The following is a 54469-nucleotide window of genomic DNA, read 5'->3' as shown; positions in this document are numbered from 1 at the left end:
CCTTCGTGCAGGAAGGCCACGCGCGAGGCCACGCGCTCCAGGTCGCTGACGATGTGGCTGGAGAACAGCACGCTGGTGCCGCTGTCGATCGCCTGTTCGACGATGCCGCGCAGCAGTTCGCGGCGCGCTACCGGATCCAGCGCCGACGCCGGCTCGTCCAGCACCAGCAGCGCCGGGCGCTGCGCCAGCGCGCGCGCCAGCGCAAGCCGCTGCTGCTCGCCCGGGGAGAGCTTGCCGATGACCCGGTCCGGCTCCAGGTCCCAGCGCCGCAGCAGGGCGGCGGCGTGGGCCGGGTCCCAGTCCGGATACAGCTGGCCGAGGTAGTGGAACAGTTCGCGGATGCGCATCCAGCCGTAGGCCTGCGGCTGCTGCGGCACGTAGCCCAGCCGCGCCTTGCGCGCGTCGTCCAGGCGCAGCGCAGGCCCGCCGAATACGCGCGCGCCGCCGCGCTGCGGCTGCAGCAGGCCGAGCAGGCAGCCGATCAGGCTGCTCTTGCCGGCGCCGTTGCGGCCGATCAGGCCGAGCACCTCCCCGCTGCCCAAGGCAAGGTCGACCCCGCGCAGCACCTCGCGGCGGTCGTAGGCCAGGTGCAGGCCTTCGGCGGCCAGCGGCGTGTCCAGGTCGAGCGAAGCGTGGTCCAGCTTTGCGTCCACTGCGTTCATGCGTTGTCCTCCTCGATCAGTTGCCGCAGCCGCGCGAGCACGCGTTCGGCGGGAAGTTCCAGCTCCCGGCTCTGCCGCGCGGCTTCGCGCAATGCCGGTTCCAGCATCTGCAGGCGCGCGGCGGTGGTGGCGCCGCGCGCCTGGTCGCGCGCGGCCACCGCCATGCCCTTGCCGCGCAGGCGTTCCAGCACGCCCTCGGCTTCCAGCTGGCTGTAGGCGCGCGAAACCGTCATCGGGTTGATCGCGTGCACCGACGCCACCTCGCGCACCGACGGCAGGCCATCGCCCGGGCGCAACTGGCCGGCGCTGACCAGCCGGCGCAGCTGCTCGGCGATCTGCCGGTAGATCGGCTCGGGCGAGGACGGGTTCACGTGCAGCAGGTGTGCATCCATGTGTATCAATACATCGATACACTTGGCCCGTGTCAAGTGCCCCGAGGCCTGCGGCATGAAGGATTCAGGGGAGGCCGGCCCCTGCGGGCGGCGCCGGGGCGTCCTCGCGGGCGAACTGCAGCTCGCCCTGCGGCCCGGCCATGCGGAACGGGATCGCGCGCAGGGCCATGCCGGCGTTGACCTGGACCGCGAAGTGCAGGTGCGGTGCGGTGCTGAAGCCGGTGTTGCCGGACAGGCCGATGCGCTGTCCCTGGCGGACCCGTTCGCCGGTCGTCACCGACGCCGCCTGCAGGTGCGCGTACAGCGCCATCGAACCGTCGTCGTGCAGGAGCCGCACGTAATTCGCGCGCTGCAGGTCGGCGCGGTCCTGGCCATTGCCGCGGAAGCCTGCCTGCACCTGCAGCACCGTGCCCCCGCGCGCGGCCAGCACCGGCGTGCCTTCCGGCATGGCGAAATCCACCGCGTAGTGGTTCTCCGCGTCGGCGTGGCTGAAGCGCCCGCCAAAGGCCTGGTCGACGCGCACCTGCTGGTGGTCGAACGGCAGCCGGTATTCGATGTCGGCCGGCCGCGCCCGCGGGTCGCCGGGCAGCTGCCGCAGGTCGAGGTCGAAGCGCGCTTCCTGGCGCGGGTCGAGCGGATACAGCCGCGCCAGCACCCGCTGGGCGCCGGGTGGCAGTACCGCTTCGAGCGGAAGCGCCGGCACCGCGCGCAGGTTGCTGGCGCGCGCCAGGGCCAGGCGCACCTGCATCGGACCGGGCGCGTGGTTGCGCACCGCGACCTCGTAGTGGCTGCCGCGGTCGCTGAGCTGCAGGCGCACCGCTTCGCCGGTGGGCGCGGGCTGGCTCGCGCCCGGCGCGGCGGGCGGTTCCTTCGTGCCGGGTGCAGGCCAGAAGCGCGACGCCGCCTCCACCGGTGCGGCCAGCGCCAGCGCGACCAGCGCCGTCGCCACCCGCCTGGGCGCGCCAGCCTTCATCCGCGGCAGGCCGGCGCCAGCTTCAGCCGCCGCGCGACTTCGCCCAGGTCGAACGCCGCCACCGAGACGTCGGCATGCAGCGCGAACAGCGCGCCGTGCGGGAACCGCGGCGTCGGGCCGCCGAGGGCCACGCCGTCGGTGCCGGCGGTGCGTGCCCCGGTGAAGCGGCCGGCCGGCGCGAGCGTGTCGCGCTCGAACAGCCGGAACAGGGTGGGCTCGACCTGGTCGGCGGCGATCCAGTAGCCGGCGCCGCCACCGCAGTCCCACAGCACCACGCCTTCGGCGTCGCTGGCGAACGGCGGCAGGTTGCGGCCCAGGTACTGGCCCTGCAGCGAGTACTCGCGCAGCGTCGAACCGACGCGGCGGTCCTCCTCGGCGATCAGCATGCGCCCGTGCGCCGGATCGCCGGCGATGGACTCGACCATGCGCAGCGCGCCGGCCTCGCCGGTATCCCCGAACGCATCCACGTATTCGGCCTGCAGCGTGCCCTGCGCGTCGACGGCGATGCGGTAGCGCTTCACCCGCTCGGCCAGCCGCTCCACCGGTGGCAGGCGCGAGCTCGCGAAATCCTCCATGAAGCTGTCGGTCACGTAGGCGGTGATCGCGCCGCCGTCGCTGGTGTCCAGCCAGATGCCGTAGGGCAGCTGCAGCTGCTCGCGGCCGAACTCGCCGAGCACGCGGAACTTTGGCAGCTGCAGCACCTGCACGCGCCGCGCATCGCGTTCGACCACGAACAGCAGGTCGCCGGCCACCGCCACGCCGTTCGGGCGGCGGAACTGGCCCGGCCCCTCGCCGGGGCCGCCGGAGGCGCCGATGCGGATGCCGGTCTCGGCATCGAACACGAGCAGGCGTTCCCCCTCCTTGGCCGAGGCCAGCAGCCAGGGGCTGCCGCCGTTGGCCGGACGCCACAGCGCCAGCGAATCCATCTCCTCGGCGTGCAGGGGTTCGGAGATCCAGGTCTCGCGGATGACCGGCGGACTGGTAGCGGACGCGTGCGCGGCCGGAAGCGCCGCGGCCAGGGCCAGGACAGCGCAGAGGATGCGGGGAAGGGTGGGCATGTAACCGATTATCCGCAGGGACCGGGGCGGCCGGGAAGAGGCTGTTCATCGCTTCATGCAGATGAAACGATTGACAGCGTCCCGGACGGGTGGCAGTCTGGCCGGGCCATCGAGACCGGCGGAGGGACAGGCCCTTTGATGCCGGGGCAGCCAGCGGGCGCGAAAGCGTCCAGCCAGGTGCCAAATCCTGCGGGGACCCATGCGGTCTGCCGGAAGATGGTTCGAACCGTGCCAGCGCACGGCGAACGCGGGCCCCGCGAAGGCTCGATGGCGGTTTTCCCCCGGAATCCCCGCCATGAGCCTCGTGAACACCGTCTTCCAGCCCGAATCCCGAGAGACCGCCGAGACCTTCGCCGGCACGCCGCTGTCCGGCGACGTCGTCGCGCCTGCCGTGCGCGGCGAGATCGCGGTAAGCCTGCCGATGCGCCACGCCGGCACGCGCGAGCTGCGGCTGCGCTACGAGGTGCAGGGACCGGCCGATGCGCCGGCGGTGTTCGTCGCCGGCGGCATTTCCGCGCACCGCCACGTCTCGGCCAGCGCGGTGTTCGCCGAACGCGGCTGGGCCGACGCGCTGGTCGCCGCCGGGCGCACGCTGGATCCGGCCCGCACCCGCGTCGTCGCCTTCGACTACGTCGGCGCCGACGGCCACCTCGACGCGCCGATCGACACCACCGACCAGGCCGACGCGATCGCGCTGCTGCTGGACGCGCTGGGCATCGCGAAGCTGCAGGCCTTCGTCGGCTATTCCTACGGCGCCATGGTCGGCCTGCAGTTCGCCGCCCGCCACCCGGCGCGGCTGCAGCGCCTGGTCGCGGTCAGCGGCGCGCATCGCCCGCATCCGTATGCCTCGGCCTGGCGCGCGCTGCAGCGCCGCGCGGTGGCGCTGGGCCAGCTGCAGTGCGCCGATGCCGCCGGCCTGGCCCTGGCGCGGCAGTTCGCCATGCTCAGCTACCGCACGCCGGAGGAATTCGGCGAGCGCTTCGACAGCGCGCCGGAGATCGTCAACGGCCGCGTGCGCTGCGCCGCCGAGGACTACCTCGACGCCGCCGGCGCGCAGTACGTCGCGCGCACCCCGGTCACCGCGTACCTGCGCCTGTCCGAGTCGATCGACCTGCACCGGGTCGATCCGGCGGCGGTGGGCGTGCCGGTGACCGTGGTCGCCGTGGAAGGCGACCGCCTGGTGCCGCTGTCCGACTCGGTGAACCTGGTCGAGGGCCTGCAGGGCCGCGGCCAGCTGCGCGTGCTGCGCTCGCCGTACGGGCACGACGCCTTCCTCAAGGAAACCGATCGCATCGATCTCATTCTCGCCGCCGTGCTGCGCGGCAACGGAGCCCACCCGTGAGCCAGGAAACCTCCCCCGCCTGTCGTTCCGCCACTGCCGCCGTGCGCGCCGGCATCGACCGCGACGCCGCCTACGGCGCGGTCACCCCGCCGATCGTGCTGTCGAGCAACTTCAGCTTCGCCGGCTTCGGCAACAAGCGCCAGTACGACTACACCCGCAGCGGCAACCCGACCCGCGACCTGCTCGGCGAGGCGCTGGCCGAACTGGAAGGCGGCGCCGGCGGCGTGGTCACCGCCACCGGCATGGGCGCGATCACCCTGGTGCTCAACGCGCTGCTGCAGCCCGGCGACACCCTGGTCGTGCCGCATGACGCGTACGGCGGCAGCTGGCGCCTGTTCAACGCGCTGGCGGCCAAGGGCCACTTCGAACTGGTCACCGCCGACCTGACCGATCCGCGCTCGCTGGCCGATGCGCTGGGCCGTTCGCCCAAGCTGGTGCTGGTGGAGACCCCGTCCAACCCGCTGCTGCGCGTCACCGACCTGCGCTTCGTGATCGAGGCCGCCCACAGGGCCGGCGCGCTGGTGGTGGTCGACAACACCTTCCTCTCGCCGGCGCTGCAGAAGCCGCTGTCGTTCGGCGCCGACCTGGTGCTGCACTCGACCACCAAGTACGTCAACGGCCACAGCGACGTGGTCGGCGGCGCGGTGGTCGCGGCCGACCCGGACGTGCACCAGCAGCTGGTCTGGTGGGCCAACGCGCTGGGCCTGACCGGCTCGCCGTTCGACAGCTTCCTGACCCTGCGCGGCCTGCGCACCCTGGATGCGCGGATGCGCGTGCACCAGGAGAACGCCAGCGCGATCGCCGCGCTGCTCGACGGCCATCCGGCGGTGGAGCAGGTCTACTTCCCCGGCCTGCCGTCGCACCCGGGCCATGCCCTGGCCGCGCGCCAGCAGGCCGGCTTCGGCGCGATGCTGAGCTTCGAGCTGCGCGGCGGCGAGGCGGCGGTGCGCGCCTTCGTCGATTCGCTGCGCTGGTTCACCCTGGCCGAATCGCTCGGCGGCGTGGAAAGCCTGGTGGCGCATCCGGCGACCATGACCCACGCGGCGATGAGCGCCGAGGCGCGGGCCAAGGCCGGCATCTCCGACGGCCTGCTGCGCCTGTCGATCGGTATCGAGGCCTCCGAGGACCTGGTCGCCGACGTCGCCGCCGCGCTGGAAACGGCCGTCCGCGCCGCGGCCGAGGCGGAAGTGGAGCGGGCCCGCAAACGGGTGGACGCATGAGCGCGGTGCTGCGACCGCAGCCGCGGCCGGGCGCACGCGCCGGCCGCGAACGCGCCGCGCCGGCCCGGCGCCTGGCGCTGCTCGGCACCGGCACCGTCGGCACCGCCTTCGTCGAGCGCTACCAGTCGCTGCAGTCGCGCGGCCTGGCGCTGCCACGGGTGGCGTGGCTGGCGAATTCGCGCGGCGTGCAGACCTGCGAGGCGGGACTGGCGCAGGCGCTGTCCACGGTGAAGGCGGCTGCGCGCCGCCAGACCACGCTGCCCGACTGGGCCGAAGCCGAGGCGCTGCACGAGGGCGACATCGTGGTCGATGCCACCGCCAGCGACCAGGTCGCCGGCTGGCACGCCGAGTGGCTCGCGCGCGGCGTCCACGTGGTCACCGCGAACAAGCTCGGCCACGGCGCCGCGCTGTCGCGTTCGCAGGCCATCAACGATGCACAGGGCGGCAGCGGCGCGCGCTACGGCGACAGCGCCACCGTCGGCGCCGGCCTGCCGGTGCTCGGCAGCCTGCGCGCGCTGGTCGCCGGCGGCGACCGCATCCACGCCGTCGAAGGGGTGCTTTCCGGCTCGCTGGCGTGGCTGTTCGCGAACTACGACGGTTCGCGTCCCTTCTCCGCGCTCGTGCGCGAAGCCGCGACTGCCGGCTATACCGAGCCGGATCCGCGCATCGACCTGTCCGGCGAGGACGTGCGCCGCAAGCTGCTGATCCTGGCGCGCGCGGCCGGCCTGCCGCTGGAGGCTTCGCAGGTGAAGGTGCGTTCGCTGCTGCCGCCGGAACTGGCGGAAGCCGCACCGACGCAGGTCGATGCCCTGCTGCCATCGCTCGATGCGCCACTGGCCGCGGAACTGGAGCGGGCGCGTGCCACGGGTGCGCGGCTGCGCTTCGTCGCCCGCTTCGATGGCGACGGTGCCAGCGTCGGCCTGCAGGCGCTGCCGGCGGCGCATCCGCTGTGCGGTGGCGGCGGTACCGACAACCGGGTGGCGGTCAGCAGCGACCGCTACCCGCTGCAGCCGCTGGTGATCCAGGGGCCGGGCGCCGGCGCGGAGGTGACCGCCGCGGCGCTGCTGGACGACGTTCTGCGGATCGCTGCGGCCTAGCCGGCCGGTGCGTCGTCCGGGCCGGCCGGCGCGTCGTGGTTGCGCTCGACCGCAGGGCCCCAGATCTCGACCAGGCCCTGCTCGAGCATCCACGACGGATCGCCTTCCAGCCGCTCGAGGCCCGGCGGCAGGTGCGCGCCGGGGCGCGGCCGGCACGCCGCCCAGGTGTCGCGCCCGCCGGACTTGGCCCGGTACAGCGCGCGGTCGGCGAGGGTGACCATCTGCTCCCAGCCCAGCAGTTCCGGCGCCTCCGGGAACAGCGGATATTCGGCCAGGCCGATCGACACGCTCAGCCGGTACAGCTCGCCCGGGTCCAGCTCGAACGCGTGCCCGCGGATGTCCTCGCACAGCCGCTCGCCGATCCGGGCCAGGCTGCCGCGCGGCTGCGGGCGCAGCACCAGCAGGAATTCCTCGCCGCCCCAGCGCGCCACGTAGTCGCCGCTGCGCACCATGCCGGTGAGCAGCCGGCCGAGCTGTTCGAGCACGCGGTCGCCGGCGGCGTGGCCGTGCTCGTCGTTGATCGACTTGAAGTAGTCCAGGTCCAGCAGCGCGAACACCACCACCTCGTCCCCGCCCGGGGCGGTGTCGCGGCCGTGCAGGGCCAGGTCGCCGGGGATCTGCCGCGACAGGTAGCGGCGGTTGCGCAGCCCGGTCAGTGGATCGGTGAAGCTCAGCGCTTCCAGGCGCGCGTTGGCCACCTGCAGGTCGCGGGTGCGTTCCTGCACCAGCTGCTCCAGCCTGCGGCTCTGCCGCCGGTAGCGGCGCTGCATGCCGAGGTAGGCCAGGTAGGCGAGGGCGCCGCAGAACAGCGGCAGCAGCAGGCGCAGCGAGCGCGCCTCGTGCCAGTACGGCGGTACCGCGAGCGCCAGCTGCGCCGTGGCGACGGCGCCACCGCGGTCGCCGACGTCGACCACCTCGAAGCGGTAGTGGCCCGGCGGCAGGTTGGTGTAGGTGGCGCTGCGCAGGTGCGGCGCGTCCAGCGAGCGCCATTCCTGCTCGTAGCCGGCCAGGCGGTAGCGCAGCTGCACCGCGTGCATCGGCTGGAACGAGGGCCGGGTGAACTCGAACTTCACGTCGCGCACGCCCAGCGGCAGCTCCAGTTCCTGCGCCGGATCGGGCACGACCCACTCGTTGCCGACCTGCACGCGTTCGAACAGCACGCGCGCCGGTTCGCCGCTTCCCGGCTGGAAGCCGGTGTCGACCAGCGCCACGCCTTCGCGGGTGGGCAGCCACAGCACGTCGTCCAGCAGCAGGCCGCGGCTGTTGCCGGCGCCGTTGCAGCACTTGCCCGGCTGCCCGCCTTCCTCGCGCGCGCCGGAATTGAGGACGAGCTCGGCGCCGAGGTCGCCGACCGGTTCGCGCAGCGGCGCGGCCAGCGACGCCAGCGGCACGCGGTAGATGCCGCGCATGCCGGCGACCCACAGGTGTTCGCCCGCGCTGGCGATGAAGAAGGCGATGTTGGCCGGGATGCCCTGGGGGCGGCCGAGCCGCGTCCAGCGCCGGCCATCGAACAGGCGCAGGTCCTCGCCGGTGTAGCTGCCGATGATCCAGCGGCCGTCGTCGAGTTCGTGGATCGCGCTGACCGCCGCTTCGGCGTCGAGCCCGGTGAGCCGGCCGAGCGCTTCGATGCGTCCATCGCGCCATTCGAACAGGCCGCCGTGCGTGCCCAGCAGCATGCGGCCATCGCGGGTCTCGTGGACCACGCGCACGCGCGGGTCGAACAGGCCCTGCTCGGTGCCGTAGCGGCTGAGGCTGCCGTCCGGCCACAGCAGGTACAGCCCCTGGCTGGTGGCGAACCACAGCCGCCCCGCCCGGTCGCGGACGATGCCGTTCACCTGCACCGCGCGCAGCGGCGCGAGTGCCCTGGGAATGCTCACCCGATCGCCCTCCAGCACCGCGGCGCCGGCGCGGGTGCCGATCCAGGTGCGGTCGCGTTCGACCAGCAGGCTGTAGGCCTCCGGGTGCGGCAGGCGCGCGCCGCTCACGCGGGCTTGGAAGCGGCGGCCGTCGAAGACCTCGACGCCGTCGCTGCCGCCCACCCAGACCTTCCCGTCGGGACCGCGCGCGATCGACCACAGCAGCGGATGGTGCAGGCCTTCCTCGTGGTCCAGGCGCGCCGTCCAGCCGTTCCACAGGCGGGTGGCGCCATCGACCATGCTGCCCATCCACAGGTTGCCGTCGCGGTCCTCGTGGATCGCGCGGATCGCCCGCGCGCCGGTGACGTCGCCGATGCTTTCCACCACGCGGCCGTCGCGCAGCCGCTGCAGCTGCTGCGGGCTGGCGGCCCAGAGGTTGCCGTCGCGGTCGCCGGCCAGCGCCTCCACCGCCATCCGCACCACGCGCTGCCAGCTGCCGCCCACGTGGCGGTACAGGCCGGTGGTCGTGCCGGCCCAGAGCGTGCCGTCACGGTCGCGGGCCAATCGTGAGACGTGGACCTGCGCGGCCTCGGCCGGCAGTGGATACGCGCGCATGGAGTCGCCTTCCAGGTGGAATACCTGGCCGACGCTTCCGGCCCACACGCCATCGCCGTCGCGCAGCAGCTCCAGCGCCGGGTCCTGCAGCGGGTGGCGCAGTTCCAGGGCGGCGCCGGTGCTGGCGTAGACGCCGCCGGGGCCGGCCACCAGCACGCCGCCGCCGGGGCCGTCGACGATGGAGCGCACCGCGAACCCGGCCTGGGGCCGGCGTCCGCCATCGAGCAGCGGCACGCTGCGCAGGCGGCCGTTGCGGTAGACCAGCAGGCCCTGCGAGGTGCCGATCCAGACCCGGCCGTCGCCGGTGCCGTGCAGCGCAAGGACGTGGCCGCCCAGTTCGGGTGCGTCGTCCTGGCCGTAGCGGATGAAGCGGGCCCCGTCGTAGCGGGCCAGACCGCCCTGCGAGCCGAACCACAGGTAGCCGTCGCGGTCCTGGGTGATGGCCAGGACGCTGATCTGCGGCAGGCCGTGCTCGACGCCCCAGGTGTCGCCGACGTAGTCACCGAAGGCCTTGTCCGGCTGCAGCGCGGCGGCCGGAAGGGCGGGGCCGAGCCAGGCCAGCAGGCAGGCGCAGGCCCACAGCCTTGTCCGGCGCAGGCCGGCGGCGATGCTGAGCAGGACCTCCTGGCAACCGGCAGCGGCTGGCACGTGAACCGAGAACTCCCCCTGTCCCCATGGGCCAAGTTACGGGTTTTTCGTGGCGGTCACCACCCGTGGGGGGGGTGGTGCCCGTTCAGCATTCGATGACGTTGACGGCCAGGCCGCCGCGCGAGGTTTCCTTGTACTTGTCCTGCATGTCGCGGCCGGTGTCGCGCATGGTGCGGATCACCTTGTCCAGCGAGACCTTGTGCTGGCCGTCGCCGCGCAGGGCCATGCGCACGGCGTTGATCGCCTTCACCGCGCCCATCGCGTTGCGCTCGATGCAGGGGATCTGTACCAGGCCGCCGATCGGGTCGCAGGTCAGGCCCAGGTTGTGTTCCATGCCGATCTCGGCGGCGTTCTCGACCTGGCCGGGGCTGGCGCCCAGCGCCGCGGCCAGGCCGGCGGCGGCCATCGAGCAGGCCACGCCCACCTCGCCCTGGCAGCCGACCTCGGCGCCGGAAATGGAGGCGTTCTCCTTGTAGAGGATGCCGATCGCCGCGGCGGTGAGCAGGAAGTCGAACACGCCCTGCTCGGTCGAGCCGGGGCAGAAGCGGTCGTAATAGTGCAGCACCGACGGGATGATCCCGGCCGCGCCGTTGGTCGGGGCGGTGACCACGCGGCCGCCGGCGGCGTTCTCCTCGTTCACCGCCAGGGCGTAGAGGTTGACCCAGTCCAGGGTGGTCAGCGGATCGCGCATCGCCGCCTCGGGCTTGGAGGACAGCTCGCGGTACAGGCCCGGGGCGCGGCGGACCACGTGCAGGCCGCCGGGCAGGGTGCCGTCGGCGCGGATGCCGCGGGCCACGCAGGCCTGCATCGCGTTCCAGATCGCGCGCAGGCCGTTGCGGATCTCGTCCTCGCTGCGCCAGGCGCGCTCGTTGGCGAACATCACCCCGGCGATGGACAGGCCGCTGTCGGCGCAACGCTGCAGCAGTTCCTCGCCGCTGGAGAACGGGTAGGGCAGCGGGGTGTCGTCCGGGACGATGCGGTCCTCGGCGGCCTCGTCGGGGTTGACCACGAAGCCGCCGCCGACGGAGTAGTAATCGCGGGTGGCGATGACCTGGCCGTCGGCGTCATAGGCGGTGAAGCGCATGCCGTTGGTGTGGAACGGCAGCTTCTGGCGCTTGTTCATCACCAGGTCGCGCTTCTCGTCGAAGGCGACGGCGTGGCCCGGGGCCAGGCGCACGTTGCCTTCGCTGCGGATGCGCTCGAGCAGGGCGGGGATGGTGTCCGGATCGACCGTATCGGGCTGGTGCCCTTCCAGGCCCAGCAGCAGCGCCTTGTCGGTGCCGTGTCCGCGGCCGGTCAGGGCCAGCGAGCCGAACACCTCGGCGCGCACCCGCGCGACCTCGGCGACGCGGCCCGGCTCGACCAGCCAGTGGCCGACGAAGCGCGCGGCGGCGCGCATCGGCCCGACGGTGTGCGAGGAACTCGGCCCGATGCCGATCTTGAACAGGTCGAAGGTGCTGACGGCCATCGAGGGCGCGCGGCTCTTTGCGGAAGGCCGGCCATTGTATTGGTTGCTGCTGAAACGGGCATGACGCGCCGCGGTCGATCCGCTACCGTGGCGCCCCCGGCCCCGCCACGGATCGCCCGATGCCCCGCTACGTCCTCTACCAGCGCGACGACTGCCACCTGTGCGACCAGGCCCTGGCGGTGCTGGCCTCGATCCGTTTCCCCGAGCCGGAGAGCGTATTCATCGACGGCGACGTCGCCCTCGAGGACACCTACGGCACGCGCGTGCCGGTGCTGCGCGACAGCCGCGACGGGCGCGAACTGGACTGGCCGTTCGATGCCGGCCAGGTCCTGGCCTGGATGCGCTGAAACGCGCGGAGCTCAGCGCGGCTTCAACACGACGCGCGTGCTGACGTTGACCTCGTTGGGGATGGTGGTGGTATCGGCCCAGTCGCCTTCGCCCACGCCGAAGTCCAGGCGCTTCACCACCGCCCTGCCTTCGAGCACCGGCTGCGCGCCGTCCTTCCAGGTGAAGGTCAGGGTGACCGGCTTGCGCACGCCGCGCAGTTCCAGGGTGCCGTCGGCGGCGTAGCGGTCGTCGTCCAGCCTGCGGAAGCCGCTGGCGGTGTAGCGCGCCTCGGCGAAGCGGGCGACGTCGAAGAACTCGGCGGCCTTCAGCGTGGTGTCGCGGTCGTCGTTGCCGGTGGAGGCGCTGGCCAGGCCGATGGTGACGTCGAGCGTGCCGGTTTCGGGGCTGGCCGGGTCGAAGCTCAGCTTCGTGTCGAAGCGCGAGAAGCGGCCGGTGAACAGCTCGCCGTCGTAGCGGCTGGCGAAGGCGAGGGTGGACCCGGGCGCCTGCACGTAGTCGGCGGCGACGGCCGGCGCGGTCGCCAGCATCGCGGTGAGTGCCGCGGCCACGGCGGCCGGCGAAGTCAGCTTGATGGTCATCGTGGATCCTCGGATGGGGGAACGGAAATCCAGCCGCGCGGCAGCATCCGCGCCAGGGTGGCGTCGCGCTGGACGAAATGGTGGTAGAGCGCCGCGGCCGCGTGCGCGACGACCAGCGCCATCAGCGTCCAGAACAGCAGTTCATGCGCGTCGTTGGCGGTCTCGGCCAGCGCATGGTCCGGGGCGACCAGCTTGGGCATCGCGACCAGGCCGAACCAGCGGAACGGACGCAGCCCGCTGGCCGAGTCGTACAGCCAGCCGGACAGCGGCAGCGCCAGGACCAGCAGGTAGATCGCGCCGTGCGTGATCGCGGCCAGCTGCCGTTGCCAGCGCGGCGTGCCGGGCACCGGCGCCGGCGCGCCGGCGTACAGGCGCCAGCCGATGCGCGCCACCACCAGCGCCAGCACGGTGATGCCCAGCGACTTGTGCATCGTGTAGACCCAGAAGTACTTCGGCGAACGCGGCAGTTCGCCCATCACCAGCCCGACCACGCCGATGGCCAGGATCAGCACGGCGATGGTCCAGTGCAGCAGCTGGCTGACCGCGCCCCAGCGGTCGGTGTTCCTCAGGCTCATGGTTGATCGGGCTCCTGGCGTTCCGTGGCGGTGGCGGCGGGTCGGGCGGCGGGTTGGGTGGCGGGTCCGGGTGGCGCAGGCGCCGGCATGGCCTCGCCCGGACTGGATTCGACATCGTCGCCCGGGTCCGCTTCCGGAACGGTGTCGACGTCATCGCTCGCGTCGCCGCCGCCGCGCGCGCGTACCGCCTCGGCCTCGATGCGCAGTTCCACCTCGTCGCCGATCACGTTCGGCCAAGCGTCGATGCCGAAGGCGGCGCGGCTCAGGCGCGCGTGCGCGCTGAACCCGGCGGTGCGGCGGAACGGCGGCATCGGGTGCCGGCGCAGCGAATTGAGCTTCACCTCCAGCGGCACCTCGCGGGTGACGCCGCGCAGGGTCAGCTGGCCGTGCACGATGAAGCGGTCCGCGGCCAGCGGTTCGACCCGGGTGGAAACGAAGCGCGCCTCGGGCCAGCGCTCGGCGTCGAGCAGGTTGCGGGCGAGGGTGGCGCGGTTCCAGTGCTCGTCGCCCAGGTCCACCCGCTGCAGCGGCACGCTCACCTCAAGGCGCGCGCTGCTCCAGTCCTCCGGATCGAATTCCAGCGTGCCCTGGCTGCCGGAGACCGTGCCCAGCGCCTGCGAGTAGCCGGCATGGGACACCGCGAACAGCACCCGGGTGTGCACCGGGTCCAGTTCGTAGCGGGCGCTGGCGGCGGACGCAGGCAGCGATGCCAGCGGTGTCATCGCCAGCAGGACCAGCGCCAGGCGGAAAAGGCCGCGGCGGGGCGACGGGCAGGCAGGCGCGGGGAATGGGATCATGGCCGCATTCTAGGGCCGGTCGGGCGTGGCCGCGGCTTGCGCCTGCAACGATGCGTTGCGACGATTCGGGACGGGGAGCAGGAGGCAGCGATGTTGCGTGCGCTTTGGCTGTGCGTGCTGCTGGTGGTCGCCACGACTGCCAGCGCCGCCGTGCCCGAAGTCCCGCGCTTCCGCGTGCTCGGTCCCGCCGACGGCCTGCCGGCCACCACCGTGCCGGCGCTGGCGCGCGACCACGACGGTTTCCTCTGGGCAGCCACCTGGGACGGCCTGGCGCGCTACGACGGCGCCGGCTTCCGCGTCTGGCGCCACGATCCGGACGATCCGGCGTCGCTGCCGGGCAACGTGCTGCAGGCGCTGCACGTGGACGGTCGCAACCGCATCTGGGTGGCGAGCGAAGGCGGCGGCGTGAGCGTGATGGATCCCGGCCGCCAGGGCTTCCGCCATTTCCGCAAGTCGCTGTTCCCGCAGATGGAAAGCGACGAGGTCTTCGCCATCGCCGGGCGCGGCGAGGAGATCTGGCTCGGTACCTATGGCGGCGGCCTGTACCGCATCGACGCGCAGGACCAGGTGCGGCGCCTGCGTTCCTCCGATCCGGAAGTGAACGCGGTGCTGGACCGCGCGATCCTGGCGCTGTCGTTCGACGAACACGAAGGCATCCTGGTCGGCACGCTGCAGGGGCTGGTGCGCTGCGCCGGCAAGCAGGTGCAGCGGATGCCGCTGCCCGGGACGACGCCGTGGGCCACGGTGGTTTCGCTGTGGCGCGAAGGCGATTCGACCTGGGTCGGTTCGACGCGCGGCCTGTTCCGCCTCGGCGACGACGGGCAGTGGCGCACGCCGGCATGGGCGGCCGAGTTCAAGGGCTCGCGCACCGTCACCGCGATGAGCGACGACGGCGAGGGCGGTTACTGGATCGCCACCACCGACGGCCTGTGGCGCGTGCGCGGCAACGACGCGCCGATCGCGGTGACCCGGCAGTCGCGGGTGCTCGGGGTGAACAGCCAGGTGCAGGCGCTGCTGCGCCAGGAAGACGGCGCGCTGTGGGTGGCGCTGCCCTCGCGCGGCCTCGGTTACCTGCGTTCGGACTGGCGCCGCACCGCGGTGCTCGACGCCGAACACGGCCTGCGCGGCGGCGTGTACCGCGGTGGCGCGACCGCGGCCGACGGCGGCGTGTGGCTGGTCGGCACCGCCGGCGTGCTGGAGCGGCTGGACACGCGTACCGGCAAGGTCGACACGGTGCGCGAACCGGACGGCGCGCGCCTGACCGCGGTGCTGGAAGACCAGGCCGGCAACATCTGGACCGACCATGGCGCCGGCGTGATCCGGATGGAGCGCGGCACCGGCCGGATCCAGCGCTGGGACAGCGTGTCGGCGCAGGACCCCACCCTGGAGAAGGCGGCGATCAACTGGCTGCTGTCGGGCCCGGACGGCAGCGTCTGGCTGGGTTCGCCGGGCGCGGGCCTGCAGCGCCGGGATCCGGCGACCGGCCGGGTGATCGAATCGCTGCGCGCCGGCGTGCCCGGGCTGGGTGCGGCCGACCTGGCGATGGTGCGGATCGGTCCGGACGGCAGCCCGTGGGTGGCGGTGGAACACGGCCTGCGCCGCTGGGATCCGGCGACCTCCAGCTTCGTCGCGCCCGAGGGCATCGACGGCCAGCCGGTGCTGGCCTTCGCCTTCGACGGCAGCGAACGGCTGTGGCTGCACCGGCTCACCGGCCTGGAGGTGTGGGAGCGCAGCGACGGGCAATGGCAGCGCAGCATGCACCTGGGCACCGGCCAGGGCATCCCGGCGACCGAGGCGACCGGCCTGGTGGTCGATGGCCACCACCGCGCCTGGCTGGCCACGCGCCGCGGCCTGTTCCGCGTCGATCCCACCGGTGGCGGCGATGGCAGCGCGGCGGTGCGCCGCTTCGGCGTGCGCGAAGGCCTGCCCAGCCAGGAATTCACCGAGCGCATGCTGCTGCTGGACGGCAATGGCGTGCTGGTCGGCAGCACCGGCGACGGCTCGCTGGTGCTGCTGGACACGAACATGCCCGATCCGGTGCGACCGCCGCCGCGGCTGGTGGTCGATTCGGTGCGGGTGATGCGCGGCGATGCGCAGGTCGAGCTGCCGGTGCAGGGCGGCTTCGAACTGCGTCCCGGCGACCACGACCTGCAGCTGGCGGTGCGCTTGCTCGCCTTCGACGATCCGGAATCCAACCGCTACCGCTTCCGCCTGCTCGGCCTGGAGCAGGACTGGTACGAAGTGCAGGGCCGCGGCGACCGCGTGTTCGCGCGCCTGCCGCCTGGCCACTACCGGCTGCAGCTGCAGGCCGCGGCCGGTCCCGGCCAGCCCTGGTCGGAGGTGCAGGAGCTGGCCTTCAGCATGCCGCCGCCGTGGTGGCGCAGCGCGTGGGGCGTGGCCGTGCTGGCCGCGGCCGCGCTGCTGGCGCTGGCCTGGTCGGCGCGCATGTACCGCTTGCGTCTGCGCCGGCGCAGCCAGTGGCAGCTGGACGTGCACAAGCGCGAGCTGGCCGAGCAGGCCTCGCTGGCCAAGAGCCGGTTCCTGGCCACGCTCGGCCACGAGGTGCGCACGCCGATGACCGGCGTGCTGGGCATGAGCGAACTGCTGCTGACCACGCCGCTGGACGCGCGCCAGCGCGGCTACGTCGAATCGATCCGCCGCGCCGGCGAACACCTGATGCGCCTGGTCAACGATGCGCTGGACCTGGCCCGCATCGAGGCCGGCAAGCTGGAGCTGGAGCCGCAGGACTTCGACCTGCGCGCGCTGGTCGCCGAGGTCGCCGCGCTGATGGGACCGGTGGCCGAGCAGCGCGGCCTGGCCTTCAACGTGCACGTCGACGCCGGCGCGCCGCAGGCGCTGCGCGGCGATCCCGGCCGCGTGCGCCAGATCCTGCTCAACCTGCTGGGCAACGCGTTGAAGTTCACCGACCGCGGCGAAGTGGCGCTGGAAGTGGCCGCCGGCGTCGGCGGAGGCGTCGGCTTCGTCGTGCGCGACACCGGGCCGGGCCTGAACGACGAACAGAAGCAGCGCCTGTTCCGCCGCTTCGAACAGGCCGAGGGCGCGCGCACCGCAGCGCGCTACGGCGGCAGCGGCCTGGGCCTGGCGATCTGCCAGGAGCTGGCGATGGCGATGGGGGGCGGCATCAGCGTCGACAGCGCGCCCGGGCAGGGCTCCGCGTTCCGCGTGCAGCTGCCGTTGCCGCTGGCGCAGCCGGTCGCGCCGCCGGCGCCGCCGCGTCCGGCGCGGCAGGCCGGTCGCCAGCTGGACCTGCTGCTGGTCGAGGACGATCCGACCGTGGCCGACGTGATCTCCAGCCTGCTGCGCGCGCAGGGCCATCGCGTCGCCCGCGCCGCGCACGGCCTGGCCGCGCTGGCCGACGTGTCGGTGGCGCGCTTCGACCTGGCCCTGCTCGACCTCGACCTGCCCGGGATGGACGGCATGGCCCTGGCGCGGCAGCTGCGCCTGCAGGGCTTCGCCCAGCCGCTGCTTGCGGTGACCGCGCGCGCGGACGCCGACGCCGAAACCCAGGCGCGCGCCGCCGGCTTCGACGGGTTCCTGCGCAAGCCGGTGACCGGCGAGATGCTGGCCGCGGCGATCGAAGCCCTGCTGCCGGAGCTGGCCGAAGCATGAGGCCGGGAGTGCGCCACGCCTGGTTGCTCGCCGCCGCGCTGGCCTCGGCGCCGGCTGCGTCCGCCGAAGGCCCCGACAGTGCCGGCGACGACGGGCAGGGCCTGCCGGCCAGCCTGCTGCTGGGCGGCCTGCTCAGCGAAAGCCGGGTGCTGTATCCGCTGCAGGTGGGCGACTGGCGCGCGGTGTCGGAGCAGCGCTTTCCCGACCAGCGCTACGGCGTGGCGGTGCGCTACGTCGACGGAGAGCGCTGGCTTGACCTCTATTTCTACCCGGGCGGCCCGCAGGCGCCGGAACTGCTCGCCCAGGTGGCCCGGGCCGAACGCGAGAACATCGACGCGGCCGCGCGCGAATCGGACCGCGGGATCCGGCTGGGCGAACTGCAGGAGATCGGCCTGGCGGGCGAAGGCGGGGCCCAGGTACCGGCCTGGCGCCTGGGCCTGGAATACCCCGGCGAGCAGCGCGCCTCGGCGATGCTGCTGTTCGCGCGCAACCTCTACCTGGTCAAGGCGCGGGCGAGCGCACCGCCGCCGGCCACGCCGGCGTCGCTGCTGGCGGAAGTGCAGGCCTTCATGGAGGTGGTCGCCGCGCAGGTGCGCATCGCCAGCACCGGCGAGTGCTGGCTGCCGGAGCGGCTCGAGGTCGTCGACGCGCTGCCGGATCCGGCGGCACCGCAGGTCTTCGCCAGCTACCGCGACCCCGGCAAGGCGACGGCCGCGGTGGTCACCGCCGCCGGCGTGCAGGTGGCGCGCGCCGAAGCCGCCCGCGCCGAAGGCCTGGCGACGGAACTGGTCGCGGCCCTGTATCCGGGCTGCGTGGCGCCGGAGGCGATCGAGCCGGAGGTGCCGCCGCACATGCGCGAGATCCGCATCGAATACCGGATCCCGGCGGCGGACGACTCGGACCGGCGCTCGCCGCCGGTCGGCCGCCCGCGGCCGCCGCTGCGCGGCACCGGCTGACGCGCCCCGTCGGGGCGCGTCGCGGGCGCGCGACTCAGCGTGCGCTGTGCGCGTGCACCGCCGCGACCAGCGCGGCGACGTGCTCCGGGTCCATGTCCGGCGACATGCCGTGGCCGAGGTTGAACACGTGGCCCTCGCGCGAGCCGCCGTTGCCTTCGGCGTAGCTGTCGAGCACGCGCGCGGTCTCGCGGGCGATCGCCTCGGGGCTGCCGTACAGCGTGGCCGGGTCGAGGTTGCCCTGCAGCGCGACCTTGCCGCCGGTGCGGCGCGCCGCCTCGGCCAGGTCCACCAGCCAGTCCACTCCGACCGCGTCGGTACCGGTGTCGGCCAGCGCTTCCAGATACGGGGCGTTGCCCTTGCCGAACAGGATCAGCGGGGTGCGGTCCTCACCCTCGCCGCGCTCCAGTTCGCGCGCGATGCGCTGCAGATAGGGCAGGGAGAACTCGCGGTACAGCGTCGGCGAGAGCACGCCGCCCCAGGTGTCGAACACCTGCAGCGCCTGGGCGCCGGCGGCGCGCTGCGCGGCCAGGTAGGCGATGACCGCGTCGGTGACCACGCCCAGCAGCCGGTGCAGCAGCTCCGGGCGGTTGAAGGCCATGGCCTTGATCTTCGAATAGTTGTCGCTGCCGCCGCCCTCGACCATGTAGCAGGCCAGGGTCCAGGGGCTGCCGGAGAAGCCGATCAGCGGCACCGCGCCATCGAGTTCGCGGCGGATCACCCGCACGGCGTCCATCACGTAGCGCAGTTCGGTCTCCATGTCCGGCACCGCCAGGCGGGCCACGTCGGCCTCGTCGCGGATAGGGCGCTCGAACTTCGGGCCTTCGCCCTCGGCGAAGTACAGGCCCAGGCCCATGGCGTCGGGCACGGTGAGGATGTCCGAGAACAGGATCGCCGCGTCCAGCGGGAAGCGGCGCAGCGGCTGCAGGGTGACCTCGCAGGCCAGCTCCGGGTTCTTGGCCATGGCCAGGAAGCTGCCGGCCCGGGCGCGGGTGGCGCGGTACTCCGGCAGATAGCGGCCGGCCTGGCGCATCAGCCACACCGGCGTGCGGTCCACGGGCTGCCGGCGCAGGACGCGCAGCAGGCGGTCGTTGGCGAGGGTTTCGGACACGTTGAACCTTGGACTTGGGAAAGGGCGGGTGGCCGTCAGGCGCCGCGTGGCGCTTCGGCGCCGCTGACGAACATCACCTGGAAGCCGCGCTTGAGCTGGGCGTCGCGGGCCTTCTCGAAGGCGGCGGTGGCCTCTTCCTGGAGCAGGTACTGCTCGCGCCGCAGTTGCGACTTGCCGCCGATCTGGCCGCTTTCGCGAAGCAGCTCCCAGCCGCCGAACAGGTCCGGCTGCAGGGTCAGCTGCAGGTAACGGGGGGCTTCGCCCGGCGTCGGACGCTGCTGCAGGAGGATGCGCATGGCCGACATTGTAGCGGGGGCGGTGGGGGAGGCCGTATGGGGGAGCCGGCCCTGCGGGCCCAGTCGCTCTGCCGGGAAGGCGGTGGACGTCCCGGCCGGGTGAAGGCCGACGCTTCTATGGGCAGTGCGACGAGAAGCCCCTCTCCCCCGGGAGAGGGGTTGGGGAGAGGGCAGGTGTGCCGACGCCGCTGGGCTCCCGACCCTCTCCCCCGGCCCCTCTCCCGGTGGGAGAGGGGAGATCGAAGCCATGCTCCCGCGCTGCCGCGGCTCCGTCCGAAGCCGCCCACCGGAAAGTCAGCTCTTCACCTGGCGGATCGCAGTGCGGCGGGTCACCCGGCGTGGCAACGCCGAGCCGTCGCCGGCGCCTCGTTCATTCCTGGCGCGTAGCGCTGTCCCGGCTCCGGCCAACGCGTGTGCTTCCGCGTTACCTTCAGCCCGCTCAGCCCGCCAGCAGCTCCAGTACCTGGGCTTCGTCCACGTCGGGGACGACCACGGCCTGGCCGAGGCCGTGCCACAGGACGAGGCGCAGGCGGCCGGCGAGGTTCTTCTTGTCCAGGCGCATGCGCGCCAGCAGCGCTTCGGGAGCCAGGCCGGCGGGGATCCGGGTGGGCAGGCCGCAGGCCTGGAGCAGGCGTTCGAGGCGGTCGGTGTCGGCGTCGGAGGCCATGCCGAGGCGGGCCGAGAGGCGTCCGGCCAGGACCATGCCGACCGCGACCGCCTCGCCATGCACCAGCGCTTCGCTGCCGCCGCCGGAATAGCCCTGCTCGGCCTCGATCGCATGGCCGAAGGTGTGGCCCAGGTTGAGCAGGGCGCGCTCGCCCTTCTCCAGCGGGTCGCGCTCGACGATCCCCGCCTTGTGTTCGCAGCTGCGCGCGATCGCCTCGGCCAGCGCGGCGTCGTCGCCGGCCAGCAGCGCGGCGTGTTCGCGCTCCAGCCAGGCGAAGAATTGCGGATCGCGGATCGCGCCGTACTTGATCACCTCGGCCAGGCCGGCACGCAGTTCGCGGGGCGGGAGGGTGCGCAGGGTGGCGGTGTCGGCGATCACCGCGCGCGGCGGGTGGAAGGCGCCGACCAGGTTTTTGCCCTGCGGGATATCGACCGCGGTCTTGCCGCCGACCGAGGAGTCGACCATCGACAGCAGGGTGGTCGGCAGCTGCACGCAGTCGATGCCGCGCATCCAGCAGGCCGCGGCGAAACCGGCCAGGTCGCCGACCACGCCGCCGCCGAGCGCGTACACCGTGGCGTCGCGGGTGGCGCCGAGCCCGGCCAGCGCCTCGATCGCGCCGGTGAAGGTGGCCAGGGTCTTGTGCGACTCGCCAGCCGGGATCACGTGCGTGGCCAGCTCCAGGTCCGGCCGCGCCGCGCGCAGCGCGGCAGCCACCGCGTCCGCGTACAGCGGCGCGACCTGGCTGTCGCTCAGCATCAGCGCGTGGCACCCGCGTGCATGCGCGGCCAGGCGCGCGCCATCGCCCAGCAGGCCGGGGCCGATATCGATCGCGTAGGGATGGCTGCCGCCGACGTGGACCGTGCGCACCGCCGTCATGCCGCGACCCCGTTGCCGTTCCAGCGTTCGGCCAGCTGCAGGCACAGGCGCGAGGAGGCCTCCGCCGCGGTCAGGCCGTCGGTGTCCATCACCAGGTCGGCGACCTCGCGGTACAGCGGCTCGCGGATGCGCGCCAGCTCGCGCAGCACCTGTTCGCGGTCCGGGCGCTGCAGCAACGGACGGCTGCGGTCGCGGGCCAGGCGCTTGAGCTGCGACTCCAGCCCGGCGCAGAGGTAGACCACGAAACCACGTTCCTGCATCAGCCTGCGATTGCCCGGGTCGAGCACGGCGCCGCCGCCGGTGGCGACCAGCTGGCCCTCGCCTGAGAGCAGTTCGGCCAGTACCGCCGACTCGCGTTCGCGGAAACCGCTCTCGCCGACGTGTTCGAAGATGGCGGAGATGGTCGCGCCGGTGCGCTGTTCGATGGCGTGGTCGGCGTCGACGAAGCACAGGCCGAAACGCTCGGCCAGGCGGCGTCCGATCGAGGTCTTGCCGGCGCCCATCGGGCCGACCAGCACGAGGTTCGGGGCGGGATTCATGGCTGGCGATGCTAGCACCGCCGCGATGGTCACCGCTGCAACCGCGCCACATCCGGGTTGCGTGCGCCTGCACGGATCCGTGCCATGGCGTTAACGGCGCCGGCAACAGACTTTCCGCCCCGGCGCACGCGCGCCCGTCCAGCAGGAGCCATCGTCATGTCGGTCGCCAAAGTCATCGAGGTCAGCGCTTCTTCGAAGACCAGCATGGAAGACGCGGTGAAGAGCGGGCTGCGGAAGGTTTCCGAGACCGTGAAGGGGATCCAGGGCGCCTGGGTCAACGAGATCAAGGTGGCCACCGACGGCGACGGCAACGTCCTGGAGTGGCGAGTCAACATGCGGGTGACCTTCATCGTCCAGTAGTCGCCCAGTCCCGGATCCGGGCAGGCGGGTACCGGATGCCGCCGCCGGCGAGGCCGCGCACGGCCAGACCGGCGGCAAGGCATGCCGCCCCTGGGGACGATGCTGGAGATGCGGCCGCAAGGCAGTAACCGCGTGCCGCTGCGGCGCCGGTCAGTCCGGTTCGCCGCTCAGCTGCTGCAGTTCCATCGAGATCATCAGGTGCAGCTCGTCGAGCGTGACCTCGAGCGATGCGGAACTGCGGCGCAGGTGGATGTCCATCAGCGTGGCGACCAGGTCGCACATCACGTCCGGATCGCGCGTCCACGCCATGACCACGGCGGAATGGGTGAGTCGGTGCCAGTCGGGATCGACTGCCGGCGGCGGTGGTTGCCAGCTCCGGCTGTCGCCCACGAAGGGCCAGATGGGGCACTCGTCCATGTGCGGCGACGCATGCCTTGCTTGCGGCAGTGTCATCGTGTCCATGGACCAGATGGTGGTAGTACAACCACCCGGGCAACCATCAGACTTGTCTGAAACTTCCTGTTCCTAGACCGCGCGCACTTTCACGTTGCGCACCCTGCACTCGACAACGGCTTCGCTTACGACAACAGGCCGTGTTCCCGTGCGTACGCGTACAGTTCCAGGTCGCTGCGCAGGCCGAGCTTGGCCATGCCGTCCATCTTCTGCCGGCTCACGGTTTTCACGCTGCGCTCGAGCCTGCGTGCGATTTCCGACACGGTCAGGCCGGAGGTGAACAGGCGCAGCACCTCGGTCTCGCGGCGCGAAAGCGGGCCGCGTGCCGAGCCGCCTTCGAGGATGGTCGCGTCGAGCAGGCGGCGGATGCCGGTGCCGAGGTAGTTGCGCCGGTGCGCGACCACGTTGATCGCCAGGGTCAGTTCGGTCAGCGCGTCGGACTTGTTCAGCAGCCCGCGCACGCCGGTGTCGAGGATCGACTGCAGCACCGCGGCATTGCCGGCCATGGTCAGCACCAGCACCGGCAGGTCCGGCCAGCGCCGGCGCAGGCGGCCGAGCATGCTCAGGCCGTCGGCGACGTTGCCGCCGGGCATGCTGAAGTCGGTCAGCACCAGGTCGGCGGCGACGCGGTCCAGCGCGGCGAACAGCTCCTCGGGCGTGGAGGCTTCGGCGACCACGCTGGCGGGGATGTTGGATTCGACCAGCATGCGCACGCCGCTGCGCACCACCGGGTGGTCGTCGGCCAGGACGATGCGCAGGCTGCGGCGCGCGCCCTCTTCGCGCGTGGGCAGCCTGGGTGAAGGCGGGTACGGGTCCGTCATGGTCCACCCTCCGTGGTGGTCGCCTGGGGATCCAGGTTGTCGAGCAGTTCTTCGAGTTGGGCGAGGCGCTCGACCAGCGCGTCGCGGCGCTCGCGGTTGCTGGCGCCGGACGGCGGCTCGCCGGGGCCGGATTCGCCGGCCAGCAGGCGCAGTGAACCGCCGATGCGGTGCAGCAGCTCGCGCTGCTGCTCCACGTCGCCCTGTTCGAACGAGCGGTCCAGGGCGTCCATGTCCTCGCGGCTGGTCTCCAGCAGCCGCTGCAGCACGTCGCGCACCTGGCGCATCGAGCCGAACGTCTCCATCAGCAGCGCCAGCTGCCGGTAGCTGGAGCGACCGGCGGCCGGTTCCGGCGGCGCCGGCGCCCGGGCGGTGGCCGTGCCGGCCTGCTGCAGGTGGGCGGCGAGCTGGATCTCCAGCTCGTGCAGCTGCACGGGCTTGGCGATGAAACCGTCCATGCCCGCATCGATGCAGTACTTCACCTGGCCTGGCAGCACGCTGGCCGACAGCGCGATGATCGGCAGGTGCGCGCCGGTGCCGCGCTCCTGCGCGCGGATCCGCGCGGTGAGCGCGTAGCCGTCCAGCACCGGCATGTGGCAGTCGGTGACCAGCAGGTCGAAGTGGTCGCGCGCCAGCGCCTGCAGCGCCTCCTCGCCGTTTTCGACCAGCTCGTGCTCATAGCCCAGCCGTTGCAGCTGGCGCGCGATCACGGCGCGGTTGATCGGATGGTCCTCGGCGACGAGGATGCGCGCCCCCGGGACCGGCACCGGCCCGGGCGTGGCGGCCGCCGGCGGCTCCGGCGAAGCCAGCCCCAGCGCGGCGTGGCAGGCCTTGACCGTGGCCCGCCACAGCAGCGGCGTGCCCTGCAGCTCGACACCGCCGGCCGGCAGGGCCGGGGGCAGGGGAGACTGCGGATCGACCAGGCGGATCTGCCGCGTCCCGGCCGGCAGGCGGCCCTCGGCGACGAGCGCGGCATCGGCCACGAACAGGTGGGCGTCGTCCGGGCCGATCTCGGCCAGGTCCGCCGGCGCGGCCTCGATCAGGTTGAAGCCCAGCGCCGACAGCGCGTTGGCCAGGCCCTGGCCGACGTGGCGGTCGCGGGTGCACAGCAGCGCGATCCGCCCGGCCATGTCCGGCTGCGGCAGCAGCGCCCGCACCACCGGCAGCAGCACCTCGAAGGTGGCCACCGTGCCTTCGTCCTGCATGCTGGACAGCTGCAGCGAACCTTCCATCAGCCCGGCCAGCTGCCGGCACAGCGCCAGGCCCAGGCCGGTGCGGTGGGCGATGCCTTCGCCGCCGTCGAACAGCGGGCGCTGCACCTGGCGCAGGCGCTCTTCGGACATGCCCGGCCCGGTGTCGGAGACGACGAAGCGCAGGCGCTGGCCGTCGGCCGTGGCCTCGACCAGTTCGATGCGCAGCTCGACGCGCCCGGCCTCGGTGAAGCGGATCGCGTTGCTGAGCAGGTTGGCCAGTACCTGGCGCACGCGCGAGGCGTCGCAGCGGTGCTCGGCGGCCAGCCGCCAGTCGATGATCGAATGCAGGCGCAGGCCCTTCTCCCAGGCCTGCGGCGCGAACAGGGCCAGCACCCCGTCGGCCAGCGCGCGCAGGTTGCATGGCGCCGGATCCAGGCTCAGCTCGCCGGCCTCGATCCGGGAGAAGTCGAGGATGTCGCCGAGGATGTGCAGCAGGGTGTCGACCGAGTCCTCGAGCATCCCCAGCAGGTGCACCTGCTCCTGGTCCAGCGGCGTTTGCGCCATCAGCTCGACGATGCCCAGCGCGCCGGCGATCGGCGTGCGGATCTCGTGGCTCATCATCGACAGGAAGCTGTCGGTGGCGCGGGCGGCGGCCTCGCCTGCCCGGCGCGCGTCGTGCAAGGCGGTGACGTCGGTGAATGTCCCCAGCGCCAGGCCTGCCCCGTCGCCGGCCAGCGGCTGCAGCTGGAGCAGCAGGACCCGCGCCCCGTGCCCGGCCGCCTCGTGGCGGAACTCGCGGATGGCGCGGGTGGCGCCCCGGTCCAGTTCGGCCTTGGCCTGCTGCAGCGGCTCCAGGTCGGCGCCGAGGATGTGCCGCGTTTGGGCCGGTGTGTGACCCAGTACGTCAGTCCGCCGGCAGCCGTAGAGCGCGGCATAGGCCTGGTTCACCGCCACGAAGCGGCCTTCGGCGTCGCGGACGAAGGCCGGCAGCGGCAGGGCTTCCAGCAGCGCCTCGGCCTGGTGGCCGACCGAGGGCGGCGCGATGGCCGGCTGCGGCGGCCTGCGCATGCGCCACCACAGGGCCAGGGCACCGGCGGTGGCGAGGCTGCCGGCGGCCAGCCCGCCCAGCAGCCAGGCGCTGGCCGTGCCCTGCGCCGGCGCTGCGCAGGCGGCTCCCGGAGCCAGACCACATGCCGCCGCCAGCGCCAGGGTGGTGGCGCTGCGCTGGGGCCCGGACGGCGTGCCGGGCGGCGCTGGGCGGCAACGGTTCATGACGGTGGGGCGGGGCGATGGCACCCGGCCCTGGATAGGCAGGCTGAAGCAAGCAGCGGGCCAAAAGGCCCGGCGCCGGAGGGCCGGGTGGGGGGCGACGAGGATGGACGACCCCGGAACAGGACGTCCGGGCCCAGCGGGCCCGGACGGGCCGCAAGCGTGCTACCCCGGGGGGACGGAGCACACGGCGTGGCGCGGCCTGGACTGGCGTGGAAACCGGAGCGGAAGGCATGCAGACCCGGAGAGCCTGCTACCAGGATCCCCCTGCGATGGACCCGCGACTCCGATTCCCCCATGAGGGGGGAATCTGCGCCGGGCCGAGGCCGCAGCCAATGAGAAACGTCTCAAATCCCGGCCGGCCCGCCCCGGACCACGAGGTCCAGCGGCCGGCGTTCCCCATCGAGTACCACGCAGGCGTCCGCCCGCCCGGGCAAGGTCGCCAGGGCGTGCCGGCTGATCCGCTCGTAGTGCTGGATGAAACGCGCCAGGGCCGTATCGTCCATGCCGCGGCGGCCCGGCTCGGCCGCGCGCAGGGCATGTTCCTGCTGGCGCCGCCAGCGGTGCACCACCTCGAACCCGGGCGGCTGCAGGAACCACAGCCGGTCGATGCGCGCCCACAGCGCCGGGTAGTCGCGCGCCAGCGCGACGTTGCACCAGCGCCGCCAGGTGCCGCCGGCGTCCTCGGCGCGTTCCAGCGCGTTCAATGGCGCCTGCAGCGCGGTCTCCGCCTCGGGCGGCACGGCCAGGCACCAGCCTTCGAACACCAGCAGGTCCAGCGGCTCCGGCACCACCATCCACGCCGCCTCGGGCAGGCGGTCGTCGCCGGGCTTGTCGAAGCGTGGCAGCGCGGGTGTGCCGCCCGCACGCAGCGCGTCGATCGTGCGCAACGCCAGGTCCACGTCGTGGGTGCCGGGCGGGCCGCGCGTGGCCAGCAGCGGATGCACTTCGCGCGCCAGCGCCGCGCGCCGTGCCGCGGCCAGGTAGAAGTCGTCCAGCGATACGCCGGCGGCGGCCAGCCCGGCCTCCCGCGCCAGCGCCACCACCTGCGCGGCCAGCGTGCTCTTGCCGCTGCCCTGCAGCCCGCTGATGCCCAGCACGCGCAGCCCGTGGCCGCGGCGCGCGCCGCTGTCGGCCAGGGCCGCCGCGGCCAACCAGGGCGGGAAAGCGGTATGCGCCTGCGCGTGCATGGGTCCACAATACGTGCACCCGAACACCGCGTGGAGACTGCGATGACCGACCGGCTTTATGCGGAAGCGCTGGCGACCTTCAGCCGCCTGCTGGACGAGGCCCGGGACAGCGGCATGGCGGACCCGAACGCGATGGCCGTGGCCACCGCCGACGCCGATGGCGTGCCGTCGGTGCGCACGGTGCTGCTGAAGTCGTTCGACGAGCGCGGATTCACCTTCTACACCCACCTGGACAGCCACAAGGGCCGCGACCTGCGCGCCAACCCGCGCGCGGCGCTGCTGTTCCTGTGGCGGCACCTGCGCGAGGCGGGGGTGCAGGTGCGGATCAGCGGCGGCGTGGTCCGGGTCGACGACGCCGAGGCCGATGCCTACTTCGCGACGCGGCCGCGGATGAGCCAGCTCGGCGCGTGGGCGTCGAAGCAGTCGGCCACGCTGGTCTCGCGCGAGGAATTCGACGCACGGCTGGCCGATGCCGAGGCGGAGTTCATGGGCCGCGAGGTGCCGCGTCCGCCGGGCTGGAGCGGCTTCCGGGTGGTGCCGGGGACGTTCGAGTTCTGGTACGGCGCCGGCTACCGCCTGCACGAGCGCTGGTGCTACCAGCACGAAATCGAGGGCCACTGGTCCAAGCGGATGCTGTATCCGTGAGCGGCGCGCGGGTGCGCCGGGCGACGGCGGCCGACCTCGACGCATGGGTGGCGATGCGCCAGGCGCTGTGGCCCGGCAGCGACGCAGGCGAGCTGCGCGGGGAAGCGGAGGCCTTCCTCCAGGATCCCCGTGACATGGCGGCGTTCGTCGCCGAGGGCGACGGCAAGGTGGTCGGCCTGGCCGAAGCCAGCCTGCGCTGCGAGTACGTCAACGGCACGCTGACCTCGCCAGTCGGTTTCCTCGAGGCCTGGTACGTGGCGCCGGAGTGGCGCGGGCAGGGCGCGGGTCGCGCCCTGGTCGCGACGGTGGAGGACTGGACCCGCGGGCATGGCTGCAGTGAACTGGCCTCCGACGCGCTGATCGACAACCTCGGCAGCCGGGCCGCGCACGCGGCCTGCGGTTTCGAGGGGACCGGACAGGTGGTGTACTTCCGCAAGCCGGTGCGCTGATGGGCCCGCGGCGCATCGTCTGCCTGACCGAGGAGCCGACCGAGACGCTGTACGCGCTCGGCGAGCAGGACCGGATCGTCGGCATCAGCGGGTTCACCGTGCGGCCGCCGCAGGCGCGGCGCGAGAAGCCGAAGGTCAGCGCGTTCACCAGTGCCCGGGTGGAGGCGATCCTGGCGTTGAAGCCGGACCTGGCGATCGGCTTTTCCGACATCCAGGCGGACATCGCGGCCGAACTGGTACGGCGTGGGGTGGAGGTGTGGATCGCCAACCATCGCAGCGTCGCGGGCATCCTCGATTACGTGCGGCGGCTGGGTGCTCTGGTCGGCGTCGCGGCGCGGGCGGAGGCGTATGCGGATTCGCTGGCGCGCGGGCTGGACGATGTCGCGCGCGAGGCGGAAAAGCTGCCGGTGCGGCCGAAGGTCTACTTCGAGGAGTGGGACGAGCCGCTGATCACCGGTATCCAGTGGGTGGCCGAGCTGGTGCGGATCGCCGGCGGCGAGGACGTTTTCCCGTGGCTGTCGCGCGAGCCGCTGGCGAAGGCGCGGATCCTGGCCGATGGCGCGCCAGTGATCGAACGGGCGCCGGACATCGTGATCGGCTCGTGGTGCGGGAAGAAGTTCCGGCCGGAGCAGGTGGCGGCGCGGCCGGGTTGGGATGCGATCCCGGCGGTGCGGGACGGGGAACTGCACGAGGTGAAGTCGCCGCTGATCCTGCAGCCGGGGCCGGCGGCGCTGACCGACGGGGTGGCGGAGCTCGCGCGGATCATCCGCGGGTGGGCGGCGCGGCGGGCGCGCTGACGTTCGGTGCGCCGCTGCGGCTTTGCGACGCGGAGAAGGCGCGAACGTGAAAGCGGGCTGGGGGCGCGGACGCGCTACCCGTGGGTACTCATGTCCCCCGGCACCGGCCTGCGGCCGATGCCTCCTCCTTTACTTCGCACCCACGGGCATCGCATCCGCGCTGGTGACGGGGGCAGGACTTTCCAGGAGAGGTTTTTTGGCCGGAAGTGGCCTGCGGCTGGGGCACAGGACTCAGGCGCGCTCGAGCGCCGAAGCGCTGCCGGCGAGCGCGGGAGCGAGCCAGCAGTGCGAACCGAGGGCGGTGAAACCCTGGTCCTCGAGGCGGCGTCGGTACCAGAGTGCCGTGCGGCGCTGGAAGCCGTCGGTGTCGCCTTCGAACTCGTCCTCGGCGGTGAAGGTTTCGAGGAAGGCGACGCCGCCACAGAGTTCGGCGAGGCCGGGCAGGCCGCGGACCAGTTCGCGGGTGGGGAGGTAGTGGAGGACGTCGGCGCAGACCAGCAGGTCGACGGGGGCGCAGGGGCGCAACCATTCGAAGTCGCCGAAGCTGGCCAGGTGCAGGTTGCGGCGCGGGCCGTGGCGGGCGATGGCGTATTCGCTGCTGTCGAAGCCGAGGTAGTGCAGTTTCGGGCGCAGTTTGAGCAGGGGCGCGCGCCAGGCGCCTTCGCCGCAACCGATGTCGAGGACGGTGCGCACGGGCCGCTCGAGGTGGTGCTCGGCGACGGCCACGGCGAGGGCGACCTTGCGGGCCAGGCGCTTCGGGTCGTGGATGGCCTGGTCGCGGTACCAGTGGTCGAAGTAGTGGCGGTCGTAGGTCTTGGTCATCGGCACGGTTGAGGGACGGCAGGCGCGGCCTGCGCCGCGGTGGTTCGACAGGGAGGCGGCCGATGGCCGAGAATCCGCACATCCTAGCCGCAGGGCCCACGCATGTATTCCACGTATCTCTGGGTGAAGTCGTTCCACCTGCTGTTCGTGGTGGCCTGGATGAGCACGGTGTTCTACCTGCCGCGGATCCTGGTCAACCTGGCCGAGGCGCAGGGGCAGCCGGAAGTGCAGGCGCGGCTGGTGCTGATGGGACGGCGGCTGTACCGCTTCGGCCACAACATGTTCGGCATCGCCGCGGCGCTGGGCCTGGTGCTTTGGCTGGGTTATCGGGTGATCGACGGGTTCCCGACCATGGTCGGGAACCCGGCCGGCTGGCTGCACGCGAAGCTGGCGCTGGTGGTGCTGATGCTGGCGTACTACATCTTCACCGGGCGCTGGCTGAAGGGCGTGGAGCAGGGGCGCGGGCTGCCGTCGTCGGGCAGGCTGCGCCTGTTCAACGAGCTGCCGATCCTGCTGCTGCTCGGGATCATCTGGCTGGTGCTGGCCAAGCCGTTCTGATCCCACGCCCCGCGCGGGGTGCGGTGGCAAAGCAGGCGGGCCGCCCGTTGCAAGCGGCCCGTCTTCGTTTCCGGCTCAGTCCTGACGGCGGAACCGCTCCGGCCGCGGCAGTTCCACCGGCACACCGTTGGCGTCGCAGGTGCCGGCCTGGCACAGGCGTTCGCGCAGCTTCGGCGTGGCCTGCACGATCAGGTGGTAGATCGCGTTCTGCTCGAGGGTGCCGCGCACCGCCTCGCTGCCGGGGCCGCGCGCCCAGATGCCGACGTCCTCGCCGCCGTGCGATTCGGACTTCAGCGGCACCAGCGCTTCCTGCAGGTAATCCGGATCGGTGGTGTCGACCTGCGACAGGTCCGGGCGGCCGTGTGCGGGCCCGGCCGAAGAGGGCGCGTGCAGGAAGCGCTTGGGGCCTTCCGGCTGCTGGTTGCTGGCGCCGGTGTGGCCGGGGCCGTTGGCATAGCCGAGGGTGGTGTAGGGCAGGCCGGTGAGGTCGCGGGCGTAGCCGCCGGACGGGTCGTCCTCGCTGCCCTGGCCGCGGACCTTGCCCAGGATCGGGTTGCCGCGCACCGGGTAGCCGACGAAGTTGAGTGTGTGCGAGTGGTCGGCGGTGACCAGGATCAGGGTGTCGTCGGCCGAGGTCATCTCCGCCGCGGTGCGCACCGCCTCGGCCAGGGCGATGGTCTCGTCCAGGGCGCGGTAGGCGTTGCCGTAGTGGTTGGCGTGGTCGATGCGCGCGCCCTCGACCATCAGCACGAAGCCCTCCGGGTGCTTCGACAGGCGCCGGATCGCCTCGGCGGTGAGTTCGGCCAGCGAGGGTTCGGCGGCGGCGTCGCGCTCGTGCTCGAACTGCATGTGGTCGTATTCGAACAGGCCCAGCACCGCCGGCGCGCCGGCGGCGGCCTGCAGCTGGGCGCGGTTCCAGACGTAGGCACCGCCGGGATGGGCGGCCTTCCACTCGGCGACCAGGTCGCGGCCGTCGCGGCGCAGGCCGACCTTGTCGGCGTGTTCGGGATCGCGCGCGCCCGCCGGCAGGAACTGGGCGCGGCCGCCGCCGAACAGCACCGTCGGGCCGCGGCCGTAGGGCGTGGACACCATCTGCCGGGCGATGTCGACGCAGCCTTCGGCCACGGCCTTCGCCGGCAGGTCGGCGTCGTGTTCCCAGTTGCGGTTGGGGGCGTGCGCCCAGGTCGCCGCCGGGGTGGCATGGGTCAGGCGCGCGGTGGTGACGATGCCGGTGGCCATGCCGGCGGCATCGGCCAGGTGCAGCCAGGTCAGGCGCTGCCTGCCGAGGCTGCCGGCGCAGTCGTCGCGGTGGCCGGCGGACACGCCGATCGCGCCCATGTGCGACTTCACCCCGGTGGTGATCGCGGTCATGGTGCCGGCCGAATCCGGGGTCTGCGAGTCGGTGTTGTAGGTCTTGCTGAAGCCGGTATGCGGGAAGCGCTCCCAGGACAGCAGGTTCTCCTCGCCGGGCTGCCGGCGGCGCTGGCCCTCGAGGATGCGCGCGGCGGCCACCGTGGTCAGGCTCATGCCGTCGCCGAGGAACAGGATGACGTTCTTCGCTTTGCCGGCCATCGCGCCGCGGGCGGCGGCCTGGGCGGCGCCGCTGCGGTACCACCACTCGGCGGTCTCGCCCTGCGGGTGGGCGATGGCCGGGACCTCGATGTCGATCGCGGCGGAGGGCAGCGCGCCGGGGGCGGCGGGGAGGGTGCCGGTGGAGGCGCAGGCGGCGAGCAGGCTGGTGCAGAGGGCGGCGGGCAGGTACTTCAGGCGGGGCATCGGCATTCCGGCGGTTGCAGCGTGCCGTCGGTGCGGGGGCGGCCGGTCGCGGCGCCGCGTCCCGACGCCGCCGGCGTGAGAGGGAGGCCGCATTATGCGCCGGGCGCTTTGTCATGCCGATGACACGACGGCGTTCCGCGCACGCCGTCGCGGTCCGCACGGCCATTGGGCTATCGTGCCGGCTTCGCTAGGCGATGGATCCCCGATGAAACTCGTTTCGGCCTGGCTGGCCATCCCGTTCTGGCAGCGCGTGCTCGCCGGCTTCGTGCTCGGCGCGCTGGCCGGATGGCTGATGGGCCCGGCGGCGCAGACCTGGTTCGGCCCGCTGGGGACGGTCTACGTCACCCTGATCCGGATGATCGCCGTGCCGCTGGTGCTGTTCGCGGTGATCAACGCGGTGGCCTCGCTGCACGGGCAGAAATCGGTGGCGGCGCTGGGCGGGCGCACCTTCCTCTGGTTCGCGGCGACCGCGGCGCTGGCGGTGGGCGTGGGCCTCGCCGTGGGGCTGGTGCTCAAGCCCGGCCAGGGACTGACCGGGCTGGAGATGGCCGCGGACTACACCCCGCGCGAGGTGCCCACGCCGGTGCAGGTGCTGCTGGACGTGGTTCCGGCAAACCCGTTCAGGGCGCTGGCCGACGGCAAGATCCTGCAGGTGATCTTCTTCGCCGGCCTGCTGGGCTTTGCGCTGGTGAAACTGGGCGAGCGCACCGCGCGGCTGCGCGCGCTGGTGGGCGAGGCCAGCGAGGCGATGATCCAGGTCACCCGCTTCGTGCTGGAGATGACCCCGCTGGGCACCTTCGGCCTGATCGCCGGCCTGGTCGGCAGCTACGGCTTCGAGAAGCTGCTGCCGCTGGGCAGCTTCGTGTTCGCTCTGTACCTGGCCTGCACGCTGCACATCGTGTTCGTGTACGGCGGCCTGCTCCTGGCGCACGGCCTCAACCCGCTTAAGTTCTTCCGCGGCGCCGCGCCGGGCATGCAGGTGGGCTTCGTCAGTTCGTCGAGCTTCGCCTCGATGCCGGTGGCCATGCGCAGCGTCACCCACAACCTGGGCGTGGACAGGGACTACGCCGCGTTCGCCGTGCCGCTGGGCGCGAGCATCAAGATGGACGGCTGCGGCGCGATCTACCCGGCGCTGACCTCGGTGTTCGTGGCCCAGTACTTCGGCATCGACCTGTCGCTGAACCAGTACTTCGTGATCCTGCTGGCCTCGGTGCTGGGCAGCTTCGGCACCGCCGGCGTGCCGGGCACGGCGATCGTGATGGTGACCCTGGTGCTGAGCGCGGCGAAGCTGCCGCTGGAAGGCATCGCCCTGCTGGTGGCGATCGACCGCATCCTCGACATGATGCGGACCATGACCAACGTGACCGGGCAGATGCTGGTGCCGGTGCTGGTGGCCAAGGAGACCGGGCTGCTCGACCGCCGCACCTACGAGCAGGCGTCGAGCAACGTCGGCCTGGAGGAACACGGGGGCGTAGGCGACTGAGCCCGCCACGTGGGCCTCGGCCGGACGGCTCGTGCCGGTCCGGCGGCGGAACCGGTAAACGAAGAAGGCCGCCCCTGGGGCGGCCTTCTTCCTGTCCGACTGGTGACCGGGATCAGATCTCGACCCGGCGCGCCTGCATGAAGCGGTTGCCCCAGTAGCCGGAGGTCAGGCTGTCCACGCGCACGTCCTTGCCGCGGCTGGGCGCGTGCAGGAACTGGCCGTTGCCGACGTAGATGCCGACGTGGTTGACCCGGCCGCGCAGGCCGAAGAACACCAGGTCGCCCGGGTTGAGCTGGTTGCGGTCGCGGATCAGCTGGGCGTCGGCCTTGGCCGCCATCTCGCGGGAGACGCGCGGCAGCTCGATGCCCAGGGCGCTGCGGAACACGTAGCCGACCAGGCCGCTGCAGTCGAAGCCCTCGGTGGAGGTGCCGCCCCAGCGGTACGGAGTACCGATCAGGGACATGGCGGCCTTCAGCACCTGCTGGACCCGGCCCTCGGACGGCGGCGCCGCGGCGGCCCCCTGGGTCAGGTCGTAGGCGGACAGCAGGCGGCTGACGTCGCCGGCGAACATCGCCGAGCGGTCCAGCAGCGGCAGGCTGTCGTTGCCGGAGATGTGCGGCAGCAGCGCGGCCAGGGTGGCGTCGGCGGCGGCGTCGGCCTTCTGGCGCAGGGTGCCGCTGGTCGGGGTGGCCCTGGCTGCAGCCGGGGCGGCGGCGTTCGCCGTGACCTCGGGGCCGGCGGCCGGCACGCCCTCGGCCATGACGACCTCGGTGGCCGGCGCGGCGATGGCTTCGGGCACGATCTCCGCCGGTTCCGGGGCGGCCAGCAGCGGCAGCGAAGGCATGGCCAGGAGAACGAGGAGGAGAGGACGGAGCACCCGGCGCCCGGAGGCAGCGGGGGTGGCGGCAGGCTGGCCTGTGCGCAGGTCGTCGGTCGTCACGCAGATGTCACAGTACGGCGATGCAGGGATCATGCCCCCTTCACCGTCTCTTGATGTTCACAAAAAGTTAAATTCGCATTAAGACGCGCGTGCGCGCCGTCGCGGATTCAGAGAAGGACCCGGCGCGCGCCGCTGTAATGGTCCCGCCAGTACGGGCCGTCGAGCCGGTCCAGGCGCACCGTGCCGCCGCTGCTGGGGGCGTGCACGAAGCGGCCCTCGCCCACGTAGATGCCGACGTGGGTGACCTCGCGGCCGCTGCCGAAGAACACCAGGTCGCCGCTGGCCAGCCGCTCCGGGGCCAGCCGCGGGCCCTGCACGGCGGCCAGTTCGCGCGAGCTGCGCGGCAGGCGCAGGTCGAGCATGTCGCGGAACACGTAGTTGACCAGGCCGCTGCAGTCGAAGCCGGTTTCGGGAGTGTTGCCGCCGTAGCGGTAGGGGGTGCCGACCAGGCTCAGGGCGCGCAGGGTCACGGCATTGGCCCGGGCCGGGTCGGCCGGGGCGACCTGCGGCCAGCGGATCGCGGCCGGGGCGGTCGGGCGGGTGGCCTCGCGGCCGCATCCGGCCAGCAGCGTCGCCAGGGCAAGAAGGAATGCGGCCCGCCGGAACGGGACCGGGAGGCCCGGCGCTGGCATGGCCGGGGACAGGGCGGGATAATGCGGCTCTTTCCTCACGCGGCCATCTTGGCCGCATCCCCATGCGGCAGACAAGCCGCCCACCCCCCAGCTGCCAACCCGGCAGCCAGACCGAGTTGCGCATGAAGATCGAAAAAGACCGCGTCGTCCGCTTCCACTACACCGTGTCCGAAGTCGGCCAGGAGCCGATCGAGACCTCGAAGGACCGCGAGCCGATCGCGATCCTGATCGGCCACGGCAACATCATCCCGGGCCTGGAGGCGGCGATGCAGGACAAGGTCGCCGGCGACAGCTTCAGCGTCGACGTGGCCGCGGCCGACGCCTACGGCGAGCGCCGCGACGGCCTGACCCAGCGCATCCCGAAGAAGCACTTCGGCAACACCAGGCTGGCCCCGGGCATGCAGGTCGTGCTGCAGACCAACTTCGGCCCGCGCGCGGTGACCGTGCAGAAGGTCGGCCTGAGCGTGGTCGACGTCGACCTGAACCACCCGATGGCCGGCAAGGACCTGCACTTCGACGTGGAGATCGTCGAGGTCCGCGAGGCCAGCCAGGAAGAGATCGAGCACGGCCACGTGCACGGCGACGGCGGCCACCACCACTGAGCCATCGCGTTCGCGCGTGATCCCGCAACGGCCCGCTTCGGCGGGCCGTCTGCTTTGGGGGGGGCGGGGCAGCGGGCGGGCAGCAGGCAGCAGACGGGCAGCAGGTAGCAGGTAGCAGGCAGCAGGGCGGGGTNGGGGCAGCGGGGCAAGCCCCGCTCTACAGGACCGGTTCGGGTTCGGGCCGGGGCTGGACGGGCGCCTGCCGGGTCAGCGCCTCGCGCACCGGGGCGAAGCTGCGGCGGTGGTGCACGCAGGGCCCGTGTTCGGCCAGGGCGGCCAGGTGCGCCGGGGTGGGATAGCCCTTGTGCTCGTGGAACCCGTACACCGGGTGCTCCTCGTGCAGCTGGCACATCAGCCGGTCGCGGCTGACCTTGGCCAGGATCGAGGCGGCCATGATCGCCGGCTCCAGCGCGTCGCCGCCGACGATGGCCTCGGCCATGCACGGCAGCGCCTTCGGCACGGTGTTGCCGTCGATCCGCACCAGTTCCACCTGCGGTCCCAGGGCGGCGACGCAGCGGCGCATGCCTTCGAGGGTGGCGTGGAGGATGTTGAGCCGATCGATCTCCTCGACCGCGATCATCTCCACGTGCCAGGCCAGGGCGCGCTCGACGATGCGCGGGTACAGGTCCTCGCGCTGGGCGTGGGTCAGCTTCTTGGAATCGTCGAGGCCGCGGATCCGCCGCTTCGGGTCGAGGATCACCGCGGCCACCGCGACCGGGCCGGCCAGCGGGCCACGCCCGGCCTCGTCGACGCCGCAGGTGCGCAGCCGGCGCCGGTCGATCGGGAACAGGCCCATGTCGGCACCCTCGGGCGCGACGCGACGTGGCGGACGCGGACTCATGCGCCCGCTCCGCGGGCCAGGCCCGGCAGCGTCGCCACCGCCTCGGCCGCGCGCGCGGAGGCGTCGCAGCGCAGGCGTTCGTGCTGGGCCAGGTACTCCGGCTCCAGCAGGGCCACCGCTTCCGGCGAACGGAACCAGCGCAGCACCGCCTCGGCCAGGCGGTCGGGCGTGCACTCGTCCTGGATCAGTTCCGGCGCCAGGTCGCGGCCGGCGAGCACGTTCGGCAGGGAATAGCGGTCGACCTTGATCAGGCCCAGGGCGCGCACGATCCGGTAGGTCAGCGGCGAGATCCGGTAGCCGACCACCATCGGCCGCTTGGACAGCATCGCCTCCAGGGTCGCGGTGCCGGAGGCGAGCAGGACCACGTCGGCGGCGGCCATCGCGTCGCGCGCCTGGCCGTCGAGCAGGCGGGTCTGCGCCGCCGGCAGCGCCGAGGCGGACAGCTGTTCCTGCAACACCTCGCGGCAGCGCGCGTTGGCCGCCGGCACCACCACGTGCAGGTCCGGCAGCGCCTCGGAAACGCGCCAGGCCGCTTCGAAGAAGACTTCGCCCAGGCGTTCGATCTCGCCCATGCGGCTGCCCGGCAGCACCGCCAGCACCGGCACCCCGGCCGGCAGGCCCAGCCGCGCGCGCGCGGCGGCGCGGTCCGGCTGCAGCGGCATGGCGTCGGCCATGGGGTGGCCGACGAAGCGCGCGTCGACGCCGTGGCTGGCGTAGATCCCCGGCTCCATCGGGAACAGGCACAGCACCCGGTCGGCGCTGGCGCCGATCTTCTCGGCGCGCTTCTCGCGCCAGGCCCAGACCGAGGGGCTGACGTAGTGCACGGTCGGCACGCCGCGCTGCTTGAACCAGCGCTCCACGCCGAGGTTGAAGTCCGGCGCGTCGATGCCGATGACCACGTCCGGACGCCATTCCAGCGCGCGCTCGCGGAACTCGCGGCGCAGGCGCAGCAGCCGCGGCAGGTGCCGCAGGACTTCGAACAGGCCCATCACGGCCAGCTCGCTGGCGTCGTGCCAGGTCTCCACGCCGGCGGCGCGCATGGCGTCGCCGCCGATGCCGGCGAAGCTGGCGTCCGGGAAACGCTTGCGCAGCTCCTCGACCAGGCCGGCGCCCAGCGCGTCGCCGGACGCCTCGCCGGCAACCAGCACCACGCGCAGGCCGCCGCCCGCTTCCGCCGTCCTGTTCCGGGTCCGCGCGCCCACGGCCATCGGGCGCGCGCTCAGCGCAGCAGCGGCCGTTCGCCGCTGTCGAGGAATTCCAGCAGCAGGCGCACGTCCTCGCTGTCCTCGGCCTGGCGCGACAGCTGCTCGCGCGCCTCGGCCAGCGGCAGGCCGGCGACGAACAGGGTGCGGTAGGCGCGCTTGATCGCGGCGATCCGCTCGGGGCTGAAGCCGCGGCGCTTGAGGCCTTCGCTGTTGATCCCGCGCGGCCGGCCGATCGAGTTGCCGCCGACCATGGTGTACGGGGTCACGTCGCCATTGACCAGCGCGCCCATGCCGAGGAAGGCGTGGTCGCCGATCCGGCAGAACTGGTGGGCGCCGGCGAAGCCGCTGATGATCACCCAGTCGCCCACGGTGACGTGGCCGGCCAGGGTGGTGTTGTTGGAGAACACGCAGTGGTTGCCGACGATGCAGTCGTGGGCCACGTGGGTGTAGGCGAGCATCCAGTTGTCGTCGCCGATGCGGGTCACGCCGCCGCCGCCGCCGGTGCCGCGGTTGAGGGTGACGAACTCGCGGAACACGTTGCGGTCGCCGATCACCAGCTCGGTGCGCTCGCCGGCGAACTTCTTGTCCTGCGGTTCGCCGCCGACGGCGACGTGGCTGATGAAGCGGTTCTCGCGGCCGATCCGGGTCGGGCCGGCGAAGCTGCAGTGCGGGCCGATCTGGCAGCCGTCGCCGATTTCCACCTCGGCGCCGATCACGGTGTAGGCACCGACGCTCACGCCCTCGCCCAGGCGCGCGCCCGGGTCGATGATGGCGGTGGGGTGGATGCGGGGGTTGTCGTTCATTGCGGTTTCCGTGTGCGGTCCGGGCCTGGGCTTACTCGCGGGTGCCCGCGCACAGGACCTCGGCGCAGGCCGCGATCTCGCCGTCGACCTTGGCCTCGCCATAGTAGACCGCCATGTTGCGGATCACGCGCTTGACCTGCACGTGCAGCTCCAGCACGTCGCCGGGGACGACCTGGCGGCTGAAGCGCGCATTGTCGACCTTGACCATGTAGAACAGCTTGGACTGGGCGTCGCGGCCCAGCGACAGCTGGGTCAGCACGCCGCCGGCCTGGGCCAGCGCCTCGATGATCAGCACGCCCGGCATGATCGGTTGGCCCGGGAAGTGGCCCTGGAAGAACGGCTCGTTGTACGACACGTTCTTGACGCCGACGATCCGCTTGGCCTCCAGGTCGAGGTCCACGATCTTGTCGACCAGCAGGAACGGGTAGCGGTGCGGGATCAGCGTCTGGATCGTGTTGACGTCGACAGGCAGCTTGACGGTTTCGTTCATTCGGCACTTTCCTGGGGGGTGGCGTTGACGCGCCGGGCCAGCGCATCCAGTTGCTTGAACCGGGCGGCGTTCTTGCGCCAGGTGCGGTTGTCGGTCAGCGGCGTGCCGGAGGAGTACTCCCCCGGCTCGCGGATCGAATGGGTGACCAGCGACATCGCGGTGACCAGCACCTTGTCGGCGACCTCGAGGTGGCCGAGCACGCCGGCGCCGCCACCGATCAGGCAGTAGCGGCCGATCTTCGCGCTGCCGGCGGCGGCCGAGCAGCCGGCCATGGCGGTGTGCGCGCCGATCTGCACGTTGTGGCCGATCTGCACCAGGTTGTCGATGCGCACGTCCTCGCCGAGCACGGTGTCGTCCAGCGCGCCGCGGTCGATGCAGGTGTTGGCGCCGATCTCGCAGTCGTCGCCGACCACCACGCCGCCCAGCTGCGGGACGTTGACCCACTGGCCGGCGTCCATCGCCAGGCCGAAACCGGCGCCGCCCAGCACCGCGCCGGGCAGGATGCGCACGCGCTTGCCCAGGCGCACGCGGGTGTAGAGGGTGACCCGGGCCTGCAGTTCGCAGCCTTCGCCCAGCTCGCAGTCGTCGCCGATCACGCAGCCGGGGCCGATCACGCAGCCGGCGGCGACCCTGGAGCGCGCGCCGATGGAGACGAAGGGGCCGACGTGGGCGTAGGGCGAGACCTCGGCGCTGGGGTCGATCACCGCGCTGGGGTGGATGCCCGGCGCGCGCGCCGGGACGCGTTCGAACAGGGCGGCGATGCGGGCGAAGGCCACGTACGGGTCGCGCGCGACCAGCGCGGTGCCCGGGGCCGAGGCGGCATCGTCGGCGCGCAGCACCACCACGCCGGCGCCGGAGGCGGCCAGCTGGGCGCGGTAGCGCGGGTTGGCGAGGAAGGCCAGCTGCCCGGGACCGGCATTGGCGAGGGTGGCGACGCCGTGTACCCGCACCCCGCCATCCCCGTGCAATTGCAGGGAAAAGCGTTCGGCGAGCTCGGCGGCAGTAAAGCTTGGGGAGTCCATCCGGCGCATTCTAGCCGCAGGTGAACGCCGGACCGGACCGTATGGAATGGTTCAGCGGCGCCCGAGCAGGACGAGCAGCGCGCCGGTACCGCCCTGTGCCGGCGGCGCGGAATGGAAGGCAAGCACGTCGCCGCGCTGGCGCAGCACGCGGTCGACCAGGTTCTTCAGCACCGGCACGCCGTCGCTGCCGCCCTTGCCGTGGATGATGCGCACGCAGCCCAGGCCGTGCGCGCCGGCCTCGGCGAGGAAGCGCGCCAGCAGCGCCTCGGCCTGCAGGGCGTTGGCGCCGTGCAGGTCCAGCTCGTCCTGCGCCGAGAAGCCGCCACGGCGCAGGCGCTGCCAGTCGCGCGCGGACACGCGCTCGCGGCGGAACGCGCTGGCGTCGCCGCGCAGCAGCACCGCGTCCGGATCGTCGGCCAGGCGGCCGGACGGCGCGGCCACGTCTTCGCGGCGGCGCGCCGGACGCGGTTTCGGCGCCGGCGGCGGCGCATGCACCGGCTTGCGCAGCGGCTCGACCTTGCCCACCGCGGCGCGGAACAGGGCGGCGGGATCTTCCTCGTCATCGTGCATCGGGCAAGGGTAGCGCAGCGGCGCCGCCACGGTCCCGCGTGCCGCGTGCCCGCCGGCGCAGAACCGCGGCGGGGGCTTCCGGTATCATGCGGATGTTTTCGAGGAAGCCCATGCGCGTACTTGTTTCGAACGACGACGGCGTGGATGCGCCGGGTATCCACGCCCTGGCCCAGGGCCTGCGCGACGCGGGCCATGAGGTCTACGTGGTGGCCCCCGACCGCGACCGCTCCGGCGCCAGCAATTCGCTGACGCTCGACCTGCCGATCCGGGTGAAGCGGATCGACCACTACACCTGCTCGGTCGCCGGCACGCCCACCGACTGCGTGCACCTGGCGCTGACCGGCATGTTCGACTTCGAGCCGGACATCGTCGTCTCGGGCATCAACAACACCGCCAACCTCGGCGACGACGTGATCTATTCGGGCACGGTGTCGGCGGCGATGGAGGGGCGCTTCCTCGGCCTCCCCGCGGTGGCGGTGTCGCTGGCGACCCGCAACCACGAGGCGAAGCACTACGCGACCGCCGCGCGCGCCGCGGTGGAGATCGTCGCCCGCCTGGTCACCGACCCGCTGCCGGCCGACACCATCCTCAACGTCAACGTCCCTGACCTGGCCTGGCACGAGGTCCGCGGCTTCGAGGTCAGCCGGCTGGGCAACCGCCACCGCTCCGAGGCCTGCGTGCCGCAGCCGGATCCGCGCGGCAATACCGTGTACTGGATCGGTCCGGCCGGCCCGGAGCAGGACGCCGGCCCGGGCACCGACTTCCACGCGGTGCGCACCGGCCACATCTCGATCACCCCGATCCAGGTCGACCTGACCCGCTACCAGGCGCTGGAGAAGGTCGCAGGCTGGGTCGGCGGCCTGACCGCGGCGCTGGGCTCCTCCGGCAGTACCCCGGGGGCGGCCGCATGACCCCACGGCTGCGCCTGCAACCGGAAGCGGTGGGCGTGGGCATGACCTCGCAGCGCGTGCGCGACCGCCTGGTCCAGCGCCTGCGCGAAGGCATGCCGGGCACCGCATCGATCGTCGACGAGAACGTGCTCAACGCGGTCCGCACCGTGCCGCGCCACCTGTTCGTGGACGAGGCGCTGGCCAGCCGCGCCTACGAGGACACCGCGCTGCCGATCGGCCACGGCCAGACCATCTCCCAGCCCTGGGTGGTGGCGCGGATGACCGAGGCGGTGCTGGCCGCGCGGCCGAAGAAGGTGCTGGAGATCGGCACCGGTTCCGGCTACCAGGCGGCGATCCTCGCCGCGCTGGGCCTGGAGGTGTACACGGTCGAGCGCATCGGCGACCTGCTGCGGCAGGCGCGCAAGCGCTTCCGCACCCTGGGCATGAACGTGCGCAGCAAGCACGACGATGGCCGCGTGGGCTGGGCCGAGCACGGCCCGTTCGACGCCATCCTGGTCACCGCCGCGGCGCCGGCGCTGGTCGACGCGCTGCTGGAGCAGCTGGCCGTCGGCGGCGTGCTGGTCGCCCCGGTCGGCGGCGCCTCGGCGCAATCGCTGGTGCAGCTGGTCCGCCGCGCGGACGGCAGCATCGAAGAACGCAACCTGGCGCCGGTGGTGTTCGTGCCGCTGCTTGCCGGCACCCTGGACTGATCGCATGCAGGTATTCGGACCGCTCTACGACCGCGCGCTGCGCTGGGCCTCCCACCCGCGCGCGCCGACCTACCTGACCGTGCTGAGCTTCTTCGAGGCGATCATCTTCCCGGTGATGCCGGAGGTGATGCTGGCGCCGATGTGCGTGGCCCAGCCGAAGCGCGGCTGGTGGTTCGCCACGCTGAGCCTGGCCGGGTCGATGGTCGGGGCGATGATCGGCTACGCGCTGGGCCACTTCGCCTTCGAGGCGGTCAAGCCGCTGCTGGCGACGATGGGCATGCTGCCGTCGATCGAGGCGGGCATCGCCACGGTGCAGACGAAGATGGCCGAGTCGCCGTGGGCGGTGTTCTGGTTCCTGGTGCTGGGCGGCTTCATGCCGATCCCTATGAAAGTCTTCACCTGGGCGTCAGGTATTGTCGGCGTGCCGCTGCTGCCGTATTTCCTGAGCATGCTGGTCGGCCGCGCCAAGCGCGTGTTCCTGCTGGCCGCGGCGATCCGCTTCGGCGGCGCGCGCGCCGCCGAGGCGCTGCGGCGCTGGATCGAGCCGCTGGGGTGGATCGCGACCGTGCTGGTCGCGGCCCTGGTGGCCTGGCTTGTCTGGAGGGCGAAGTTCGCATGAATGCCGAGGCTCTGAAACCGGTCGCGCGCCTGCTGGCGGCGGTGGCGCTGCTGGCGCTGCTGGCCGCCTGCGGCAAGAGCACCGTGGTGCGCAGTCCGTCGGCCACGACCGCCACGCAGGGCACGGCGGGCAAGACCGTGGTGGTGCAGCAGGGCGACACGCTGTATTCGATCGCGCGGCGCAATGGCGCCAGCGTCGAGGACATGGCGCGCTGGAACAGCCTGAAGCCGCCGTACACCATCTATCCGGGCCAGCGCCTGCAGCTGGGGCAGGGCACGCGCGCCACCACCGCCAGCACGCCGACGCGGACCGTGGTCGCGCCGAAGACCGGTACCACCGCGTCGACGACGCCCTCCACGCCGGCCCCCGCGCCGGCGGTGCCTCCCAGCAGCGGCTTCAGCTGGCGCTGGCCGGCGCAGGGCGTGCTGCTGAGCACCTACGTGGCCGGCAACAACACCCGCCAGGGCATCGACATCGGCGGCAGCAGCGGCCAGGCGGTGACCGCCGCGGCCGACGGCGTGGTCGTCTATTCCGGCGCCGGCCTGGTCGGCTACGGCGAGCTGATCATCGTCAAGCACAACGAGCAGTGGCTGTCGGCCTACGGCCACAACCGCAAGCGCCTGGTCGAGGAAGGCCAGAGCGTGAAGGCCGGCCAGCAGATCGCCGAGATGGGCCGCACCGGCACCGACCGCGACAAGCTGCACTTCGAGATCCGCTACAACGGCAAACCGGTCGACCCGCTGCTGTACCTGCCGAAGAAGTAAGCGACGGCGCCGGTGCNGGGGCGGATCCCCGGCCCGGCGCAGCGCGCCGGGCGCTCCCCCGCGCGCGATCCTGCGGATCGCAGGCCGCGCGGGCTCGCCCGCTACAACGGCAGCCGGTGGACCCGCTGTTCTACCTGGCGCAGAAGCGCGAGGCGACTCACGGCCTCAGCCCCTCTCCCGGTGGGAGAGGGGAGCAAAGCCCAGGCCTGCCTACTCGCGCAGCATTGCCGTTGCCGTTGCCGTTGCCGTTGCCGTTGCCGTTGCGATTGCAGTTGCCGTTGCTCTGGCTTTCCCCTCGCCGATTGAGCGAGCCGAGCATCGCGAGCGACGGCGGGGGCGAAGAGGCCCACTGTCTGAGCGAAGCGAGTTGTGGGCCGTCCCCCCGCCGTCGCGAGAAGCGCAGGGAACCGGCGGGCGTAAGCCCGCCGGCTCGCGAACGGCTGTGCTTTCTTTTTGGTTACTTTGATCAGCCATTCGGCTGCTGAGAAGCGCTTCTTTGCACAAGCAAAGAAAAGTGACTCGCCCAAGCCGCGTAGCGGCTGGCGAAAGCTTTTGCTCTTGGGCCTCCGCAGGAGGCCTGCTCCGGCTTGAGCTCTGGATGAACCCGGCCATCCTTGCCCACGCCGTTGCGATGCCCGGTTCGCTCCAACGGGAGAGGGAAAGTGGGAGCAACACCGACAGCAACGGGCCAAGGCAACAGCAGCGCGAGTCGACCCGGCGGGAATGGGACGGGGGCGTATAGAGGCTGGCCTGCAGTCAGGTCGACTGACAGGACTCAGCCCAGCAGCAGCGCCACCACGACCCGGCGGCCTTCGCCGGCCAGGACGTTGTAGGTCCGCGCCGCGGCGGCGTTGTCCATCACCTCGATGCCGATCCCGCGGGTCAGGCAGGCGGCCATCACCGCCGCGGCCGGGAACACCTGGCGGGCGCCGGTGCCCAGCACCACCAGTTCCGGGGAAAGCGCCAGCAGCGGCTCCAGGTGGGCCGGCTGCAACTCGCCGGTGGTGGCCGGGGCGTCCCAGTCTTCCAGCAGGCGGTCAGGGGCCAGGGCGAAGCTGCGCTCCAGGATCCGGTCGTTGACCCGGGCCTGGCGGCCGTCGGCGCCGCGCAGCACCCAGGCGTAATCGGGGCGTTCGTGGCTCAGCTGCATTGCAGGATCCGGCAGGTTCCTGGCCGCTCAGGCGCGGGGCAGGACGATGGCGGGGTTTTCCTTCGACCGCCGGTACAGGGTGGCGGTATGGCCGATCCGCTGCACCAGCGCCGAACCGGTCCGGGCCGCCAGGTCGGCGATCATCGCGTCGCGGGCCTCGCGGTCCTCGGCGCCGACCTTGACCTTGACCAGCTCGTGCCGCTCCAGCAGCTCGTCCAGCTCGGCGACCAGCCCCGGGGTGATGCCCTTGCCGCCGACCTGCATCAGGGCCTTGAGGCCATGGGCCTGGCCGCGGAGGAAGCGGTTCTGGGCGGAAGTCAGGGCGACGGACATCGGTCATGGAAGGTCATTGGGGCCGTTCAGGGTATCATGGCCGTCCATACCGCCGCGGGCCGCCTGGCCCGGTCCTCCTGCATGTCCCGCAGCTCCCGCAGCAAGAGCAGCCACCGCTGGCTCCGCGAGCACTTCGCCGATCCCTACGTGAAGAAGGCCCAGGCCGAAGGCCTGCGGTCGCGCGCCGCCTACAAGCTCGAGGAACTGATCGAGCGCGACCGGCTGCTGAAGCCGGGCATGGTCGTGGTCGACCTGGGCGCCGCCCCGGGCGGCTGGTCCCAGTACGTGCGCCAGGCCATGGGCGACAGCGGCCGGGTCGTGGCCCTGGACATCCTCGAGATGCCGCCGCTGGCCGGGGTCGAATTCCTTCATGGCGACTTCAGGGAGGAAGCCGTCTTATCCCAGCTGGAGACGCTGCTGGACGGCCAGCGCGTGGACCTTGTCCTTTCGGACATGGCCCCCAATATGAGTGGCGTGGACGCGGTCGACCAGCCGCGCGCGATGTACCTGGCCGAGCTGGCGATGGATTTCGCCGACGGCCACCTGCGTCCGGGCGGGACCTTCCTGATCAAGCTGTTCCAGGGGGTCGGCTTCGACGACTACGTGCGCGAACTGCGCCGCCGCTACGACAGGGTGGTGATCCGCAAGCCGGCGGCATCGCGCAAGCGTTCGCCGGAAGTCTATGCCCTGGCGCAGGGAAAGCGCGCCCAGATCAAGTAAGCTCGACCCGGAGTGCCGGGGCGAAAAAACCGGAAACAGCAGTGCGACAAGCCGAACCAAGGGAACCGCGGAGCCGATGAGGATGAACGACTTGACCAAGAACCTCCTGCTCTGGGTGGTCGTCGCCGTCGTGCTGATGGTCGTGTTCCAGAGCTTCTCCCCCCGCGACGGCGCCACCGCCGGCGTCGGCGAGTCGCCCAGCTACACCCGCTTCGTCCAGGACGTGGAGGCCGGGCGCATCCGCTCGGTGGTCTACACCGACGACAGCACCTTCACCGCCAACAAGATCCGCTACAAGCGCGTCGACGGCACCGAAGGCCGCGTCACCGGCCCGGCCGACCAGAAGCTGCTGGACCAGCTGATCGCCAAGAACGTCGACGTCACCCGCGAGGACCCGAAGACCGGCCCGGGCTTCTGGACGATCGTCCTGCAGTTCCTGCCGATCCTGCTGATCATCGGCTTCTGGCTGTTCATCATGCGCCAGATGCAGGGCGGCGGCGGCGGCGCCAGGGGCGCGATGTCCTTCGGCAAGTCGCGCGCCAAGCTGCAGGGCGAGGACCAGGTCAAGGTCACCTTCGCCGACGTCGCCGGCTGCGACGAGGCCAAGGAGGAGGTCGGCGAGCTGGTCGACTTCCTGCGCGACCCGTCCAAGTTCACCCGCCTCGGCGGCAAGATCCCGCGCGGCGTGCTGATGGTCGGCCCGCCGGGCACCGGCAAGACCCTGCTGGCCAAGGCCATCGCCGGCGAGGCCAAGGTGCCGTTCTTCTCGATCTCCGGTTCGGACTTCGTCGAGATGTTCGTCGGCGTGGGCGCCTCGCGCGTGCGCGACATGTTCGAGCAGGCCAAGAAGCACGCCCCCTGCATCATCTTCATCGACGAGATCGACGCGGTCGGCCGCCACCGCGGCGCCGGCCTGGGCGGCGGCCACGACGAGCGCGAGCAGACCCTCAACCAGCTGCTGGTGGAGATGGACGGCTTCGAGGGCGGCGAGGGCGTGATCGTGATCGCCGCGACCAACCGTCCCGACGTGCTCGACCCGGCGCTGCTGCGCCCGGGCCGCTTCGACCGCCAGGTCGTGGTCGGCCTGCCGGACGTGAAGGGCCGCGAGCAGATCCTGAAGGTGCACATGCGCAAGCTGCCGCTGGCCGACGACGTCGAGCCGCTGGTGATCGCGCGCGGTACCCCGGGCTTCTCCGGCGCCGACCTGGCCAACCTGGCCAACGAGGCCGCGCTGTTCGCCGCCCGCGAGAACGCGAAGGAGGTCCGCATGGACCACTTCGACCGCGCCCGCGACAAGATCCTGATGGGCGCCGAGCGCCGCTCGATGGCGATGAGCGAGGAAGAGAAGACCCTGACCGCCTACCACGAGGCCGGCCACGCCATCGTCGGCCGCCTGGTGCCGGAGCACGACCCGGTCTACAAGGTCACCATCATCCCGCGTGGCCGCGCCCTGGGCGTGACCATGTACCTGCCCGAGGGCGACCGCTACTCGATGAACCGCGTGGCGATCGAGTCGCAGCTGTGCTCGCTGTACGGCGGGCGCGTGGCCGAGGAGCTGATCTTCGGCGAGGACAAGGTCACCACCGGCGCCTCCAACGACATCGAGCGCGCCACCAAGATGGCCCGCAACATGGTCACCAAGTGGGGCCTGAGCGACGAGATGGGTCCGATCGCCTATGGCGAGGAGGAGGACGAGGTGTTCCTCGGCCGCTCGGTGACCCAGCACAAGAACGTGTCCAACGAGACCGCGCGCAAGATCGACGAGGTCGTGCGCACGATCCTGGACAAGGCCTACGCCCGCACCAAGGCGATCCTGACCGAGAACATCGACAAGCTGCACGCGATGTCGCAGGCGCTGCTGCAGTACGAGACCATCGACGCGCCGCAGATCGACGCGATCATGGAAGGCCGCGAGCCGCCGCCGCCGGCCGGGTGGGGCAAGTCGGGCAAGGGTGGCGGCGACAAGGGCGATCCGCGTCCGCTGCCTCCGGTGGGTGGCCCCGCCACCCAGACCTGAGGCCGGATCGATGGCCCAGTCGCCGGACGGCCGCGAACCGCGGCGCAGTTACTACGTCCGCAATCCGTGGCGGACGTGGTCGTCCGCCGCGTTCGGCGGCGCCTCGGCGATGCTTACCGTGACCACCGTGTTCTATGCGCTGGGCCGGCTGCCGCTGGTCCTGGTCGGCGTTTCCGTGGTGCTGGCCGTGGCCGTGTTCGGCTTCGGCCTCTACGCGCGGATCCGCGCCGCGCGCTTCGACGCGCAGATCGGCAGTCGCTGAGCCTGCCGGGCGGCGCTTTCGCCGCGCCACTTCCCGCCGAGGATTGCCCGCCTGCACGGCAGGGCCCAGACTTGCGCGCATTCCATTGAACGGATGCCGCCGATGTTCGACGTTTCCCCCAGCCTGGACTGTGCCGGCCGCGTGCTGAAGCTCGACCGCGCGCGGGTGATGGGCATCGTCAACGTCACCCCCGATTCGTTCTCCGACGGCGGCGCGCATGCCACCACCGATGCGGCGGTCGCGCACGGGCTGCGCCTGGCGGAGGAGGGTGCGGACATCCTCGACGTCGGCGGCGAATCGACCCGTCCGGGTTCAGCCGAGGTGCCGCTGGAGGAAGAGCTGCGCCGGGTGATCCCGGTGGTCGAGCGCCTGGTCCGCGAGACCTCGCTGCCGGTCAGCGTCGACACCTGCAAGCCGGAGGTGATGCGCGCGGCGGTCGAGGCCGGCGCCGGCATGATCAACGACGTCTGCGCCCTGCGCCGCGACCGCGCGCTGGACACCGCGGCGTCGCTGGGCGTGCCGGTGGTGCTGATGCACATGCTCGGCGAACCGCGCACGATGCAGGACGACCCGCGCTACGACGACGTGGTCGCCGAGGTGCACCGCTTCCTCGCCGAGCGGATCTTCGCCGCCGAGCTGGCCGGCATCCCGAAGAAGCACATCGTCGCCGACCCGGGCTTCGGCTTCGGCAAGACCACCGCGCACAACCTGGAGCTGCTGGCGCGGCTGGACCGCTTCGCCGAACTGGGCGTGCCGGTGCTGGCCGGGCTGTCGCGCAAGCGTACGATCGGCGAGCTGACCGGGCGCCAGGTCCCGGCCGAGCGCGGGTCCGGATCGGTCGCCGCGCACCTGCTGGCGGTGCAGCGCGGCGCGCGCATCGTGCGCGTGCACGACGTGGCCGCCACCGTCGACGCGCTGAAGGTGTGGGAAGCGGTGGCCGCGGTGCCGGCGCCGCGCCGCGACGCCGCCCCGGCGATCCGCTGGCCGGACGAGGACTGAGCGCCTGGTGGGCGTGGACACGCGGCCGCTGGCGATCGCGGTGATGGGCCCGACCGCGTCGGGCAAGACCGCCTTCGCGATCGAACTGGCCCAGCGCCATAACGGCGAGATCGTCAGCGTCGACTCGGCCCTGGTCTACCGCGGCCTGGACATCGGTGCGGCCAAACCGGACGAAGCCGAACGCGCTGGCGTGCCGCACCACCTCATCGACGTGCGCGAGCCCTGGCAGCCGTATTCGGCGGCCGAGTTCGCCGAAGACGCGCGCACGGCGATCGAAGGCATCATCGCCCGCGGCCGGTTGCCGGTGCTCGCCGGCGGCACCGGCCTGTATTTCCAGGCCCTGCTGCACGGCCTGGCACCGATGCCCGAGGCCGATCCGGCGCTGCGCGAGGCGATCGGCGCCGAAGCGGCGGAGCGCGGCTGGGCCGCGCTGCATGACGAGCTGGCCCGGGTCGATCCGGCAGCCGCGGCGCGGATCCGCCCCGGCGACGCGCAGCGCATCCAGCGCGCGCTGGAGGTGTACCGTGCCAGCGGCCGCCCGATCAGCGCCTGGCAGCGCGACCCGCCGCCGCCGCGGCTGCCGTTGCGGGTGCTGCGGCTGGTGCTGGCCCCGGCCGACCGCGCGGTGCTGCACGGACGCATCGCCGTGCGCTTCGAGCGCATGCTCGAAGCCGGCTTCCTCGACGAGGTCCGCCGCCTGCGCGCCCTGGCGCCGCTGCGCGGGCACCCGCGACCGCTGGACCTGCCGGCGCTGCGTGCGGTCGGCTACCGCCAGGCCTGGGAACACCTGGACGGCCTGGTCGGCGCGGAGGAGTTCCGCCAGCGCGGCATCGCCGCCACCCGCCAGCTGGCCAAGCGCCAGCTGACCTGGCTGCGCGGCGAGCTGGACGCGCGCTGGTTCGATCCGGAACGTGACGCAGTTCAACTCCGCGACGCGGTTTCGCGGTTTTTGCCGCGTACCTGAACGGAACCCGGTCGCCGGCTTGTGTAACATGCCCCCCACGGCCGGGCCGGGGGAGGCCCGCCACCCAACATAAGAAGAAGCTCGCCAAGAAGAGCGAAGGGGAAGAACCAATGTCCAAGGGGCAATCGCTGCAGGATCCGTTCCTGAACGCACTGCGTCGCGAACGCGTGCCGGTCTCCGTCTACCTGGTGAACGGGATCAAGCTGCAGGGTACGATCGAGTCCTTCGACCAGTTCGTGGTGCTGCTGCGCAGCACCGTGAGCCAGATGGTCTACAAGCACGCCATCTCCACCGTCGTGCCGTCGCGCAATGTCCGGGTTGGCCCGGGCGGCGGCTACGTGCAGCAGGCCGGGGAGGCAGCAGAAGGTGGCGAGGAGGCCGAGTAAGCCTCCCGCCCCGGGAGTATTGATTGTTCGAACGTTCCCGCAAGGGTGAACACGCGTTGCTGATCCAGCCCCACGCAGGTGGGGCCGTGGCCGAGGATGTGCTGGAGGAATTCGCCGACCTGGCCCGTTCGGCCGGCGCCAGCGTGGCCGCCACCCTGACCGCCCGCATCGACCGCCCGAACCCGGCCACGCTGATCGGCAGCGGCAAGCTCGAGGAGGTGAAGGCCGCCGCCGACGCCACCGGCGCCGACCTGATCCTGGTCAACCACGCGCTGACGCCGGTCCAGGAGCGCAACCTGGAGAGGGCGCTGCAGCGCCGCGTGGTCGACCGCACCGGCCTGATCCTCGACATCTTCGCCCAGCGCGCGCGCAGCCACGAAGGCAAGCTGCAGGTCGAACTGGCCCAGCTCAAGCACATGGCCACGCGGCTGGTGCGCGGCTGGACCCACCTGGAGCGCCAGCGTGGCGGCTCCATCGGCCTGCGCGGTCCGGGCGAAACCCAGCTGGAAACCGACCGCCGCCTGCTGCAGAAGCGCCTGGAGCAGCTGCAGCGCCGGCTCGAGAAGGTCGAGGTGCAGCACGCGCAGATGCGCCGCGCCCGCGTGCGCAGCGAACTGCCGCGCGTGGCCCTGGTCGGGTACACCAACGCCGGCAAGTCGACCCTGTTCAACGCCCTGACCGGCGCCGACGCCTACGCCGCCGACCAGCTGTTCGCCACCCTTGACCCGACCGTGCGCCGGGTCGCCCTGCCGGGCGGCAGCGTGGTCCTGGCCGACACCGTCGGCTTCGTCCGCGACCTGCCGCACGAGCTGGTCGCCGCGTTCCGCTCGACCCTGAGCGAGGCGCGCGAGGCCGACCTGCTGCTGCACGTGGTCGATGCCGCCGATCCGCAGCGCGAGGAACGCATCGCCCAGGTCGACGCGGTACTGGCCGAGGTCGGCGCCGGCGAGCTGCCGCAGCTGCTGGTGTTCAACAAGATCGACCGCATCGAGGGCGCCGAACCGCGCCACGACCACAGCGGCGGCGGCGCCGACGACCCCGGCCACCGCGAGCGCGTGTGGCTGTCGGCGCGCGATGGCCGCGGCCTGGAACTGCTGCAGGCCGCCCTGGCCCGGCGCCTGGACCTGCAGCGCGCCCACGGCGAGGTGCGCCTGCCGCCGGACGCCGGCCGCCTGCGCGCGCGCCTGCACCAGCTCGACGCGGTGCGTTCGGAGACCGCCGACGAGCACGGCTGGCTGCTGCAGGTGGACCTGCCACGCGGCGAGGCCGAGCGCCTGGCCGTCCGCGCCGACGGCGAACCGCTGCGCGCCCTGCTGCCGGCGTCGCCGCCGGCCGAGGACTGGGAACGGTCCTGACCGTTCCGCCGCCTCCGCCCGGGGACAGCGGCGGGTATTGCTAGAATCGGCCCACGATCCGGCGGCGCCCCCGCGCCGCCCGGGCCCATCACCACGGAGCTTTCATGGTCTGGAATACGCCCGGCAAGGGCGGGGACTCCCCCGACAACAACCGACCGAACCCCTGGCCGCCGCGACGGCCCAGCGGGAAGGGCGGCGGCCTGGACGACGTGGTGGCGCGCCTGCGCGACTTCCTCGGCGGCGACGGCGGCGGCATCGGCCGCTGGGTGCTGCTGGCGGTGGCGCTGCTGGTGCTGCTGAGCAGTTTCCAGCTGGTCGGCGAACAGCAGCGCGGCGTGGTCCTGCGCTTCGGCCAGTTCACCCGGGTCATGCAGCCGGGCCCGAACCTGAAGTGGCCGTGGCCGGTGGAGCGGGTGATCAAGGTCAACGCCACCCAGATCAAGACCTTCAGCAACACCGTGCCGGTGCTGACCCGCGACGAGAACATCGTCACCGTGGCGATGAACGTGCAGTACCGCATCGGCGACCCGCGCCTGTACCTGTTCGGTTCGCGCAACGCCGACCGCGTGCTGGAGCAGGCCGCGCAGAGCGTGGTCCGCGAGCAGGTCGGCCGCGCCGACCTCGACACCGTGCTCGGCGCGCGCGGCCCGCTGTCGGCCGGCGCCGCCAAGCAGCTGCAGGCTTCGCTGGACGCCTACCGCACCGGCCTGGTGGTGACCGAACTGAACCTGCAGGACGCGCGTCCGCCGGAGGAGGTCAAGCCGGCCTTCGACGAGGTCAACAGCGCCCAGCAGATCAAGGACCAGCTGATCAACGAGGCCCGCGCCTACGCCGCCAAGGTGGTGCCGGAGGCGCGCGGCGAGGCGGCGCGCCGGCGCACCGTGGCCGAAGGCTACAAGGCCGCCAAGATCGCCCAGGCCCAGGGTGACGTCGATCGCTTCAGCCTGCTGCGCGACGAGTACCGCAACGCTCCGGAGATCACCCGCAAGCGCCTGTGGCTGGAAACCGTGCAGGACGTGCTCGGCCGCAACCGCAAGGTGGTCGGCGGCGACGGCCGCCAGCTGATCTACGTGCCGATGCCGGCCACCGCCGGCGGCGCGCCGGTGCAGTCCCCGGTCCCGTCGGCCGAGGCCCTGCTGCCGGCGATCGAAAGCACCCCCGAGCCGACCCGTAGCGGCATCCGCGATGCGACCCGCAGCGCCGACCGCGAGGAGCCCACGCGATGAAATATTCCCTCTGGATCGCACTGGCCGTCGCCGCCCTGCTGGGCCTGCTCGGCTCGGTGTACGTCGTCCGCGAAGGCCAGGTCGCCCTGGTCCTCAACCTGGGCCGCGTCGCCCGCACCGACATCGGCCCCGGCCTGCACTTCAAGTGGCCGCTGGTCGAGACCGTGCGCACCTTCGACAGCCGCTTCACCCTGGTCGACTTCTCGCCGGAGCGTTACCTGACCTCCGAGCGCAAGGACGTGGCCGTCGACTTCGTGGCGATCGGCTACATCAACGACGCGCGTGCGTTCTTCCGCGCCACCGGCGGCGACGAATCGGCCGCCTCCGACCGCCTGGCGCCGATCATCAAGGACTCGCTGCGCAACGAGATCAACTCGCGCACCCTGACCCAGCTGGTGTCCGGCGACCGCAGCGAGGTGATCGCCAAGCAGCTGGAAGGCATCAACCGCGGTGCCGAGACGCTGGGCATGCGCATCGTCGACATCCGCCTCAAGCAGATCGACCTGCCCACCGACAGCGGCGTGATCAAGCAGGTCTACGACCGCATGCGCGCCGAGCGCAAGCAGGTCGCCAGCGCGCTGCGCGCCGAGGGCGAGGAGCAGGCCCGCACCATCCGCGCCCAGGCCGACCGCGACCAGGCCGTGCTGGTGGCCGAGGCCGAGCGCGACGCCCAGCGCCTGCGCGGCGAAGGCGATGCCCAGGCCGCGCGCCTGTACGCCGACGCGGCCAAGGGCGACGAATCGTTCTTCGCCTTCCACCGCAGCCTCGAGGCGTACCGCTCCAGCTTCTCCGACGGCCAGGGCGTGATCGTGCTCGACCGCAACGATCCGTTCCTGCAGTACTTCAAGAACGAGCGCTGATGCCCGCCGGACTGCTCCAGGCCCTGTGCCTGGTCGCGGTGCTGGAAGGCCTGTTCCTGTTCGCCGCGCCGGGACTGTGGCGGCGGACGATGGAAGAACTGGCGCAGCGCCCCGACCCGGCGCTGCGCCGCATCGGCGCGGTGGTGCTGATCGGCGGGCTGCTGTCGCTGTGGTGGTTGCGCGGATAGGTTTCCCCGCGACGCCACCTGGCGTGTCCGGCGACAGCATCCGCATCGCGGGGCACCAGCAGCAACTGCACGAAAACATCCGCTTTCAGCCCCAGCCTCCGATTGGTGCCGCAGCAATGCCGGCCGTCCGTAGAGTCGGGCTTGCCCGACTATCAGGCCGGATGTCCCGGGACGCGCTAAAGCAGCGGGGGCAAGCCCCGCTCTACGGGGGCGCGGCCTGCGGGTCGATCAAAGCCGCGCCCCGAACCGCGCCCGAAGACGCGGTGTTCCCGGGTGCCGGAAGCACTGCAGCCGCCCAATGCCCGACTCGTCTGTAGAGTCGGGCTTGCCCGACTATCAGGCCGGATGTCCCGGGACGCGCTAAAGCAGCGGGGCAAGCCCCGCTCTACGGAGGCGCGGCTTGAGGG

The 54469-nt window shown here is 72.4% G+C and carries 56 protein-coding genes and 1 riboswitch (1 of these 57 cut by a window edge); of the genes, 27 read left to right on the top strand and 29 right to left on the bottom strand.

What is annotated here, in order from left to right:
• The 4 genes from M503_RS0102875 to M503_RS15550 form a co-directional block, all read right to left on the bottom strand.
• Positions 1-662, bottom strand: the 5' portion of a protein-coding gene (locus tag M503_RS0102875; protein WP_028919106.1) for an ABC transporter ATP-binding protein. It extends 247 nt beyond the left edge of the window; only the first 662 of its 909 coding nucleotides appear in the window; the start codon lies at positions 660-662; the stop codon falls past the left edge of the window.
• Complete coding sequence (locus M503_RS0102870; protein WP_028919105.1) at positions 659-1054, bottom strand: GntR family transcriptional regulator; 396 nt, start codon at positions 1052-1054, stop codon at positions 659-661. Before M503_RS0102870 ends, M503_RS0102875 begins: the two co-directional genes overlap by 4 nt.
• A 64-nt stretch (positions 1055-1118) precedes the next feature.
• A complete protein-coding gene (locus M503_RS0102865) occupies positions 1119-2027 on the bottom strand; it encodes a M23 family metallopeptidase (protein ID WP_051414162.1) in 909 nt (302 codons plus the stop codon).
• Complete coding sequence (locus M503_RS15550; RefSeq protein ID WP_051414160.1) at positions 2024-3085, bottom strand: hypothetical protein; 1062 nt, start codon at positions 3083-3085, stop codon at positions 2024-2026. Before M503_RS15550 ends, M503_RS0102865 begins: the two co-directional genes overlap by 4 nt.
• Positions 3086-3188: 103 nt before the next feature.
• Positions 3189-3308: riboswitch (SAM riboswitch) on the top strand.
• A 72-nt stretch (positions 3309-3380) separates the two neighbouring features.
• Here M503_RS15550 and metX point away from each other — a divergent pair.
• The 3 genes from metX to M503_RS0102845 are packed head-to-tail and all read left to right on the top strand — an operon-like array spanning position 3381 to position 6744.
• On the top strand, positions 3381-4427 hold the full coding sequence (gene metX / locus M503_RS0102855; RefSeq protein WP_028919103.1) for a homoserine O-succinyltransferase MetX: 1047 nt from the start codon (positions 3381-3383) through the stop codon (positions 4425-4427).
• Positions 4424-5647: an O-succinylhomoserine (thiol)-lyase gene (locus M503_RS0102850; protein ID WP_028919102.1), complete on the top strand. Its 1224-nt coding sequence runs from the start codon at positions 4424-4426 to the stop codon at positions 5645-5647. Before metX ends, M503_RS0102850 begins: the two co-directional genes overlap by 4 nt.
• Positions 5644-6744, top strand: coding sequence for a homoserine dehydrogenase (locus tag M503_RS0102845; RefSeq protein ID WP_028919101.1), 1101 nt, complete (start codon positions 5644-5646; stop codon positions 6742-6744). Before M503_RS0102850 ends, M503_RS0102845 begins: the two co-directional genes overlap by 4 nt.
• On the opposite strand, the gene M503_RS15545 is transcribed toward M503_RS0102845, so the two are convergent.
• Both M503_RS15545 and M503_RS0102835 read right to left on the bottom strand, forming a co-directional pair.
• Positions 6741-9863: a ligand-binding sensor domain-containing diguanylate cyclase gene (locus M503_RS15545; protein ID WP_051414158.1), complete on the bottom strand. Its 3123-nt coding sequence runs from the start codon at positions 9861-9863 to the stop codon at positions 6741-6743. The genes M503_RS0102845 and M503_RS15545 overlap by 4 nt on opposite strands.
• Before the next feature lie 85 nt (positions 9864-9948).
• On the bottom strand, positions 9949-11331 hold the full coding sequence (locus tag M503_RS0102835; RefSeq protein ID WP_028919100.1) for an L-serine ammonia-lyase: 1383 nt from the start codon (positions 11329-11331) through the stop codon (positions 9949-9951).
• A 119-nt stretch (positions 11332-11450) separates the two neighbouring features.
• Between M503_RS0102835 and M503_RS0102830 the strand changes: the two genes are divergently transcribed.
• Positions 11451-11678 carry a glutaredoxin family protein gene (locus M503_RS0102830; protein ID WP_028919099.1) on the top strand — a complete coding sequence of 76 codons (228 nt, stop codon included), beginning with the start codon at positions 11451-11453 and terminating at the stop codon, positions 11676-11678.
• Between the two features lie 12 nt (positions 11679-11690).
• On the opposite strand, the gene M503_RS0102825 is transcribed toward M503_RS0102830, so the two are convergent.
• The 3 genes from M503_RS0102825 to M503_RS15540 are packed head-to-tail and all read right to left on the bottom strand — an operon-like array spanning position 11691 to position 13554.
• Entirely contained in the window at positions 11691-12257 is a 567-nt protein-coding gene (locus tag M503_RS0102825) for a YceI family protein (protein ID WP_028919098.1), read from the bottom strand.
• Positions 12254-12832, bottom strand: a complete 579-nt coding sequence (locus tag M503_RS0102820) for a cytochrome b (protein WP_028919097.1) — start codon at positions 12830-12832, stop codon at positions 12254-12256. Before M503_RS0102820 ends, M503_RS0102825 begins: the two co-directional genes overlap by 4 nt.
• The gene (locus M503_RS15540; RefSeq protein WP_081720922.1) at positions 12829-13554 is read right to left on the bottom strand and encodes a YceI family protein; all 726 of its coding nucleotides are present in this window, start codon (positions 13552-13554) and stop codon (positions 12829-12831) included. The genes M503_RS0102820 and M503_RS15540 overlap by 4 nt, the downstream gene beginning before the upstream one ends.
• 165 nt (positions 13555-13719) lie before the next feature.
• On the opposite strand from M503_RS15540, the gene M503_RS0102810 reads away from it, so the two are divergent.
• A complete protein-coding gene (locus M503_RS0102810) occupies positions 13720-17259 on the top strand; it encodes a hybrid sensor histidine kinase/response regulator (RefSeq protein ID WP_037060309.1) in 3540 nt (1179 codons plus the stop codon).
• The gene (locus M503_RS0102805; RefSeq protein ID WP_037060307.1) at positions 17256-18215 is read left to right on the top strand and encodes a hypothetical protein; all 960 of its coding nucleotides are present in this window, start codon (positions 17256-17258) and stop codon (positions 18213-18215) included. The genes M503_RS0102810 and M503_RS0102805 overlap by 4 nt, the downstream gene beginning before the upstream one ends.
• 34 nt (positions 18216-18249) lie before the next feature.
• On the opposite strand, the gene hemE is transcribed toward M503_RS0102805, so the two are convergent.
• From hemE to M503_RS0102785, 4 genes are all read right to left on the bottom strand, one after another.
• Positions 18250-19323: a uroporphyrinogen decarboxylase gene (gene hemE / locus M503_RS0102800; RefSeq protein ID WP_028919094.1), complete on the bottom strand. Its 1074-nt coding sequence runs from the start codon at positions 19321-19323 to the stop codon at positions 18250-18252.
• A 35-nt stretch (positions 19324-19358) separates the two neighbouring features.
• Complete coding sequence (locus M503_RS0102795) at positions 19359-19619, bottom strand: WGR domain-containing protein (RefSeq protein ID WP_028919093.1); 261 nt, start codon at positions 19617-19619, stop codon at positions 19359-19361.
• Positions 19620-20058: 439 nt separating this feature from the next.
• Entirely contained in the window at positions 20059-21162 is a 1104-nt protein-coding gene (aroB, locus tag M503_RS0102790) for a 3-dehydroquinate synthase (RefSeq protein WP_028919092.1), read from the bottom strand.
• Positions 21159-21701 carry a shikimate kinase gene (locus M503_RS0102785; protein ID WP_024869009.1) on the bottom strand — a complete coding sequence of 181 codons (543 nt, stop codon included), beginning with the start codon at positions 21699-21701 and terminating at the stop codon, positions 21159-21161. The genes aroB and M503_RS0102785 overlap by 4 nt, the downstream gene beginning before the upstream one ends.
• A gap of 156 nt (positions 21702-21857) precedes the next feature.
• On the opposite strand from M503_RS0102785, the gene M503_RS0102780 reads away from it, so the two are divergent.
• Entirely contained in the window at positions 21858-22061 is a 204-nt protein-coding gene (locus tag M503_RS0102780) for a dodecin family protein (protein ID WP_024869008.1), read from the top strand.
• A gap of 150 nt (positions 22062-22211) precedes the next feature.
• Here the strand turns inward: M503_RS0102780 and M503_RS0102775 are convergent, their stop codons facing one another.
• From M503_RS0102775 to M503_RS0102760, 4 genes are all read right to left on the bottom strand, one after another.
• Entirely contained in the window at positions 22212-22478 is a 267-nt protein-coding gene (locus M503_RS0102775) for a hypothetical protein (protein ID WP_028919091.1), read from the bottom strand.
• A 161-nt stretch (positions 22479-22639) separates the two neighbouring features.
• A complete protein-coding gene (locus tag M503_RS0102770; protein ID WP_081720916.1) occupies positions 22640-23335 on the bottom strand; it encodes a response regulator transcription factor in 696 nt (231 codons plus the stop codon).
• On the bottom strand, positions 23332-25797 hold the full coding sequence (locus M503_RS16745) for a response regulator (protein WP_051414156.1): 2466 nt from the start codon (positions 25795-25797) through the stop codon (positions 23332-23334). The genes M503_RS0102770 and M503_RS16745 overlap by 4 nt, the downstream gene beginning before the upstream one ends.
• Before the next feature lie 344 nt (positions 25798-26141).
• The gene (locus tag M503_RS0102760) at positions 26142-26984 is read right to left on the bottom strand and encodes a kinase (protein WP_051414155.1); all 843 of its coding nucleotides are present in this window, start codon (positions 26982-26984) and stop codon (positions 26142-26144) included.
• Between the two features lie 42 nt (positions 26985-27026).
• Between M503_RS0102760 and pdxH the strand changes: the two genes are divergently transcribed.
• Genes pdxH through M503_RS0102745 form a run of 3 tightly spaced genes read left to right on the top strand, consistent with a single transcriptional unit; the run spans position 27027 to position 28875 of the window.
• On the top strand, positions 27027-27629 hold the full coding sequence (pdxH, locus tag M503_RS0102755) for a pyridoxamine 5'-phosphate oxidase (RefSeq protein WP_028919088.1): 603 nt from the start codon (positions 27027-27029) through the stop codon (positions 27627-27629).
• Positions 27626-28078, top strand: a complete 453-nt coding sequence (gene aac(6'), locus M503_RS0102750) for an aminoglycoside 6'-N-acetyltransferase (protein WP_028919087.1) — start codon at positions 27626-27628, stop codon at positions 28076-28078. Before pdxH ends, aac(6') begins: the two co-directional genes overlap by 4 nt.
• Positions 28078-28875, top strand: a complete 798-nt coding sequence (locus M503_RS0102745; RefSeq protein WP_028916326.1) for an ABC transporter substrate-binding protein — start codon at positions 28078-28080, stop codon at positions 28873-28875. Before aac(6') ends, M503_RS0102745 begins: the two co-directional genes overlap by 1 nt.
• A gap of 231 nt (positions 28876-29106) precedes the next feature.
• Here M503_RS0102745 and M503_RS0102740 read toward each other — a convergent pair whose 3' ends face one another.
• The gene (locus M503_RS0102740) at positions 29107-29697 is read right to left on the bottom strand and encodes a class I SAM-dependent DNA methyltransferase (RefSeq protein WP_028919086.1); all 591 of its coding nucleotides are present in this window, start codon (positions 29695-29697) and stop codon (positions 29107-29109) included.
• A 102-nt stretch (positions 29698-29799) separates the two neighbouring features.
• Between M503_RS0102740 and M503_RS0102735 the strand changes: the two genes are divergently transcribed.
• A complete protein-coding gene (locus M503_RS0102735; RefSeq protein WP_028919085.1) occupies positions 29800-30255 on the top strand; it encodes a CopD family protein in 456 nt (151 codons plus the stop codon).
• A 75-nt stretch (positions 30256-30330) separates the two neighbouring features.
• On the opposite strand, the gene M503_RS0102730 is transcribed toward M503_RS0102735, so the two are convergent.
• On the bottom strand, positions 30331-32031 hold the full coding sequence (locus M503_RS0102730; RefSeq protein ID WP_037060304.1) for an alkaline phosphatase: 1701 nt from the start codon (positions 32029-32031) through the stop codon (positions 30331-30333).
• Between the two features lie 205 nt (positions 32032-32236).
• Between M503_RS0102730 and M503_RS0102725 the strand changes: the two genes are divergently transcribed.
• Positions 32237-33514 (top strand): dicarboxylate/amino acid:cation symporter, encoded by a 1278-nt coding sequence (locus tag M503_RS0102725; RefSeq protein WP_028919083.1) that lies wholly within the window; start codon positions 32237-32239, stop codon positions 33512-33514.
• Positions 33515-33626: 112 nt separating this feature from the next.
• Here the strand turns inward: M503_RS0102725 and M503_RS0102720 are convergent, their stop codons facing one another.
• Together M503_RS0102720 and M503_RS0102715 are read right to left on the bottom strand one after the other, a co-directional pair.
• Positions 33627-34487, bottom strand: coding sequence for a C40 family peptidase (locus tag M503_RS0102720; RefSeq protein WP_081720915.1), 861 nt, complete (start codon positions 34485-34487; stop codon positions 33627-33629).
• 74 nt (positions 34488-34561) lie between these two features.
• A complete protein-coding gene (locus tag M503_RS0102715) occupies positions 34562-35086 on the bottom strand; it encodes a C40 family peptidase (protein ID WP_081720914.1) in 525 nt (174 codons plus the stop codon).
• Between the two features lie 122 nt (positions 35087-35208).
• Between M503_RS0102715 and M503_RS0102710 the strand changes: the two genes are divergently transcribed.
• Positions 35209-35688: an FKBP-type peptidyl-prolyl cis-trans isomerase gene (locus M503_RS0102710; protein WP_028919080.1), complete on the top strand. Its 480-nt coding sequence runs from the start codon at positions 35209-35211 to the stop codon at positions 35686-35688.
• A 157-nt stretch (positions 35689-35845) separates the two neighbouring features.
• On the opposite strand, the gene rnhB is transcribed toward M503_RS0102710, so the two are convergent.
• From rnhB to M503_RS0102680, 6 genes are read right to left on the bottom strand one after another with little or no spacing between them, the layout of a single operon-like run.
• Positions 35846-36529, bottom strand: coding sequence for a ribonuclease HII (gene rnhB / locus M503_RS0102705; RefSeq protein ID WP_028919079.1), 684 nt, complete (start codon positions 36527-36529; stop codon positions 35846-35848).
• Positions 36526-37737, bottom strand: coding sequence for a lipid-A-disaccharide synthase (gene lpxB / locus M503_RS15530; protein ID WP_051414153.1), 1212 nt, complete (start codon positions 37735-37737; stop codon positions 36526-36528). Before lpxB ends, rnhB begins: the two co-directional genes overlap by 4 nt.
• Before the next feature lie 11 nt (positions 37738-37748).
• Positions 37749-38537: an acyl-ACP--UDP-N-acetylglucosamine O-acyltransferase gene (gene lpxA / locus M503_RS0102695; RefSeq protein WP_028919078.1), complete on the bottom strand. Its 789-nt coding sequence runs from the start codon at positions 38535-38537 to the stop codon at positions 37749-37751.
• Between the two features lie 31 nt (positions 38538-38568).
• Positions 38569-39027 (bottom strand): 3-hydroxyacyl-ACP dehydratase FabZ, encoded by a 459-nt coding sequence (fabZ, locus tag M503_RS0102690; RefSeq protein ID WP_028919077.1) that lies wholly within the window; start codon positions 39025-39027, stop codon positions 38569-38571.
• On the bottom strand, positions 39024-40049 hold the full coding sequence (gene lpxD, locus M503_RS0102685) for a UDP-3-O-(3-hydroxymyristoyl)glucosamine N-acyltransferase (protein WP_028919076.1): 1026 nt from the start codon (positions 40047-40049) through the stop codon (positions 39024-39026). The genes fabZ and lpxD overlap by 4 nt, the downstream gene beginning before the upstream one ends.
• Before the next feature lie 51 nt (positions 40050-40100).
• Positions 40101-40619, bottom strand: coding sequence for a Smr/MutS family protein (locus tag M503_RS0102680; RefSeq protein ID WP_028919075.1), 519 nt, complete (start codon positions 40617-40619; stop codon positions 40101-40103).
• A gap of 110 nt (positions 40620-40729) precedes the next feature.
• Between M503_RS0102680 and surE the strand changes: the two genes are divergently transcribed.
• From surE to M503_RS0102660, 4 genes are read left to right on the top strand one after another with little or no spacing between them, the layout of a single operon-like run.
• On the top strand, positions 40730-41530 hold the full coding sequence (gene surE, locus M503_RS0102675; protein WP_028919074.1) for a 5'/3'-nucleotidase SurE: 801 nt from the start codon (positions 40730-40732) through the stop codon (positions 41528-41530).
• On the top strand, positions 41527-42219 hold the full coding sequence (locus M503_RS0102670; RefSeq protein ID WP_028919073.1) for a protein-L-isoaspartate(D-aspartate) O-methyltransferase: 693 nt from the start codon (positions 41527-41529) through the stop codon (positions 42217-42219). Before surE ends, M503_RS0102670 begins: the two co-directional genes overlap by 4 nt.
• 4 nt (positions 42220-42223) lie before the next feature.
• On the top strand, positions 42224-42838 hold the full coding sequence (locus M503_RS0102665; RefSeq protein ID WP_028919072.1) for a YqaA family protein: 615 nt from the start codon (positions 42224-42226) through the stop codon (positions 42836-42838).
• Positions 42835-43602: a peptidoglycan DD-metalloendopeptidase family protein gene (locus M503_RS0102660; protein ID WP_037060301.1), complete on the top strand. Its 768-nt coding sequence runs from the start codon at positions 42835-42837 to the stop codon at positions 43600-43602. The genes M503_RS0102665 and M503_RS0102660 overlap by 4 nt, the downstream gene beginning before the upstream one ends.
• A 775-nt stretch (positions 43603-44377) precedes the next feature.
• On the opposite strand, the gene M503_RS0102655 is transcribed toward M503_RS0102660, so the two are convergent.
• Complete coding sequence (locus M503_RS0102655; protein WP_028920694.1) at positions 44378-44752, bottom strand: Mth938-like domain-containing protein; 375 nt, start codon at positions 44750-44752, stop codon at positions 44378-44380.
• A 27-nt stretch (positions 44753-44779) separates the two neighbouring features.
• Positions 44780-45085 carry a ribosome assembly RNA-binding protein YhbY gene (yhbY, locus tag M503_RS0102650; protein WP_028920695.1) on the bottom strand — a complete coding sequence of 102 codons (306 nt, stop codon included), beginning with the start codon at positions 45083-45085 and terminating at the stop codon, positions 44780-44782.
• 81 nt (positions 45086-45166) lie between these two features.
• Between yhbY and rlmE the strand changes: the two genes are divergently transcribed.
• The 10 genes from rlmE (at position 45167) to M503_RS0102600 (ending at position 54062) form a co-directional block, all read left to right on the top strand.
• Complete coding sequence (gene rlmE / locus M503_RS0102645; RefSeq protein ID WP_024868982.1) at positions 45167-45805, top strand: 23S rRNA (uridine(2552)-2'-O)-methyltransferase RlmE; 639 nt, start codon at positions 45167-45169, stop codon at positions 45803-45805.
• 82 nt (positions 45806-45887) lie between these two features.
• Entirely contained in the window at positions 45888-47822 is a 1935-nt protein-coding gene (gene ftsH / locus M503_RS0102640) for an ATP-dependent zinc metalloprotease FtsH (protein WP_028920696.1), read from the top strand.
• 10 nt (positions 47823-47832) lie between these two features.
• Positions 47833-48084, top strand: a complete 252-nt coding sequence (locus M503_RS0102635) for a hypothetical protein (RefSeq protein ID WP_028920697.1) — start codon at positions 47833-47835, stop codon at positions 48082-48084.
• Positions 48085-48186: 102 nt separating this feature from the next.
• Positions 48187-49083 carry a dihydropteroate synthase gene (gene folP, locus M503_RS0102630; protein ID WP_028920698.1) on the top strand — a complete coding sequence of 299 codons (897 nt, stop codon included), beginning with the start codon at positions 48187-48189 and terminating at the stop codon, positions 49081-49083.
• Positions 49084-49090: 7 nt separating this feature from the next.
• Complete coding sequence (gene miaA / locus M503_RS0102625; protein ID WP_028920699.1) at positions 49091-50047, top strand: tRNA (adenosine(37)-N6)-dimethylallyltransferase MiaA; 957 nt, start codon at positions 49091-49093, stop codon at positions 50045-50047.
• Positions 50048-50157: 110 nt separating this feature from the next.
• On the top strand, positions 50158-50433 hold the full coding sequence (gene hfq, locus M503_RS0102620) for an RNA chaperone Hfq (RefSeq protein ID WP_024868977.1): 276 nt from the start codon (positions 50158-50160) through the stop codon (positions 50431-50433).
• Between the two features lie 23 nt (positions 50434-50456).
• Positions 50457-51788, top strand: coding sequence for a ribosome rescue GTPase HflX (gene hflX / locus M503_RS0102615; protein ID WP_028920700.1), 1332 nt, complete (start codon positions 50457-50459; stop codon positions 51786-51788).
• Between the two features lie 104 nt (positions 51789-51892).
• Positions 51893-53014 carry an FtsH protease activity modulator HflK gene (gene hflK / locus M503_RS0102610; RefSeq protein WP_028928079.1) on the top strand — a complete coding sequence of 374 codons (1122 nt, stop codon included), beginning with the start codon at positions 51893-51895 and terminating at the stop codon, positions 53012-53014.
• On the top strand, positions 53011-53874 hold the full coding sequence (gene hflC / locus M503_RS0102605) for a protease modulator HflC (RefSeq protein WP_024868974.1): 864 nt from the start codon (positions 53011-53013) through the stop codon (positions 53872-53874). Before hflK ends, hflC begins: the two co-directional genes overlap by 4 nt.
• Positions 53874-54062, top strand: coding sequence for a DUF2065 domain-containing protein (locus tag M503_RS0102600; RefSeq protein ID WP_024868973.1), 189 nt, complete (start codon positions 53874-53876; stop codon positions 54060-54062). Before hflC ends, M503_RS0102600 begins: the two co-directional genes overlap by 1 nt.
• The last annotated feature ends 407 nt before the right edge of the window (positions 54063-54469 follow it).

Origin of the sequence: Pseudoxanthomonas suwonensis J47, assembly GCF_000513955.1 — a bacterium.
In the GTDB taxonomy this organism is placed as follows: domain Bacteria; phylum Pseudomonadota; class Gammaproteobacteria; order Xanthomonadales; family Xanthomonadaceae; genus Pseudoxanthomonas; species Pseudoxanthomonas suwonensis_C.
The sequence above is the reverse complement of the archived record's forward strand: the minus strand, read 5'-3'. Positions and strand labels throughout refer to the sequence as shown.

Excerpts from the sequence above, each read along its gene's own strand:
- M503_RS0102805 (WP_037060307.1), top strand. The coding sequence starts at position 17,256 with ATGAGGCCGGGAGTGCGCCACGCCTGGTTGCTCGCCGCCGCGCTGGCC.
- M503_RS0102825 (WP_028919098.1), bottom strand. The coding sequence starts at position 12,257 with ATGACCATCAAGCTGACTTCGCCGGCCGCCGTGGCCGCGGCACTCACC.
- M503_RS0102770 (WP_081720916.1), bottom strand. The coding sequence starts at position 23,335 with ATGACGGACCCGTACCCGCCTTCACCCAGGCTGCCCACGCGCGAAGAG.
- M503_RS15550 (WP_051414160.1), bottom strand. The coding sequence starts at position 3,085 with ATGCCCACCCTTCCCCGCATCCTCTGCGCTGTCCTGGCCCTGGCCGCG.
- M503_RS0102670 (WP_028919073.1), top strand. The coding sequence starts at position 41,527 with ATGACCCCACGGCTGCGCCTGCAACCGGAAGCGGTGGGCGTGGGCATG.
- fabZ (WP_028919077.1), bottom strand. The coding sequence starts at position 39,027 with ATGAACGAAACCGTCAAGCTGCCTGTCGACGTCAACACGATCCAGACG.
- M503_RS0102715 (WP_081720914.1), bottom strand. The coding sequence starts at position 35,086 with ATGCCAGCGCCGGGCCTCCCGGTCCCGTTCCGGCGGGCCGCATTCCTT.
- rnhB (WP_028919079.1), bottom strand. The coding sequence starts at position 36,529 with ATGAGTCCGCGTCCGCCACGTCGCGTCGCGCCCGAGGGTGCCGACATG.
- lpxB (WP_051414153.1), bottom strand. The coding sequence starts at position 37,737 with ATGGCCGTGGGCGCGCGGACCCGGAACAGGACGGCGGAAGCGGGCGGC.
- M503_RS0102745 (WP_028916326.1), top strand. The coding sequence starts at position 28,078 with ATGGGCCCGCGGCGCATCGTCTGCCTGACCGAGGAGCCGACCGAGACG.
- lpxD (WP_028919076.1), bottom strand. The coding sequence starts at position 40,049 with ATGGACTCCCCAAGCTTTACTGCCGCCGAGCTCGCCGAACGCTTTTCC.
- surE (WP_028919074.1), top strand. The coding sequence starts at position 40,730 with ATGCGCGTACTTGTTTCGAACGACGACGGCGTGGATGCGCCGGGTATC.
- aroB (WP_028919092.1), bottom strand. The coding sequence starts at position 21,162 with ATGACGGCGGTGCGCACGGTCCACGTCGGCGGCAGCCATCCCTACGCG.
- yhbY (WP_028920695.1), bottom strand. The coding sequence starts at position 45,085 with ATGTCCGTCGCCCTGACTTCCGCCCAGAACCGCTTCCTCCGCGGCCAG.
- M503_RS0102600 (WP_024868973.1), top strand. The coding sequence starts at position 53,874 with ATGCCCGCCGGACTGCTCCAGGCCCTGTGCCTGGTCGCGGTGCTGGAA.
- M503_RS0102775 (WP_028919091.1), bottom strand. The coding sequence starts at position 22,478 with ATGGACGAGTGCCCCATCTGGCCCTTCGTGGGCGACAGCCGGAGCTGG.
- M503_RS0102865 (WP_051414162.1), bottom strand. The coding sequence starts at position 2,027 with ATGAAGGCTGGCGCGCCCAGGCGGGTGGCGACGGCGCTGGTCGCGCTG.
- M503_RS0102665 (WP_028919072.1), top strand. The coding sequence starts at position 42,224 with ATGCAGGTATTCGGACCGCTCTACGACCGCGCGCTGCGCTGGGCCTCC.
- M503_RS0102780 (WP_024869008.1), top strand. The coding sequence starts at position 21,858 with ATGTCGGTCGCCAAAGTCATCGAGGTCAGCGCTTCTTCGAAGACCAGC.
- M503_RS15540 (WP_081720922.1), bottom strand. The coding sequence starts at position 13,554 with ATGACACCGCTGGCATCGCTGCCTGCGTCCGCCGCCAGCGCCCGCTAC.
- M503_RS0102835 (WP_028919100.1), bottom strand. The coding sequence starts at position 11,331 with ATGGCCGTCAGCACCTTCGACCTGTTCAAGATCGGCATCGGGCCGAGT.
- M503_RS0102725 (WP_028919083.1), top strand. The coding sequence starts at position 32,237 with ATGAAACTCGTTTCGGCCTGGCTGGCCATCCCGTTCTGGCAGCGCGTG.
- folP (WP_028920698.1), top strand. The coding sequence starts at position 48,187 with ATGTTCGACGTTTCCCCCAGCCTGGACTGTGCCGGCCGCGTGCTGAAG.
- M503_RS0102655 (WP_028920694.1), bottom strand. The coding sequence starts at position 44,752 with ATGCAGCTGAGCCACGAACGCCCCGATTACGCCTGGGTGCTGCGCGGC.
- pdxH (WP_028919088.1), top strand. The coding sequence starts at position 27,027 with ATGACCGACCGGCTTTATGCGGAAGCGCTGGCGACCTTCAGCCGCCTG.
- M503_RS0102795 (WP_028919093.1), bottom strand. The coding sequence starts at position 19,619 with ATGCGCATCCTCCTGCAGCAGCGTCCGACGCCGGGCGAAGCCCCCCGT.
- lpxA (WP_028919078.1), bottom strand. The coding sequence starts at position 38,537 with ATGAACGACAACCCCCGCATCCACCCCACCGCCATCATCGACCCGGGC.
- M503_RS0102760 (WP_051414155.1), bottom strand. The coding sequence starts at position 26,984 with ATGCACGCGCAGGCGCATACCGCTTTCCCGCCCTGGTTGGCCGCGGCG.
- hflK (WP_028928079.1), top strand. The coding sequence starts at position 51,893 with ATGGTCTGGAATACGCCCGGCAAGGGCGGGGACTCCCCCGACAACAAC.
- M503_RS16745 (WP_051414156.1), bottom strand. The coding sequence starts at position 25,797 with ATGAACCGTTGCCGCCCAGCGCCGCCCGGCACGCCGTCCGGGCCCCAG.
- M503_RS0102635 (WP_028920697.1), top strand. The coding sequence starts at position 47,833 with ATGGCCCAGTCGCCGGACGGCCGCGAACCGCGGCGCAGTTACTACGTC.
- hfq (WP_024868977.1), top strand. The coding sequence starts at position 50,158 with ATGTCCAAGGGGCAATCGCTGCAGGATCCGTTCCTGAACGCACTGCGT.
- M503_RS0102785 (WP_024869009.1), bottom strand. The coding sequence starts at position 21,701 with ATGAATCCCGCCCCGAACCTCGTGCTGGTCGGCCCGATGGGCGCCGGC.
- rlmE (WP_024868982.1), top strand. The coding sequence starts at position 45,167 with ATGTCCCGCAGCTCCCGCAGCAAGAGCAGCCACCGCTGGCTCCGCGAG.
- M503_RS0102735 (WP_028919085.1), top strand. The coding sequence starts at position 29,800 with ATGTATTCCACGTATCTCTGGGTGAAGTCGTTCCACCTGCTGTTCGTG.
- M503_RS0102820 (WP_028919097.1), bottom strand. The coding sequence starts at position 12,832 with ATGAGCCTGAGGAACACCGACCGCTGGGGCGCGGTCAGCCAGCTGCTG.
- M503_RS0102830 (WP_028919099.1), top strand. The coding sequence starts at position 11,451 with ATGCCCCGCTACGTCCTCTACCAGCGCGACGACTGCCACCTGTGCGAC.
- ftsH (WP_028920696.1), top strand. The coding sequence starts at position 45,888 with ATGAACGACTTGACCAAGAACCTCCTGCTCTGGGTGGTCGTCGCCGTC.
- M503_RS0102680 (WP_028919075.1), bottom strand. The coding sequence starts at position 40,619 with ATGCACGATGACGAGGAAGATCCCGCCGCCCTGTTCCGCGCCGCGGTG.
- M503_RS0102720 (WP_081720915.1), bottom strand. The coding sequence starts at position 34,487 with ATGATCCCTGCATCGCCGTACTGTGACATCTGCGTGACGACCGACGAC.
- M503_RS0102730 (WP_037060304.1), bottom strand. The coding sequence starts at position 32,031 with ATGCCCCGCCTGAAGTACCTGCCCGCCGCCCTCTGCACCAGCCTGCTC.
- M503_RS0102740 (WP_028919086.1), bottom strand. The coding sequence starts at position 29,697 with ATGACCAAGACCTACGACCGCCACTACTTCGACCACTGGTACCGCGAC.
- M503_RS0102660 (WP_037060301.1), top strand. The coding sequence starts at position 42,835 with ATGAATGCCGAGGCTCTGAAACCGGTCGCGCGCCTGCTGGCGGCGGTG.
- M503_RS0102810 (WP_037060309.1), top strand. The coding sequence starts at position 13,720 with ATGTTGCGTGCGCTTTGGCTGTGCGTGCTGCTGGTGGTCGCCACGACT.
- M503_RS0102710 (WP_028919080.1), top strand. The coding sequence starts at position 35,209 with ATGAAGATCGAAAAAGACCGCGTCGTCCGCTTCCACTACACCGTGTCC.
- M503_RS0102870 (WP_028919105.1), bottom strand. The coding sequence starts at position 1,054 with ATGGATGCACACCTGCTGCACGTGAACCCGTCCTCGCCCGAGCCGATC.
- metX (WP_028919103.1), top strand. The coding sequence starts at position 3,381 with ATGAGCCTCGTGAACACCGTCTTCCAGCCCGAATCCCGAGAGACCGCC.
- hflC (WP_024868974.1), top strand. The coding sequence starts at position 53,011 with ATGAAATATTCCCTCTGGATCGCACTGGCCGTCGCCGCCCTGCTGGGC.
- M503_RS0102845 (WP_028919101.1), top strand. The coding sequence starts at position 5,644 with ATGAGCGCGGTGCTGCGACCGCAGCCGCGGCCGGGCGCACGCGCCGGC.